The organism is Acinetobacter rathckeae, from assembly GCF_015627125.1.
Classification (GTDB): Bacteria; Pseudomonadota; Gammaproteobacteria; order Pseudomonadales; family Moraxellaceae; genus Acinetobacter; species Acinetobacter rathckeae.
Genome location: NZ_VTDO01000006.1, coordinates 57672 through 115342 on the forward strand (window position 1 = coordinate 57672; position 57671 = coordinate 115342).

General features: G+C 38.6%; 48 protein-coding genes, 1 other RNA gene and 1 pseudogene (2 of these 50 cut by a window edge). 37 read left to right on the top strand and 13 right to left on the bottom strand.

Features of this window, described 5'->3' with window-relative positions; translation table 11 throughout:
* The 3 genes in view from I2F31_RS13440 to I2F31_RS10220 are tightly spaced (at most 9 nt apart) and all read left to right on the top strand, a layout consistent with a single transcriptional unit that may run on beyond the window.
* Positions 1-102, top strand: partial view of a mandelate racemase/muconate lactonizing enzyme family protein gene (locus tag I2F31_RS13440; protein ID WP_195769237.1) — the 3' portion only. It extends 975 nt beyond the left edge of the window; only the last 102 of its 1077 coding nucleotides appear in the window; its start codon lies beyond the left edge, outside the window; the stop codon is at positions 100-102.
* Positions 103-105: 3 nt separating this feature from the next.
* Positions 106-1275: a M24 family metallopeptidase gene (locus I2F31_RS10215; protein ID WP_195773854.1), complete on the top strand. Its 1170-nt coding sequence runs from the start codon at positions 106-108 to the stop codon at positions 1273-1275.
* A 9-nt stretch (positions 1276-1284) separates the two neighbouring features.
* The gene (locus tag I2F31_RS10220) at positions 1285-2232 is read left to right on the top strand and encodes a dihydrodipicolinate synthase family protein (protein WP_195773855.1); all 948 of its coding nucleotides are present in this window, start codon (positions 1285-1287) and stop codon (positions 2230-2232) included.
* Here the strand turns inward: I2F31_RS10220 and I2F31_RS13445 are convergent.
* Positions 2192-3220 (bottom strand): glutamine amidotransferase-related protein, encoded by a 1029-nt coding sequence (locus I2F31_RS13445; RefSeq protein WP_195769240.1) that lies wholly within the window; start codon positions 3218-3220, stop codon positions 2192-2194. The two genes, I2F31_RS10220 and I2F31_RS13445, sit on opposite strands and share 41 nt — an antisense overlap.
* Positions 3221-3326: 106 nt before the next feature.
* Here I2F31_RS13445 and I2F31_RS10230 point away from each other — a divergent pair, with 106 nt between their 5' ends.
* Complete coding sequence (locus I2F31_RS10230; protein WP_195773856.1) at positions 3327-4541, top strand: pyridoxal phosphate-dependent aminotransferase; 1215 nt, start codon at positions 3327-3329, stop codon at positions 4539-4541.
* Between the two features lie 194 nt (positions 4542-4735).
* On the opposite strand, the gene pdxR is transcribed toward I2F31_RS10230, so the two are convergent.
* Positions 4736-6232 carry a MocR-like pyridoxine biosynthesis transcription factor PdxR gene (gene pdxR / locus I2F31_RS10235; protein ID WP_195773857.1) on the bottom strand — a complete coding sequence of 499 codons (1497 nt, stop codon included), beginning with the start codon at positions 6230-6232 and terminating at the stop codon, positions 4736-4738.
* 271 nt (positions 6233-6503) lie between these two features.
* Between pdxR and I2F31_RS10240 the strand changes: the two genes are divergently transcribed.
* The 12 genes from I2F31_RS10240 to I2F31_RS10295 all read left to right on the top strand — a co-directional run bounded on the left by I2F31_RS10240 (position 6504) and on the right by I2F31_RS10295 (position 19612).
* Entirely contained in the window at positions 6504-6899 is a 396-nt protein-coding gene (locus I2F31_RS10240; protein WP_195769244.1) for a nuclear transport factor 2 family protein, read from the top strand.
* Between the two features lie 50 nt (positions 6900-6949).
* A complete protein-coding gene (locus I2F31_RS10245; protein WP_323127578.1) occupies positions 6950-8338 on the top strand; it encodes an NAD(P)/FAD-dependent oxidoreductase in 1389 nt (462 codons plus the stop codon).
* Positions 8339-8391: 53 nt separating this feature from the next.
* Positions 8392-9798, top strand: a complete 1407-nt coding sequence (locus tag I2F31_RS10250; RefSeq protein WP_195769246.1) for an amino acid permease — start codon at positions 8392-8394, stop codon at positions 9796-9798.
* Between the two features lie 106 nt (positions 9799-9904).
* The gene (locus I2F31_RS10255; protein ID WP_195769247.1) at positions 9905-10807 is read left to right on the top strand and encodes an EamA family transporter; all 903 of its coding nucleotides are present in this window, start codon (positions 9905-9907) and stop codon (positions 10805-10807) included.
* 154 nt (positions 10808-10961) lie between these two features.
* Complete coding sequence (locus I2F31_RS10260; protein WP_195769248.1) at positions 10962-13007, top strand: UvrD-helicase domain-containing protein; 2046 nt, start codon at positions 10962-10964, stop codon at positions 13005-13007.
* A 19-nt stretch (positions 13008-13026) separates the two neighbouring features.
* The gene (gene dut, locus I2F31_RS10265) at positions 13027-13479 is read left to right on the top strand and encodes a dUTP diphosphatase (protein WP_195769249.1); all 453 of its coding nucleotides are present in this window, start codon (positions 13027-13029) and stop codon (positions 13477-13479) included.
* Positions 13480-13608: 129 nt separating this feature from the next.
* Complete coding sequence (locus I2F31_RS10270) at positions 13609-15039, top strand: phosphomannomutase/phosphoglucomutase (RefSeq protein ID WP_195769250.1); 1431 nt, start codon at positions 13609-13611, stop codon at positions 15037-15039.
* 35 nt (positions 15040-15074) lie between these two features.
* Positions 15075-15980 carry an acetylglutamate kinase gene (gene argB / locus I2F31_RS10275; RefSeq protein ID WP_195769251.1) on the top strand — a complete coding sequence of 302 codons (906 nt, stop codon included), beginning with the start codon at positions 15075-15077 and terminating at the stop codon, positions 15978-15980.
* 290 nt (positions 15981-16270) lie between these two features.
* Positions 16271-17116 (top strand): class II glutamine amidotransferase, encoded by an 846-nt coding sequence (locus I2F31_RS10280; protein ID WP_195769252.1) that lies wholly within the window; start codon positions 16271-16273, stop codon positions 17114-17116.
* A 576-nt stretch (positions 17117-17692) separates the two neighbouring features.
* Complete coding sequence (locus I2F31_RS10285; RefSeq protein ID WP_195769253.1) at positions 17693-18142, top strand: bacteriohemerythrin; 450 nt, start codon at positions 17693-17695, stop codon at positions 18140-18142.
* A 114-nt stretch (positions 18143-18256) separates the two neighbouring features.
* Complete coding sequence (locus I2F31_RS10290) at positions 18257-19324, top strand: hypothetical protein (RefSeq protein ID WP_213014865.1); 1068 nt, start codon at positions 18257-18259, stop codon at positions 19322-19324.
* Positions 19325-19612, top strand: a complete 288-nt coding sequence (locus I2F31_RS10295; protein WP_195769255.1) for an RnfH family protein — start codon at positions 19325-19327, stop codon at positions 19610-19612. It begins immediately after the preceding gene.
* A gap of 107 nt (positions 19613-19719) precedes the next feature.
* On the opposite strand, the gene I2F31_RS10300 is transcribed toward I2F31_RS10295, so the two are convergent.
* Positions 19720-20091, bottom strand: a complete 372-nt coding sequence (locus tag I2F31_RS10300) for an outer membrane protein assembly factor BamE (protein WP_195769256.1) — start codon at positions 20089-20091, stop codon at positions 19720-19722.
* Between the two features lie 108 nt (positions 20092-20199).
* On the opposite strand from I2F31_RS10300, the gene fur reads away from it, so the two are divergent.
* A complete protein-coding gene (gene fur / locus I2F31_RS10305) occupies positions 20200-20637 on the top strand; it encodes a ferric iron uptake transcriptional regulator (protein ID WP_092747768.1) in 438 nt (145 codons plus the stop codon).
* 68 nt (positions 20638-20705) lie between these two features.
* Here fur and I2F31_RS10310 read toward each other — a convergent pair whose 3' ends face one another.
* Positions 20706-21818 carry a PilT/PilU family type 4a pilus ATPase gene (locus I2F31_RS10310; RefSeq protein ID WP_195769257.1) on the bottom strand — a complete coding sequence of 371 codons (1113 nt, stop codon included), beginning with the start codon at positions 21816-21818 and terminating at the stop codon, positions 20706-20708.
* 17 nt (positions 21819-21835) lie between these two features.
* On the bottom strand, positions 21836-22873 hold the full coding sequence (locus I2F31_RS10315; protein ID WP_195769259.1) for a type IV pilus twitching motility protein PilT: 1038 nt from the start codon (positions 22871-22873) through the stop codon (positions 21836-21838).
* A 114-nt stretch (positions 22874-22987) separates the two neighbouring features.
* Here I2F31_RS10315 and I2F31_RS10320 point away from each other — a divergent pair, with 114 nt between their 5' ends.
* Positions 22988-23677 (top strand): YggS family pyridoxal phosphate-dependent enzyme, encoded by a 690-nt coding sequence (locus I2F31_RS10320; protein ID WP_195769260.1) that lies wholly within the window; start codon positions 22988-22990, stop codon positions 23675-23677.
* A gap of 6 nt (positions 23678-23683) precedes the next feature.
* Positions 23684-25099: an MFS transporter gene (locus tag I2F31_RS10325; RefSeq protein WP_195769261.1), complete on the top strand. Its 1416-nt coding sequence runs from the start codon at positions 23684-23686 to the stop codon at positions 25097-25099.
* A 9-nt stretch (positions 25100-25108) separates the two neighbouring features.
* On the opposite strand, the gene I2F31_RS10330 is transcribed toward I2F31_RS10325, so the two are convergent.
* Positions 25109-28702 (bottom strand): AAA family ATPase, encoded by a 3594-nt coding sequence (locus tag I2F31_RS10330; RefSeq protein WP_195773858.1) that lies wholly within the window; start codon positions 28700-28702, stop codon positions 25109-25111.
* A 9-nt stretch (positions 28703-28711) separates the two neighbouring features.
* Positions 28712-29971 carry an exonuclease SbcCD subunit D gene (locus I2F31_RS10335; RefSeq protein WP_195769263.1) on the bottom strand — a complete coding sequence of 420 codons (1260 nt, stop codon included), beginning with the start codon at positions 29969-29971 and terminating at the stop codon, positions 28712-28714.
* Positions 29972-30080: 109 nt separating this feature from the next.
* Here I2F31_RS10335 and I2F31_RS10340 point away from each other — a divergent pair, with 109 nt between their 5' ends.
* Complete coding sequence (locus tag I2F31_RS10340) at positions 30081-30554, top strand: OsmC family protein (RefSeq protein ID WP_195769264.1); 474 nt, start codon at positions 30081-30083, stop codon at positions 30552-30554.
* Positions 30555-30605: 51 nt separating this feature from the next.
* Here I2F31_RS10340 and I2F31_RS10345 read toward each other — a convergent pair whose 3' ends face one another.
* On the bottom strand, positions 30606-30878 hold the full coding sequence (locus tag I2F31_RS10345) for a hypothetical protein (protein WP_195769266.1): 273 nt from the start codon (positions 30876-30878) through the stop codon (positions 30606-30608).
* A gap of 350 nt (positions 30879-31228) precedes the next feature.
* Here I2F31_RS10345 and I2F31_RS10350 point away from each other — a divergent pair, with 350 nt between their 5' ends.
* Positions 31229-31681, top strand: coding sequence for an ABZJ_00895 family protein (locus I2F31_RS10350; RefSeq protein ID WP_195773859.1), 453 nt, complete (start codon positions 31229-31231; stop codon positions 31679-31681).
* 44 nt (positions 31682-31725) lie between these two features.
* Here I2F31_RS10350 and hemB read toward each other — a convergent pair whose 3' ends face one another.
* Positions 31726-32739 (bottom strand): porphobilinogen synthase, encoded by a 1014-nt coding sequence (gene hemB, locus I2F31_RS10355; RefSeq protein WP_195769269.1) that lies wholly within the window; start codon positions 32737-32739, stop codon positions 31726-31728.
* A gap of 341 nt (positions 32740-33080) precedes the next feature.
* On the opposite strand from hemB, the gene I2F31_RS10360 reads away from it, so the two are divergent.
* The 4 genes from I2F31_RS10360 (at position 33081) to I2F31_RS10375 (ending at position 37521) form a co-directional block, all read left to right on the top strand.
* The gene (locus tag I2F31_RS10360; RefSeq protein ID WP_195773860.1) at positions 33081-34220 is read left to right on the top strand and encodes an HlyD family efflux transporter periplasmic adaptor subunit; all 1140 of its coding nucleotides are present in this window, start codon (positions 33081-33083) and stop codon (positions 34218-34220) included.
* Positions 34221-34235: 15 nt separating this feature from the next.
* Entirely contained in the window at positions 34236-35759 is a 1524-nt protein-coding gene (locus I2F31_RS10365; protein ID WP_195769271.1) for a DHA2 family efflux MFS transporter permease subunit, read from the top strand.
* 84 nt (positions 35760-35843) lie between these two features.
* Positions 35844-36202, top strand: a transfer-messenger RNA (tmRNA) gene (gene ssrA, locus I2F31_RS10370).
* A gap of 173 nt (positions 36203-36375) precedes the next feature.
* A complete protein-coding gene (locus I2F31_RS10375) occupies positions 36376-37521 on the top strand; it encodes a tyrosine-type recombinase/integrase (protein WP_195773861.1) in 1146 nt (381 codons plus the stop codon).
* 9 nt (positions 37522-37530) lie between these two features.
* Here the strand turns inward: I2F31_RS10375 and I2F31_RS10380 are convergent, their stop codons facing one another.
* Entirely contained in the window at positions 37531-38430 is a 900-nt protein-coding gene (locus tag I2F31_RS10380) for a hypothetical protein (RefSeq protein WP_195773862.1), read from the bottom strand.
* Positions 38431-38902: 472 nt separating this feature from the next.
* Between I2F31_RS10380 and I2F31_RS10385 the strand changes: the two genes are divergently transcribed.
* Complete coding sequence (locus I2F31_RS10385; RefSeq protein WP_195773863.1) at positions 38903-39775, top strand: YagK/YfjJ domain-containing protein; 873 nt, start codon at positions 38903-38905, stop codon at positions 39773-39775.
* A 66-nt stretch (positions 39776-39841) separates the two neighbouring features.
* Here the strand turns inward: I2F31_RS10385 and I2F31_RS10390 are convergent, their stop codons facing one another.
* Positions 39842-40459, bottom strand: coding sequence for a DUF805 domain-containing protein (locus I2F31_RS10390; protein WP_195773864.1), 618 nt, complete (start codon positions 40457-40459; stop codon positions 39842-39844).
* Positions 40460-40481: 22 nt separating this feature from the next.
* Positions 40482-40853: a hypothetical protein gene (locus I2F31_RS10395; protein WP_195773865.1), complete on the bottom strand. Its 372-nt coding sequence runs from the start codon at positions 40851-40853 to the stop codon at positions 40482-40484.
* A gap of 553 nt (positions 40854-41406) precedes the next feature.
* Between I2F31_RS10395 and I2F31_RS10400 the strand changes: the two genes are divergently transcribed.
* The 11 genes from I2F31_RS10400 to I2F31_RS10450 all read left to right on the top strand — a co-directional run bounded on the left by I2F31_RS10400 (position 41407) and on the right by I2F31_RS10450 (position 56914).
* Positions 41407-41697, top strand: coding sequence for a hypothetical protein (locus I2F31_RS10400; protein WP_195773866.1), 291 nt, complete (start codon positions 41407-41409; stop codon positions 41695-41697).
* 12 nt (positions 41698-41709) lie between these two features.
* A complete protein-coding gene (locus I2F31_RS10405) occupies positions 41710-42744 on the top strand; it encodes a DUF932 domain-containing protein (protein WP_195773867.1) in 1035 nt (344 codons plus the stop codon).
* 94 nt (positions 42745-42838) lie between these two features.
* Positions 42839-43879, top strand: a complete 1041-nt coding sequence (locus I2F31_RS10410) for a YqaJ viral recombinase family nuclease (protein WP_195773868.1) — start codon at positions 42839-42841, stop codon at positions 43877-43879.
* A gap of 128 nt (positions 43880-44007) precedes the next feature.
* Complete coding sequence (locus tag I2F31_RS10415) at positions 44008-44883, top strand: recombination directionality factor (RefSeq protein WP_195773869.1); 876 nt, start codon at positions 44008-44010, stop codon at positions 44881-44883.
* A gap of 92 nt (positions 44884-44975) precedes the next feature.
* A complete protein-coding gene (locus I2F31_RS10420; RefSeq protein WP_195773870.1) occupies positions 44976-45203 on the top strand; it encodes a helix-turn-helix transcriptional regulator in 228 nt (75 codons plus the stop codon).
* A gap of 142 nt (positions 45204-45345) precedes the next feature.
* Entirely contained in the window at positions 45346-47625 is a 2280-nt protein-coding gene (locus tag I2F31_RS10425; protein ID WP_195773871.1) for a type I restriction-modification system subunit M, read from the top strand.
* An 11-nt stretch (positions 47626-47636) separates the two neighbouring features.
* On the top strand, positions 47637-49022 hold the full coding sequence (locus I2F31_RS10430) for a restriction endonuclease subunit S (RefSeq protein WP_195773872.1): 1386 nt from the start codon (positions 47637-47639) through the stop codon (positions 49020-49022).
* A complete protein-coding gene (locus tag I2F31_RS10435; RefSeq protein WP_195773873.1) occupies positions 49019-52270 on the top strand; it encodes a type I restriction endonuclease subunit R in 3252 nt (1083 codons plus the stop codon). Before I2F31_RS10430 ends, I2F31_RS10435 begins: the two co-directional genes overlap by 4 nt.
* A gap of 85 nt (positions 52271-52355) precedes the next feature.
* Entirely contained in the window at positions 52356-54338 is a 1983-nt protein-coding gene (locus I2F31_RS10440; RefSeq protein ID WP_228285927.1) for an McrB family protein, read from the top strand.
* Between the two features lie 9 nt (positions 54339-54347).
* Complete coding sequence (locus I2F31_RS10445; RefSeq protein ID WP_195773874.1) at positions 54348-55661, top strand: McrC family protein; 1314 nt, start codon at positions 54348-54350, stop codon at positions 55659-55661.
* 248 nt (positions 55662-55909) lie between these two features.
* On the top strand, positions 55910-56914 hold the full coding sequence (locus I2F31_RS10450; protein ID WP_195773875.1) for a Fic family protein: 1005 nt from the start codon (positions 55910-55912) through the stop codon (positions 56912-56914).
* 183 nt (positions 56915-57097) lie between these two features.
* On the opposite strand, the pseudogene I2F31_RS10455 reads toward I2F31_RS10450, so the two are convergent.
* A pseudogene (locus I2F31_RS10455) lies at positions 57098-57671 on the bottom strand (TIGR02391 family protein); it runs 246 nt beyond the window's last position.

The window sequence follows — 57671 nt, forward strand, 5'->3', positions numbered from 1 at the left end:
AGTGGTTTGCAATATCACCATGGTTGTGTAGAGGTTTCTAATATTGATGGTTTGGGGGTGAATTTTGATGCCACTCGTGCCACTTTGATTCAGGAGTTTTAAATCATGCAAGAACTTGATCATGTGATACAGGGCAGTGAGTCGGCATTTACTGAGCAGGAGTATGCAAGTCGTATTCAACGTACGCGTGAACGCTTAAATACAGTGGGTGTTGATGTGATGATCGTCACTGGCCCTGAGAACATTTTTTGGTTAACTGGTCAGCAAACACCAGGCTATTATACATTTCAGGCATTGCTGTTGCCTGTAGAGGGTGAACCAGTATTTGTAATTCGTCAGCTTGAATATTTTAATTTTATTGCCAACACTTTTATTGCTGATGCCGCGATTTATCAAGATGGTGATCATCCGATCGATTTTTTATTGAGCCTATTGCAACAGCGAGGTTGGCTAAATAAGCGGATTGGTCTAGACAAGTATGGTTGGTTTTTGCCAATAGCGGTGTATGAGTTATTACAACATCAGCTGGGCCCGATTGCAGATACAGCAGGAGTGATTGAGCCATTACGTGCGATTAAATCTGATGCAGAGATAGAAAAGATTTCGATGGCAGCACGTTATGTCGATGCAGGTATGCAAGCAGGTATGGCAGCCATTCGTGAGGGTGTTGACGAAAATGCATTGGTATCTGCCATGATGGGAGCAGCCATTGCTGCAGGTTCAGAATATGTTGGTATGGAACCATTGGTTTCTAGCGGTTCACGCAGTGGTGTGCCACATGGCACATGGCGTCGCCGTATGATTCAAAAAAATGATCCTGTGTTTCTTGAGATGGCGGCATCTCATGATCGCTATCATGCGGCATTAATGCGTTCTGCATGGCTGGGACGACCACCAGCGATTGCTTTAGAAATGGAGAAAGTCTGTCAAGATGCCCTGCAGGCTGCACTAGATACAATTCGCCCTGGTGTGACGTGTGCTGAGCCACATATTGCGTGTCAGCAGGTGATTGATCGTGCAGGGTTTAGCGAAAATTTTAAAAAGCGTACTGGTTATTCAATTGGTATTGCATTTGCACCAGATTGGGGGGAAGGCGGTATTTTGAGTTTATATGATGGCGTTAATACTGAACTTGAGCCAGGAATGACATTTCATATTCCTCCTGCACTGCGTATTTATGGTGAGTTTACCGTGGGCGTGAGCGAAACGATTGTCGTGACTGAAACTGGCTACCGTCAATTGGGGTCGCTCACAAGTCCTTTAATGTTGTTTTAGGGAATAATGATGAAAGATATTAAAGAGTGTTATGAACGTCTAAAGGGTATATTTAACATTACTGTGACACCATTTACGCCAACAGGAGAAATAGATTTTGCCGCACTGTCTGAAAATATAGAGCGTGTGATTGCCCAAGGTTATGATGGCTTACTTATTGGTGGTACGTATGGTGAGTTTCCTGTGATGTCACTGGCGGAACGCCGGGCACTATTTATTTATGTGATGGATTTTGTCAAAGATCGTGTGGCTGTGATGTTGTGCAGTGCTGCCTCTGACCCACGTGAAGCACGTGAACTGACAAAACTTGCGGGCGAGTTGGGTGGTCTGCCGATGGTGACAGCACCGTTTGTGAGTGAAATTACGGATGAGCAGATTGTCACTTATTTTGAAGAAATGGCATTGCTGTCACGTACAGGTATTTTGGTCTATAACGCACCGGGTATTGGTATTACGTTGACCCCCAATTTATTGGAACGTCTGGCGGATATTTCTGGGGTGGTGGGCATTAAACAGGGTGATTTAACCCCAACAGTAATTGACCAAATTGCTAATCGTCTGGCTGGAAAATTACGTCTATTTTGTGCATCAGATCTGGCTTTTCTTGGTCCGATGATGGCGGGTTTTGATGGTATTAGTACCACCAATAGTGGTGCATTACCAGAGCTCATTTTGGCCACTTATCGGGCGTTGGAGCAGGGTGATGCCAACACAGCCAAAGCGTTACATCAGTTATGGTTTGAGTATCGTACACTGGCACGTCAGCATGGTCAGCCACAGTTAGTGAAAGCTGCAATGGCACTACGGGGGTTTAATGGTGGTATGGTTCGACCACCTTTAAAACCAATTTCTGAACAGGCCTTACAGTCATTAACCAAGGTCATGCAACAGCTCGCCAGCGATTCACGTACAGGGGTTAAATTGTCTTTTGAGCAACCGCTTGCAAGAAATCTATAAATAATGGGTGTGGAGCATTGGGGCGTGACATGAGTTCGGGGTGGCCTTGTACGCCCTGCCAAAAAGTATGTGATGGAAAACGAATGGCTTCGACAATGTCATCGTTTTGTACCGTAATGTCTATTCCGCCTGCCAGCAGTTGTGGCCGTAGTTTGGGGTTGAAGTAATAGCGATGGTTGTAATGCATATAGTTAAAGGGTGCAGGTGCAGGGAAAGCAAACAAGCCACAGCGGTGGCGAAAATCATCAAATCGTATAAAGCTGTGTAGTGTTGCATGAGAAGCAACTTCTGCCAATATCGCCTCTTCAAAGCCGATGGCATGTTGTACCACAGCAGTACACATACTTTGCATACCAAGACATAGGCCTAATGTTGGAATGCCACGATGTAGCGTCGCTTTAGCGACAGCAATTTGCCCTAAAACAGCCGCCATAGATGAACCACCAGGTAAAACAACGCCGTGTAACTCGTCTAACTCATGTAGATCATGGCAAAGTGCTTCAGGAGATAACAGGCGGATGTCTAGTTTTAAGTGAAGTTGCTTGGCCGCCGCTTGTAATGACAACAGGTTTGCTGGATAGCTGTCACGTTGGTCACGTACATGCCCCATCAGCCCGATACGTATTGTGCGATTGTCGGTGGATGCTGGAGTCAGTATTTCTGGTTGAGGCAAGTTTTTGCTCGACAAGCGTTCACCTTTGAGGTGAGCGATACGTGGTGCATCTGCTTCTGCTAGCACAATGACTGCATCGTGTGTGGGGAGTTGGCTGACATCAGTGACTTCATGTTGCAGGGTATTACTCAGAAATAGCCCACTGCTGACACAATATCCTGCAGCGATCACATGTTGATGACTGTCTGGAAAATCATTATGGAAAGTCGGGCGTAGACTCCATAACGGCAGTGATTTTTGGTTGGCCAACATACTGGCGGTGATCCCGTAATGTGCTGGGATTTTGGCATCATCAACAATGAATAGCGGTAGCACGAATATTTTCCTGTTGTTAGAGGCGGTAAGATCTAAAGTGGATTGGATTAACTAACAGCTTACTATGATTGTACTTATTGAAACAATATATACAAAAGGGGGTGTGATGAATCATCAACAATTGGCTCGACGTATGCAACGTATCCGTCCATCTGCCACAGCGACGATTTCAGATCAGGTACGTGCGTTAGAGCAAGCAGGTCATACTGTGATTAATTTGGGTGAGGGTGAACTGGATTTTTCTACACCAGATCACATCAGCGATGCTGGTATTGCTGCTATTGTACAGCAACAAACAAAATATACTGCTGTATCGGGCACTAGTGCATTGAAACAGGCCATTGCTTGTAAGTTTTTACGTGATCATCAGCTCAGTTTTTCAGCAGATGAGATTGTTGCAGGTAGTGGAGCGAAACCACTTATTTTCAATGCGTTACTTTCAACATTAGATGTCGGGCACGAAGTGATTATTCCTGCACCATACTGGGTTTCTTATCCTGATATGGTGATGCTGGCTGAGGGTACGCCAGTTATTGTCCCTTGTCATGAGCAATATGGTTGGAAGTTACAACCACAAGATTTGGCTGCTGCATTGACACCTGAGACACGTTGGTTGATTCTCAACTCGCCAAGTAATCCTACAGGGGCGATTTATAGTGCTGAAGAATTACGTGGACTGGCAGAGGTGTTGTCTGATTATCCTCAGGTGTTAATTATGTCTGATGATATTTATGAACCTTTACGTTATGAAAATACACTTTTTAGTACTTTCGCACAGGTTGCTCCATATTTATCCGATCGTATATTGACCATCAATGGTGTGTCTAAAAGTCATGCAATGACTGGATGGCGGTTGGGTTATGCTGCAGGTCCGACATGGCTTATTCATGCCATGCAAACGCTACAATCACAGAGCACATCGAATCCCTGTAGTATTTCGCAAGCTGCGGCAGTTGTTGCATTACAGCAACCAGCAGAGTTTCTTTCAGCTTGGATGACTGTGCTCGATCGTCGCCGCCGGCAGGTATTGGCAATGATTGAGGCAAGCAATGGCTTAAGTGCCAGTGCCCCTAAGGGGGCATTTTATATTTTTGCTAACTGTATGGCATTCATTGGATCTATAACACCACAAGGGCAGAGCCTCGATGATGATCAGGCTGTGGCAAGTTGGTTGTTACAAGATGCACATGTTGCGGTGCTGCATGGTTCAGCTTTTGGAACACCAGGCTACTTACGTATTGCTTATGCGGTTGAGGATAGTCATCTAACACAGGCATGTCAGCGTTTACAGGATTCGCTTGCTAAACTTATTCTTTCATAATAGGTTTTTAAAAACAATGTCTTATTTGATGATGGACTTTGAGTGGTTTCAGTGTTAGATCTTCCTCTTATTGACCAAAAGAACTGCCAGCATGGCTTAAATTTAAATAGGTAGCGTTGATTTCTCAGGTATAAAAGTGGATTGAATGGTCTATTTATGGAATGATATCAAAACCAAATGTAGGTTTACCTTCATTAATTGTACATATGGTACTCATTCACAGCTTTAGACAATTCTTCAATGCCTTGATTAATTTTGTCTAAAGCAATAGAACCAAAACCTAAACGTAAAAAATTTTTACGTTGCTGATCATGTAAAAAGAAAGATTCACCAGCTTCAATGAAGACACCTCGGTTAGCAGCATATTGAGCCAACATGCTGGTGTTGATATTCATAGGTGCTTCAAGCCAACATGCTGAACCACCATTAAATGTATAGATATGCCATGTTGGCAAATATTGTGCTAAGGCTTTCAATAACACCTCAGCACGTTTTTTATGTAATAAAAACTGTCGTCTTAACATGCTGTGGTAATACCCTTGATCTATAAAAAAAGCAAATACACGCTGATTAAATACATTTGGGTGACGAACCATTAGGCGGCGTAAATGGCGGAGCTCATCAATTAACTCTGGTGCTGCTACAATGTAACCAAGGCGGAGTCCTGGTGCTAGTGGTTTAGATAGGCTACCTACATAAACAACACGACCATGACGATCTAGACTTTTTAAAGCAGGAATAGTGGTATTTTCGACTAAGATTTGTGCATCATATTCATCTTCAATAATAATGCTTTCGTATTCCTCAGCTTGTCGAAGCAAATGTTGACGACGTTGTGGAGATAGCGTTCCACCTGTTGGGCATTGTCGACCAGGTGTAACATAGAGGTAATCACATTGTTGTGCTTCTTTAGAGAAAATAATCCCTTCGTGGTCTACGGGAAGTGCCACAATATTTTGACTGTGTAGCATAAAAATATTTCGAGCATCTGGATAACCAGGGTCTTCTATACCAATAAAATGTTCTGAACGCATCAGTAAAGCTGCCAACATATACAATGCGTGTTGACTCCCCACAGTCAGTAAAATTTCATCTTCATGTGCAACAATACCTCTGGTTGGTAAAATATGTTGACGAATGGCATTAATTAAATATGGATCATCTCCTTGTTGGGTAAGATCTTGAGCCCAGATAGAAGCATCTCGTGCTGATAACGCTTTTATTGAACACTCACGCCAGGCAGTAGCAGGAAAGCTTTCAGGGTCCGGTTGGCCATAAATAAATGGATAAGGGTATTTACTCCAGTCACTTGGTTTAATGAGATTACGCTGTTGTGATGGTTGGAAGCAGAACCGCTTCACCCAACTGGTTGTTTTGGATGTGGTTTTTATGGTTTTATTTTCACTGCTATCTACATAAAAATGGGGATGGACAAAGTGCCCACATCGTTGACGCGACTCTAAAATTCTCTCTTCTACTAATTGTTGATAGGCAATGGTGACGGTATTTCTTCCTACGCCGATCAACTTAGCTAGCTCACGGCTTGAAGGAACAGCCATACCTGAACGTAAATGTCCATCGACTAAAGCAGAAAACATCATACGGCAGATACGCCCTTGAAAATTCAACCCACTTTTTTCAGTTTGATTAAACAATAATTTCCAAATATTTACTGAAGCTGGATAGGCCATGATGTTTTCTCAGTGCATTTTTTGATTCATTTTGGATCCGAAACAATCAAACTGGTGCATAAACAGGGATAATTACAATATTTTCCTTGATTCATGCTTTATATAGATAAAGCAAAAGTTATTCCAATCTCAATATTTAAGAAATAAATCAATAACATCATGTGTTTATGTGTATTTTTTGGTGGATCTATAGAAAAAGCATTTCTGGTACTACGTCATCATAATCTATTTTTGTACATTTCATTTAATCAAATAGTTCTTGAGATGATCCATGAACCAAAACACACTTTTACAACTACTCGATACATTTTCACAAGCTTGGAACGCCCATGATGTAGAGCAATTGATGAACTGTATGCATGTCAATTGTCGTTTTGAAACAGTTGCTGGTGACGATGTTCATGGTACGGGCATTGTTGGAGCTGATGCTGTTCGTGAAGTATTTAGCAACACATTTAAAACGTTTCCAGATGCTCAGTGGAGAAATGCCAAACACTGGATTAGTGCAGATGGTAACTATGGTGTTTCAGAAAGCACTTTTATGGCAACCACAGCAGATGGAGGGATGATAGAAGCCAATATGGTTGATATTTTTCACTTTAAAGATGGAAAAATTCTTCTGAAAAATGCATTTCGTAAAAATCGTCCTGTAAAAAATATGCCTTAAGGAGTTTTCTTGTGAATCAATACATTCAACATTTAAATACTAATCCAAATATTGGCAAAAAAACAAATCATCAAGATTATAGAGAATACAATGCAAAGTTTGATCCATTAACAGATAAAATTTTACAAGGAAATGAACAATATGCCCCAACTTATTGGGTCGCCACAGCAGGTACACCTCCTGAGGATGATGGACCGTTAAAAGGGGATATCGTTGCTGATATTGTGATTATTGGTGGCGGATTTACGGGTCTGTCGACTGCATTAACCTTGGCTGAAAAATTTGGGGCAGCGCCTTTGGTTCTCGAGGCCAATCGTAGTGCATGGGGGTGTACAAGCCGTAATGGTGGACAAGGACAAAATGCTTCTGGACGTTTATATCGTTCGCAATGGATTGATAAGTGGGGGCTTGATACGGCTAAACGGCTAGATACTGAAATTCGTGAAGGGTTCGACTATTTCAAAGATTTGGTCAGTAGTATTCAATGCGATGCACAAGATGGGGGGCATTTGTACATTGCACATCGTGCTAAAAAAATGGCATTTTTGGAAAATGAAGCCAAAGTCATGAAAGAGGTCTTTGGTTATAAGACACGTATGCTTAGTCGCGAACAATTGCATGAGGAATATGTTGCCGATCAAGAAGCCACAGGTGCTTTACTTGAACCAGATGGTATTGGAGTACATCCCCTTAAACTGGCTTTTGGTTATTTAAAACGTGCACGTGCAGCGGGTGCCAAAGTTCACACATCTACTCCTGTTTTAAGTTGGGAAACGCATCAAGGTATTCACTATTTAACGACACCTTATGGGGTCGTTAAAGCAAAGCGTGTAGCTGTTGCAACAGGTGGTTACACGCCTAATGGCTTGCATCCGAGTTTATCTGGAAAAATTATGCCCATTCTATCTAATTCATTGGTGACCAGACCGTTAACTAAAACTGAACGTGCCGAAGCAGGATTACACAGCACCACATTTATTACAGATACTCGCACTTTACGCCATTATTACCGCTTGTTACCCGATGGTTCCATGCAATGTGGTAGTCGTAGTGCGCTTAATGGAGCAGATGCCAGCAATCCAATTCATCTAGAACGCTTAAAAGAAGGGCTTTACCGTAAATTTCCGAGTTTGCGTAATATCCCAATCGCACATTCGTGGTGGGGTTGGGTCGATGTCAGTCACGATATGATGCCTAGAATTGTACAACCAAACCCTGATGAAAGCATTTTTTACGCTATAGGTTATGGTGGAAATGGTGTTTCATTTTCTGCAATGGCGGGACGTCGCTTAGCAGAGCGTGTTATGGGCGTTGAGCATCCACAGTTCGATTTACCCATATATCAGTCGCCATTACCTTCACATTTATTTAGACCATTTCGAAGAGTAGGACAGGCACTTTTATACCGTTGGTATTACCTAACAGATGAAGTGATCTAAATAACATCTTATTTTGATATAGCACAATGATAATAAATATAGGGGAATTCATCATGTATCACTCAAATCAAGATTTAAAAAACACGCTCAAACCTCGCCATGTGAAAATGATGGCTCTAGGTGGTGTCATTGGAATGGGATTATTTGTAGGCAGTTCGGTGGTTATTCAATCGGCTGGGCCTGCTGCAATCCTCTCGTTTTTGATCACAGGTATTATTATTATATTAGTCATGCGTATGTTAGGTGAGCTCGCGACGGCATCGCAAGTGACAGGTTCATTTTATAGCTATGCACGCTATGCTTTTCGAGACTCCCCATTTTTATCTCGACTCGCAGGTTTTATGACGGGTTGGATGTACTGGTATTTTTGGGTTATTGTCATTGGTTTAGAGGCTATTGTGGGGGCGAAACTCGTTGGGTATTGGTTACCAGATGAACCACAGTGGATCGTTAGCCTCATATTTTTATCCATCTTAACAGCAACAAACCTATTTTCTGTTAAATCATTTGGTGAGTTTGAGTTTTGGTTTTCATCAATAAAAATAGCAGCAATTATTACATTTATATTCCTATGCAGTATCTATGTATTCGGTTTGTGGCCAAATCATACTACTTCAGGGTTTGGTGAACTACTGAGTCACGGTGGATTTATGCCAAATGGTTGGGGGCCGGTGTTATCTGGGGCTGTATCAGCCACAGCATTTTATTTTGGTGCAGAGATTGTCACAATTGCAGCGGCAGAATCGGAAAATCCAGAAGAGTCTGTAGCCAAAGCCACTAAATCTGTCATCAGTCGGGTTCTTATCTTTTATGTTTGCTCTATTTTTCTTGTAATCTGTATCGTGCCATGGAATAGTCCTGAGATTGCAACGCCTTATGTGAGTGCCTTAAAGGTTCTTAATATTCCTTATGTTGCTGATATAATGAATGCTGTCATTTTGGTGGCTGTATTAAGTTGCTTAAACTCTGGTGTATATGCAGCAAGCCGTATGCTATTCGCTTTAACAAAAAATGGGGATGCGCCACGTAGTTTAACTAAACTCTCTAAAAAAGGAGTACCTGTACGGGCTATCTTGATATGTACTGTATTTGGTTATTGCTCAATACTTGCATCTTATTTTTCTCCAGATGGCGTGTTCTCTTTCTTGGTAGAGTCTTATGGTACGGTTGCACTTTTTGTTTATATTATCATTGCATGTTCACAAATTCGTTTAAGACGTCATTTAGAGCACGTTGCACCTGAACGCTTAAAAATAAAAATGTGGTGTTTTCCTTATCTCAGTTATGTTGCCATCATTGGCATGCTTTGTATCTTTATTGCCATGGCATTTATTCCTAGTCTGCAAAAAGCATTTTGGTTTGGTATTGCCAGTGCGCTCATCATCTTCTGTATTTTTATGATTCGTCATTCTATTGAGTTATTTAAACTGCGTAAAAAGCAAAAGCCAGCCAAAATATGATGCTCGTTTTCCTACAACATATAACAAACTCTAATTTTTAAGCGACCTGCTTAAATAGGTCAGGTCGCAATACAGTTTTAAAAACCTACCTAGGATGATTATTCTCATGTTACTCAAAGATAAGCTAGCCGCTTTAACTGTGGTTTTTATTTGGGGTATCAATTTTTATTTTATGAAAGTGGGTATCAGTGAAATGAGCCCAATGATGTTAGGCTGTCTGCGTTATATCTTAGTTTTACTTCCTGCCATTTTTTTTATCAGTATGCCGAAAATCGGTTGGAAGTGGCTTTTATTATACGGTTTCATTAGCAATTTTTCACAGTTTTCTTTTATGTTTAGTGCTATAGCAACAGGAATGCCAACAGGTTTAATTGCTTTGGTTGTTCAGTCTCAAGCCTTTTTTACTGTAATGATTGCGGCATTTGTTTTCAATGAAAATACATCATGGAACCAATGGCTTGCTATAATAATAGCAGCTTTGGGACTGGCATTGATTGCACTTGGTCAGCAACACAGCCATGTTCCTTTAGTTGGGCTACTATTGGTGATGGGTTCTGCACTGTCATGGGCTATTGGTAATATTGTGGTGAAGCGTATCGGTCAGGTTGACTCTATTGGTTTAGTGGTTTGGGGCAATCTATTTACACCACTTTGGTTTTTCCTGTTTGCTTTTCATGATCATGGTTGGCAAGGCATTCTTTTAGATTGGACAGCAATATCTTGGAAAGGTTTTTTTGCTGTAGCTTTTCTGGCCTATTTTGCTACGATTATTGGTTATGGCTTATGGAATGATTTATTAACACGTTATTTGGCTGCTAAAATTAGTCCGCTGTCGCTTTGGGTGCCGGTAATAAGTATGGGGTTTGCCTATTTGTTTTTAAATGAAACATTAAATTCATGGCAGTGGTTAGGCTCGGGAGTCACGATGTTTGGCTTAATGGTTCATTTGGTTGGGCAAAAAATAAGCACAGCTTTAAGGTTTATGTTCTCAAAAAATAACCGAGCTTGAAAGTATAAAGTTAAATATTATCAGACGTGTTGCACAGGTGCTGTTGAGTTCACGTCGTAAATTGACTCATATTTTAAACACTCTAGTTGAGAAGTATTAGAAATATAATCATGACATGACTATAATCATGCTCCAATTGGCGAAGAGAATGCACATGTCATCAGCAAGTCAACTTAACGACAAGCAGCTTGAAGCAATGAAATACACGCAAGGCCCACTGTTGGTGCTTGCAGGTGCAGGCTCAGGCAAGACTTCGGTGATTACCCGTAAAATTGCACATTTGGTCCAAAATTGTCGTATTCCTGCCCATCGTATTACGGCCATGACCTTTACCAATAAAGCTGCCCGAGAAATGAAAGAACGGGTGGGCAAGTTATTATCAAAAGAAGAAGCAAAAGGCTTGTCTGTATCTACATTCCATACCTTTGGCTTAAATTTATTACGCTTAGAACTAAAACATTTACCGCTTAAAAATAATTTTTCTATTTTAGATGCAGATGATTGCAAACGTATTTTAATGGACTTGATGCATCAAGATAATTTGTCAGGGGCTGAAAGCAAAGAGCTGATTGCTAAAGTCATGAAAAAAATATCTGATTGGAAAAATGACTTAATTATTCCAGAACAAGCCCATCAAACTTGTGAAACGGAAGAAGATGTTCGCTTTGCCTACTTGTACCAACTCTATGAGCGTAACTTACGTGCTTACAATGCGGTCGATTTTGATGACTTGATTGTCTTACCAACGCGCTTATTACAAGAAAATGCCGAAGTGCGAGATAAATGGCAAAACCGTGTACGTTATTTATTGGTCGATGAATATCAAGACACCAACACGGCACAGTATATTTTAGTCAAGCTTTTGGTTGGTGTGATGGGGCAATTCACTGCGGTGGGCGATGATGACCAGTCGATTTATGCATGGCGTGGTGCAAAACCTGAAAATATGGGACTACTTAAAGAAGATTTTCCCAATTTAAATGTGATTAAACTCGAACAAAACTACCGTTCAACCAGTCGTATTTTAAAAGCAGCCAACCATGTGATTGGAAATAACCCGCATATTTTTGATAAAAAATTATGGAGTGATAAAGGTCATGGCGAAGAGATTCGTATTATTACCTGCCGTAATGATGACGATGAAGCAGAGCGTGTGGCACAAGACATTATTACCCATAAATTGATGAATGGTAAAAGTTGGAAAGATTACGCCGTACTGTATCGGGGGAACTTTCAGGCACGTATTTTAGAAACGCAATTACGCCAACTGCAAATTCCGTATAAACTTTCAGGCGGTACGTCTTTCTTTGCTCGTAGCGAAATTAAAGACATTATGAGCTACTTACGTCTGATTATTAACCCAGAAGATGACAGTGCATTTTTACGTATTATTAACACGCCAAAACGCTCAATAGGGCCTGTGACTTTAGAGAAAATTGGTCTATTTGCCCAAGAAAACCATTTGTCGTTGCTTATGGCTGCAGGTGACCAACGTTTAGCGATGGTCTTGTCTAAGAAAATTTGCTCACATTTGTTTGAATTTTCTGATTTTATGCAAAAGTATACCCGTGAGTTACTTGAAGATGACAACCCTGTGCCAATCATACGGCAGATGATTACGGAAACAGGTTACATCGACTACGTGCGAGAGCAAGCGGCAACCCCTGCACAAGAAAAAACCAAGTTAGATAACATTGAAACACTGTATACCAGTATTCAAAGTTTGATTAACCGTGCTGAAAATGTCGATGATAAAAACATTGAAAGTGTGATTCGTAAAATGGTGTTGCTTGATTTACTCGAACAACAGCAAGAGGAAGAAGACACCGACAAAGTCAATTTACTGACGTTGCATGCGGCAAAAGGTCTTGAGTTTCCGTATGTATATATGATTGGTTTAGAAGAAGAGCTATTGCCACATAAAAACTCAATTGCGGCTGAAACCATAGAGGAAGAACGCCGTTTAATGTATGTGGGAATTACTCGAGCAAGACAAGGCCTCACTTTAACTTTAGCCGAGCAACGCAAAGCAGGTGGTCAAATGAAACAAATGACGGCCAGTCGCTTTTTAGATGAATTACCACAAGATGATATTCATTGGCTTGGGCGTAAAAAGAAATTGCAGCAACATGTAGATCCGAAAGAACAAGCCAAAACCTACTTAGAAAATTTACGCAGTATGTTGAAACACAAACATTAATGAGTGCAAGGAAAAATCCATGAAAGTTCAAGTGAAAATTTTAGACCCTCGTTTGGGTGACACGTGGCCATTGCCAAACTATGCCACACAAGGTTCGGCAGGTTTAGACTTACGTGCATGTATAGATGAAGCCATGACCATTGAAGCAGGACAAACGGTACTGATTAAAACAGGTCTATCTATTTATATTGCAGACCCACAGTTTGCAGGTCTGATTTTACCACGTTCGGGTTTAGGCCATAAACACGGCATTGTTTTGGGTAATTTAGTGGGTTTAATTGACTCAGATTATCAAGGCGAGTTAATGATTTCGGTATGGAATCGTGGTCAAACGGCATTTACTTTAGAACCAGGTGAGCGTTTGGCACAATACGTACTTGTGCCTGTGGTGCAAGCAGAGTTTGAGCAAGTGACTGAATTTGTTGCAACTTTACGTGGTGAAGGTGGTTTTGGCCATACAGGTCAGCAATAAGTACAAGCCCTATAGGTAAATCTATCTATAGGGTTTTTTAAGCATTTTTAATTTTATGTAGAAAAATATTTACAATCATCACATAAATGATGACAATTTAGCATGATATTAAAATAGTTAAGCCAAAACATGCAGTTAACACAACAAGACTTTCCTGCACATATTTTTAGAGCCTACGACATACGTGGGCGTTTGTCAGATCTACGCTTAAATGTACTCGTCGCTATTGCACGAGCTTTTGCCATACAACTCAAAACACAACAGATTGAGCATATTGTTTTAGGATATGATGCACGGCATGACGGAAAACGATATGCCACTTATATACAGCACATTTTGGCGCAGCAAAACATACATGTGACAGCACTTGGCTGTTGTTCTACGCCATATATGTACTTTATGGCACAGAAACTCACCAAAACAGGATCAGGCATTATGCTCACTGCGAGCCATAATCCTAAAACAGATCATGGGATTAAGTGGCTCAGTCATAGATCACCCCCCACACCACAAGACATACAAAACATTGCTCACTTAGCAAAACAGCAGTATCTATCTGATGTGACATTACCAATGGTTGATCTGTCTAAGAAGGTTGAAATACCATCAGCACAGGCATATCTAACACAGTTAGCACATGATATTCGGCTAGAAAAAGCACTCATTGTGGTGGTTGATGGTATGCACGGTGCGGCAGGTCAGTATGCTAAAGCAATTTTAACGACTTTAGGTTGTCAGGTCATTGCACTACGTTGTGATGCCAATGGCGACTTTCCAGATCACGCTCCTGACCCTTCAAAAAAACAGCATCTCACATTGTTGTGTGAGGCTGTGAAGCAACATGGGGCAGATATTGGTTTGGCATTAGATGGCGATGGTGACCGCTTGGTGGTGGTTGATGAAACGGCCAGTATTATTAGCCCCGACCAACTCATGTGTGTATTTGCTGAAATGTGTTTAAAGCAGTATCCACAGCAAGAAATTGTCTTTGATGTCAAATGTGCCAATATGATTACGCAGGTGGCACAGCATTATGGTGGGACAGCCACCATGCTTCGCACAGGTAGCACATTTTTACGCCGTTATTTGGCAGAGCATCCAAAGGCTGTCTTTGGCGGTGAGTACGCAGGGCATTATGTCTTTAATGATGGTCGTGGCTTAGGGTATGATGATGGCCTATATGCAGGACTGCGTTTAATGGAATACCTCACGCAAAGGTCGCCTATGACGCTTTCAGCTCTTTTTGTAGATTATCCAGAGCGTTGTTTTACTGAAGACACTTATATTGCAACGACAGGTGTACCTGCACAAACATTGCTCAAACATTTTAAGCAATCTTATGGCCACAATACACAGGCAAAACTGACAGAAATTGACGGGATTCGATTAGACTTTGCACACGGCTTTGGCATTATACGGGCATCAAATACAGGTGAGTATTTAACAGTACGTTTTGATGCGATTAATTCAGTTGTGCTTGATGAGATAAAAGCGACTTTTTCAGCAGTATTTTTGGCAGACTACCCATGTATTGCGGCCCATATTTTACAAGCACATTAGTGGCTTGATATAAAAACAGACTTAAAGAAGGACAGATGATGGCACATCAACATACAGGCTTAGATAAAGCACATGTTTTAACAGAAGCATTACCGTACATTCAACGCTTTGCGGGTAAGACTCTCGTGGTTAAGTACGGTGGCAATGCCATGACAGACCCAGAATTAGAAAGCTCATTTGCAAGAGACATTGTATTGCTGAAAACGGTTGGACTAAATCCGATCGTTGTACATGGTGGTGGCCCACAAGTTGATGCACTGCTTAAAAAATTGGGACAAGAGTCTGACCGTATAGATGGCATGCGTGTAACAGACAAAGCCACGATGGAAGTGGTTGAAATGGTGCTTGGTGGAAGCGTCAATAAATCGATTGTGAACTTGATTAACCAACATGGTGGTCGCGCCATTGGTTTAACAGGTAAAGATGGTAATCTTTTACATGCACAAAAACTGCTGATGGAAAAGAAAACTGCCAATGGTTCGATAGAAAAAATTGATTTGGGTATGGTTGGTGAAGTGGTTGGTGTAAAAACCGATGTACTCGAGATGTTTACCCAAGGCGATTTTATTCCTGTGATTGCACCTTTAGGGGTAGATGAACATGGCGACACCTATAACATTAATGCAGACTTAGTGGCAGGTAAAGTGGCTGAGGCTTTAGGTGCTGAAAAGCTGATTTTACTGACTAACATTAGTGGTGTATTAGATCAAAATAAAGAGCTCTTAACTGGTTTAACAACACAAGAAGTCGATTGTTTAATTGAAACAGGCGTTATTTATGGGGGAATGATTCCTAAAGTGGGCTGTGCATTAGATGCTGTAAAAGGTGGTGTCGTCAGCGCACATATTGTTGATGGTCGTGTGCCACATGCAACGTTATTGGAAGTATTTACTGACCACGGTGTAGGTACGCTTATTTCTAACCGCTTAGGGCATAAATAAGTTTTTTATATTAAAAACACACGGTAGACATAAATTTTTTACCGTGTGTTGACCTGAATAATGTAGTGGTAGATCTCATTTTTTAATAAATATGTAAAATTTGATGTTTTTAATGTGGAGTTTTAATGTGAAATGAGTATTTTAATTATCTGATAAATAAAAACTATTTGATATTTTAGATTCTTTATTCGAAAAATGAATAAAGAACAATATAAAAACTCATTTACAAGATTAAGGCAGTGGGCTAAATTATAACAGTATTAGATAAGTCAACGATGTAAGTAAACGCCATGTGCCAACTCCTCGGAATTAATTGTGCTGAACCCACAGATGTGACCTTTTCTTTTAAAGGATTTTCACAACGTGCAGGGATCACCTCAGATCACTGCGATGGTTTTGGAATCGGTTTTTTTGAAGACCGAGCATGTCGTTTGTTTGTAGATAATAAATCGGCAATACAGTCGCCAATTGGTGAGTTAATTCGTAACTATCCAATTAAATCAAAAAATGTGATTGCTCATATTCGTAAAGCAACACAAGGCCAAGTGACTTTTCAAAACTCGCATCCATTTGTACGTGAACTATGGGGCAGACATTGGTTATTTGCACACAATGGTGATTTACATGAGTTTGAACCTGAACTCAGTGGTCGCTTTACGCCTATTGGCAATACCGACAGTGAACTTGCATTTTGCTACTTGTTAGACCGTTTGGTTGAGCATTTTGGTTATAAAGAGCCAAAAGTAGAAGAAGTATTTGCTGTGCTAGAGGAAATTGCTCCAGAAATTTCTGAGTTTGGTACATTTAATTTTTGTCTTTCGAATGGTGATGCATTATTTAGCTATGCTGTGACTAAACTCAGTTGGACGGTTCGTGGTTATCCATTTGGGTTAGCAAGATTGGTCGATTTAGATGTGGAAATTGACTTTAGTAAAGTGACCACGCCTGAAGATAGAGTTGCTGTTGTGACTACAGAACCATTAACAGATGAAGTGTGGACAGCCTTTAAACCTGGTGAGCTGATTTTATTTCAAGGTGGTTATTTAATTAAAACAGCACAAACATATATTGATCGTTTGGTGCGTGAAGCTAAAGATCCGTCCTTACGTCGTATTACTCAAGCAGATATTTACTAAGTGGCTTCGCATCTTTAATACAAAGCATTACTTATTTTAGTTTTAAAAGAGGGTATCTTATATATAGATGCCCTCTTTTATTTTATAAATGCATGGTGATTTAGCAGAATTAAGTTCGAATAAAGACAGCTTTTAAAACCTACACATATTTTTTCTATTGTAAATGAATGCTTGATCTAAGATGTTGTTTGTACGAGCGTGGGTTTTAGTCATAGAAAATAGATGAATGAATGAAGTAGTACAGATACGAAGGAATCATGTTTCATATAGAAAAGTACATTTAAAATCGCTGAATGATTTCGCCACGGTTTGTGATGCTTTGTTTAGAATTACAATAATATTTACCTAAGAATAACAAGATTTTATGATCTATAGCAGGTGAAATTCCTTTCAATGATATGACGGTTTGATTAAATAATACTTGATTCTTTTACTCTACTTTTTAAGTAATAATAGCAAATTCAAATATTTAGTAACCCAACTAAAGTAGTCGGATTTTTTTGTTATTTTTCAATAATCTATAATTCTATATCATACATTTCACATAATCATACATATTAAAAAATAGGGGAAATAATGAAAGTTTCTTGGAGTACAGATTTTGACACAGGTATAGATGTAATTGATGAGCAACACAAAAGAATCCTGCACTACATTAATGATATAGATGAAGTCTGCTTTACACATGATCGTGAAAAAATTAAAGATATTTTGGATAATATTATTGACTACACACAATCTCATTTTACTTTTGAAGAAAGCTTACAAGAAGAAGCTGGTTACCAATTTAGTGTGCCACATAAAAAAGTACATGATTTATTTATTAAAAAAATTGAAGACTATCGATTACGTTTTTTACAAGGTGAAACCGTTGAAGAGGATTTATATCAGGTGCTCACCAAGTGGTTAATTAATCATATTAAACATGATGATGCAGATTATGTGGGTGCAGTAAAAGATAATATGAATCAATTGATTCAGGAAAAGCAAAAGAAAAAAGGTTGGCTAGCACGCTTTTTTTCATAATTTTATAGAGAAAATACCAATACAACCATGACCAAACAACAAACTTTGATTTTCTTCGATGAGAAAGGCAAAATAGCGTATCATTTTTAAATAATTTAGATACAGGACAGACTCATGTCTCGATGGTTGTCGCCGTTACTTGCATTTTGTATGTCATTGATGCTCATTACAAGTTTAGCACCAGTGTTTGGATTTCAAATTGATCGTCAATTTGATTTTTGGCTATTGTGGTTATTGGTGGTTTTAGTTGTATCTTTACCTTTGACTTATTTGGAATATGCCTTAGTAAAACGTGCTAAGACCAGTATATTAAATGCACTTATGACCTTAACCAGAGAGGCAGATGCCTCTTTACAGTGGCGAATTGTAGGTTGGTTATCTGTGATATTTATTCCATTTCTTGCAGGGGCAATGCTGAGCAATAGTTATCACTTAGTGACTCAATTTGTAGCAGTTCCTGTACGTACAGAGTTGGTTTTTCTAATCTTAGCGATTGTTGCTGTCTTACTGTCATTTTTACCAAGAGTATGGCTTGCTGTTATAAGTACAGTGGCGGTACTGATTTCATTGTTGAGCAGTTATCTGTTTGGTTATGAGCCGTTGGCTTGGCACAATACTGAAATTGTCTTTTCTGAATGGGGTAGTGCAACAGTTCTTGCTTTAGTTGCTGGTGGTTTAGGTTTAGGTATTTATGCTCAAACAAGTATACAACAGGTGCTAACTACAGAGCGTGCCAGTCAGTTGGTTATTCCTGTATGGCTCGCGCAAGTTCTGGCTGTAGTTGTTTTTGGATTTTTTACCATACGTGCTCAAGTGCCTGCGTTGACACTTTTAGTTGCTGTTATTTTTGCAGCTGCATGGTTGTTACAGCTTGCTAAGCAGCAGCTAATCGAACGCAACATTCACTTGATCGTGGCATATGCTGTTTTACTCGGGGCATTACTGATTTGGGTTGTTCCACATGCACATGGCGTATTTAATATGGTATTGGTGTTATGGGGGCTTGTGAGTTGCTTGCTATACAGTGTGTTTGCAGGATGGATTATGAAAATTAGTCACTTGCGTAAAGTGCTGAACTTTAGCAGTGAAATGTACTATAACCTTTGGCGTATCGCTGTACGTATTGTTGCACCATTAAGTATTGTTGTGGCGATTGTTGCGGTATTGATGGGTCGTTTCTAAATGAATGTTGTATGGGTGGCGTATGCGGGCGAGGCTCAGCAGTATTATATAAAAGTAAACTTTGAACAAGGTATGAGTGTTCAAGATGCGATAGATGCAAGCCAAATTATGCACAAAGCACAGATTACAGTACCGCTGAGTGTTGGAATTTTTGGTGAAAAAGTCTCAGATTTAACGCATATATTAAACGTGGGCGATCGGGTAGAAATTTATAGACCGCTCACGATTAACCCAAAAGATATTCGTAGAAATCGTGCAAAACAAAATCCACTGAAAGTTAAAGCGTGAAAAACAAGCAATCGTTTTAAACGATAGTTGTAACAGAAAGAAAAACCCCCATATTTGGGGGTTTTCTTTGACTAAGTTGGCTGAAAGTTATTAAAATTAAGGTGTATTTACAATGTTTCTTTTGCAGCAGGCAGACCCGGTTGAGTATTGGGAATGCTGTCTAAGCCTTCGATGCGACTAACAACACCTGAGTTGTTGAAGTAAATTTTAAGGTGTTGGCCTTTCGCTTCAGCAATTTTCGCTTTTTTCGCATATGTGCCAGGAATATAGTTGTAAATATAATCCCAACGCAGTGGGTTAAGTGGGTCGGCAATTGTAGGGCTACCAAGTAAGAAACGTACCTGTTGGTAAGTCATACCAGGTTGCACTTGAGATGCCAATGTTTTTGTAAGTGGTGTTCCTTGCGGAATATCTATTTTATAAACACAACCACCGAGCATTGAACTGACGAGTAAAGTCGTCAAAATAATTTTTTGCATTTTGCTACACTATCCAAATCAATTTTGATGCATTTCATCCAATCATAGATCATACTGCATCTAAACCCTATTGCATATTACTACTTCAAAATAGTTGAGAGACTCTTTATGGCCATTTCAAATCAAGATCTACGTAAAGCAGGGCTGAAAGTTACTTTGCCAAGAATTAAAATCTTGGAATTACTTGAAACGTCTAAGCCACATCACTTAAGTGCGGAAGATATTTATAAGACTTTATTAGACCAAGGCGAAGATGTTGGCCTTGCAACAGTATATCGTGTACTTACTCAATTTGAGGCTGTAGGTATTGTGCAACGTCTTAATTTTGAAAACAATCATTCTGTTTTTGAGATTATGCAAGATAGCCATCATGACCATTTAGTCTGCCAAAATTGTAATAAAGTGCTCGAGTTTAGTAATGATCTGATTGAAAATGAACAGCATGAAGTGGCGAAAAAATTTGGCTTTACACTAACAGGCCACTCATTAAACTTATATGGTTTTTGTAGTGACCAAGAGTGTCAAGACGCTTCACGTAAGAAGTAAGATATACATAAAAGCAACAAAGTTAAATGAAAGGGTAAAAGAGCCCTTTCATTTAAAACACGATTTATTTACTCATGAATAGATAACAGCGTATGTGATGCTGTTTCAGGTTGGGCTTCACCAGAGAGCTTGATTTTTAGTCTTAAATCATTTGGTGCATCTGCATGTTTCAGTGCATCCTCATAAGAAATTGCCCCTTCGTGGTACAAATCAAGCAGTGACATATCAAAGGTTTGCATGCCAAGTTCTCTAGACTTTGTCATAATCTCTTTAATCTGATTAATTTGTCCTTTGCGGATATATTCTGCAATGAGTGGACTATTAATCAAAATTTCAATGGCAGCACGGCGAGACTTTTTGTCTATTGTTGGAATAAGTTGCTGTGCAACAATGGCTTTAAGATTTAAAGATAAGTCCATTTGAATTTGATGGTGTCGTTCGCTGTCAAAGAAGTTCACAATACGGTCAATGGCCTGATTGGCGTTGTTTGCATGCATGGTCGCTAACACCAAGTGGCCCGTTTCTGCAAAGTTTAGAGCATAGTTCATAACTTCTGTGGTACGAATTTCGCCAATTAAAATCACATCTGGGGCTTGTCGTAGGGTGTTTTTAAGTGCGACCTCAAAAGACTGTGTATCTATGCCCACTTCACGCTGTGTAATAATACAACCTGCATGTTGGTGAATGAACTCGACAGGGTCTTCAATGGTAATAATATGTCCGTGACTACTGCGGTTACGATGGCCAATTAAAGAGGCTAAAGAGGTCGATTTTCCTGTACCTGTACCACCTACAAATAAAATAATGCCACGTTTTTCCATAATCAGTTTTTTGAGTACGGGCGGCAGTTTGAGTTCATCTGTTAAAGGAATGACATTCTCAATGCGGCGGATGACCATGCCAGGCATATCACGTTGGTAAAATGCACTGACGCGGAAACGGCGACCATCTGCACCACTGGTAATGGCAAAGTTACATTCTTTTGTTTCCTTAAATTCAGCACGTTGCTTTTCATTCATGATGGAATGGATAAGTTGACGAATCAGCTCAGCACTCATTTTGGTTCGAGCAAGTGGAACGAGTTGTCCATTGACTTTCATCAGTGGTTCAAGGTCAGCTGTAATAAATAAATCTGAGCCCTTTTTATCGCTCATGATTTGGAGTAAATCATTAAAATTCATAAAATGATCATCTACCTTTAAACAAATGCATCTGGGTTTTTAGCAGCAGTACGTGCAGCCTCTTTACTAATCATATTTTTTTGTACCAAGCTCTTTAAGCTTTGGTCTAATGTTGACATACCAATGCCTGCATTGGTTTGAATAGAAGAGTACATTTGTGCAATTTTATTTTCACGAATTAAGTTTCGAATAGATGGAATACCCAACATAATTTCATGTGCGGCAACACGACCACCGCCATTTTTTTTCAAAAGTGCTTGAGAAATGACAGCCTGTAATGACTCTGATAGCATAGAGCGAACCATGTCTTTTTCTTCGGCAGGGAACACATCGACAATACGGTCAATGGTTTTGGCTGCAGATGTGGTATGTAGCGTACCAAAAACTAAATGGCCTGTTTCAGCTGCACTTAAAGCCAAACGAATGGTTTCTAAGTCACGCATTTCCCCAACTAAAATAATATCTGGGTCTTCACGTAAAGCTGAACGTAGCGCATTATTAAAACTAAAAGTATCTCTATGTACTTCACGTTGGTTGATTAAGCATTTTTGAGGCTGGTGTACAAATTCAATCGGGTCTTCAATGGTTAAGATATGATCAAATCGTGTTTGGTTGATGTAGTCAAGCATGGCCGCCAAAGTCGTTGATTTTCCTGAACCTGTTGGCCCTGTAACCAAGACTAGACCACGAGGGAAGTCACATATTTTTTGGAAGATTGCACCTAAACCCAGTTGCTCCAATGATAAAATCTTTGATGGAATGGTTCGAAATACCGCACCTGCACCACGGTTTTGGTTAAATGCATTGACACGAAAGCGTGCTAAATTAGGAATTTCAAAAGAAAAGTCAGTTTCTAAATTTTCTTCAAAGTCTTGGCGTTGTTTATCTGTCATAATGTCATATATTAATTGATAAACTTCTTTATGACTTAAGGCTGGTAAATTAATGCGTCTGACATCACCGTCGACTCGAATCATCGGTGGTAAACCCGATGATAAATGTAAATCAGATGCTTTGTTTTTTACTGAAAAAGCGAGTAGCTCAGTAATGTCCATATTTCCCCCAAGGCCATGTCTTTTGGAACATTATTTTTATAGAATGATAACGACTTTATTGACCTCAGACTAATGCTTTATTAAAAAAGCTTAAAAATACTTAGAGTTTTTATCATGTATGATTTTTCTCAAGCTAGAAATCAGGTGTTACAGCAGATTCAAAATGCATGTGACACAGCACATCGGAGTGATCAGGTAGATTTACTTGCGGTGTCTAAAACACATAGTCATGATGCTATACGGGCCATGTATGCACTGGGTCAGCGTGCATTTGGTGAGAATTATTTACAAGAAGCATGTGCAAAAATAGATGCATTGCAAGATTTAGAGATACAGTGGCATTTTATTGGCCATGTGCAACGTAATAAAACCAAGCTGATTGCCACTCATTTTGCATGGGTACACGGTGTTGACCGTTTGATTATTGCCCAAAGGCTGTCAGATCAACGTCCTGAGGAGATGCCTGCACTAAATATTTGTATACAAGTGAATATTGATGGTCAAGATAGTAAAGATGGTTGTGACCCTCAAGATGTCATGGCAATGGTTGAAAAAATACAGCATCTACCACATCTTCATTTAAGGGGGTTGATGGTGATTCCTGCTCCGAACAATTCCGAGGCTTTTTTTCAAACACAAAAATTGTTTCGTGAGGTGGCTACTCGGTATCCAATGTTGAAGTCATGGGATACCTTAAGTATGGGTATGTCGAGTGATTTGTTGCCTGCTGTAGAAGCTGGTGCAACGTTAGTACGTGTTGGCACGGCTTTATTTGGTAGTCGTGATTATAGTCAAGATAGGTGATTTTTTGTGCAAGAGCAAAAAATAAAATATACGGCACTGTTGGTTGCATTGACATTTTTTATGGAAAACTTAGATGCCACCATTATTGTGACCGCATTGCCTGCAATGGCAGATACATTTCGTGTTGCACCCATTAATTTAAATATTGGTTTAACGGTATATTTAGTGGCTGTGGCGGTATTTATACCTGTCAGTGGTTGGTTAGCAGAGCGCTATGGCGCACGGCGTATTTTTGTGACGGCCATTATTTTATTTGTTTTGGCCTCTATTTTATGTGCGCTTAGTCAAACAAAATCAGTATTTACCTTTGCTCGTGCATTACAAGGCATTGGTGGTGCAATGATGGTGCCTGTTGGTCGCTTAGTGGCTATGCGTTTAGCGCCTAAAGAGCATTTGGTCAAAGTGATTGCTTATATTACTTGGCCGGGTTTAATTGCCCCTGTGATTGCCCCTGCTTTAGGGGGGCTAATCGTAACCCAACTGTCTTGGCAATGGATTTTCTATATTAATGTACCTTTGGGCTTGGTTGCCATTTGGGCCAGTTTAAAGTTATTAGACAATGAGAAAAATGAGGACTTAGCACCATTTGATTGGGCTGGTTTTGCTTTGTTGGCCATGGCCTGTGCCAGTGTCGTCTATGGTATGGAGCGTATTGGTCAGGAAATTAGCAATGCTGTGAGCTATTTAGGGTTGGTTATTTTTGGAGCACTTTTGTTTACGGTTTCTGTATTGTATATGCGCCGTTCAGAGGCTCCACTATTAAAGTTTGATGCCTTTAAACAAGAAACCTTTTCTGCCAGTATTATCGGTGGTTCAGTGGCACGTATTGCTATGAGTGCATTGCCATTTTTATTGCCTTTGATGTTCCAAGAAGCCTTAGGTTTATCTGCTTTACAAGCAGGGCTACTCATTTTGGCTGTTTTTCTGGGTAACTTACTTATGAAACCGTTTACGACCACACTCATGCAAATGTTTGGGTTTCGTAATATTTTATTGGTCAATGCAGTTATTGGGGCTTGTAGTATTGCTGTGTGTGCATGGTTTACCGTAGATACACCGCACTGGGTTATGATGATTTGTATGTTTTTAAGTGGCTTAAGTCGTTCATTACAATTTACCTGCTATAACTCATTAAGCTTTGCCGATGTTTTACCACAAGATAAACGTTATGCAACCACGCAATTTAGTTTGTTTTTTCAGATCAGTTTAGCCATGGGGATTGCACTTGCTGCTTTGATTTTGCGTGGCTTTATGTTTATTTTTGAGCATCAGGAACCCACACTGTCAGATTTTCATTGGACATTTATTGCTGTTGCAGTTTTTTCATTACTGTCTTTGATTGATACATGGCGTTTAAGCCCTAATGCAGGTGACGAGGTCAGTGGTTATCGGGCCAAGTCTGTGACTCGGCCAAAACAGTAGTTTGACAAACTAGCCAACAACATGGATTTGGCTAGTACCTGCGCCAATGGATTTGACTTGAATTTGCACAGGAATTCTTTCATGCATTTCTTGTACATGTGAAATTAAAACCACTTTACGCCCTTGGCTTTGCAAACGGTCAAGGGCATCCATCACAATATGTAATGAGGTAGGGTCTAAAGTTCCAAAGCCTTCATCAATAAATAAAGACTCAAGTTTCATTGTACCTGAGGCCATATTGGCAATGGCCAGTGCGAGTGCAAGCGAGACCAAAAAGGTTTCCCCACCAGACAAAGACAGTACAGGTCGTACTTCGCTGTTCATATCATGATCTATAATCGCTAAGCCTAAACTGTTGTGAATGCGTTGTAGCTCATAACGCTGAGAAAGTGGAGCAAGTTGTTGGTTGGCATACTCTACTAAAATATCTAAATGATGTTCTTGGGCAACTTTTTGAAATTTCTTGCCTTCTTTACTGCCAATTAATTCAGATATTTTCCCCCAACGGTTGACTTGTTGTTGCAAATGTTCAATTTGTACACGGTATTGTTGCTGTTGTTGTTGTGCTTGAGTATTGGCAAGCAGGCGAGAATTAATCGTGTCGCGCTGTTCTTGTAGCGATGTAAGTGTGCTGAGTTGTTGCTCTATATGATGTTTTATATCTTCCTCTAGATACTCAGGTTGCTCACTCAGGTGTTGTTCTCGTTGTAGGTCAATATGTTTAATCTGTGTTTCCACAGTGGTTTTTTGTTGTTCAAATTGCTGTATGTCTTGGCGTAACTGTTGTATGTCTTGTGCAGAATGGTTTAGGCACGCCGTGATACGTGCTATATCAAAGTGAGGGTGTTGCTGTTGCCATGTTGTTTGTGCAGTGAGGTGCGTTTGCTCTTGTTGTTGCCACATGTGTATATGCTGCTGAACAGCATCTAAGTCATTTTTGAGCGTTTGATAATGCGTAGTGAACTGCGTTAGTTGCTGTAGTTGTTGCTGTAGTTGTTGCTTAGATTGGTTCAGTTGCGTTTGCAAATGTTGATGCCACAGTGTTGTGGTTTTAAAAGGTTCAGAGCTATGTTGGCTAATCAGTTGTTTCAGTTTTTCGGCTATTTCTAGTCCGTGTTGCTTGATCTGCTTGGTTTCAAGGGCAGTGGCTGTGAGTTGCTGTTGTAAAGAGTCACACTGCTGTTGTTGTAGTTGAACTTGTTGCTGGTGTTGGTCAAGTTGCTGTTTAAGTTGTTGTAATTGTTGTTTAGATTCACTCAAGACTTGAATTGCGTGGCAAGCCTGTTGTATGGCCTGTTCAGGTGATTTTACCCATATTTGCTGTTGTGATGGATTAAGTAAAGTAAAAATTTCGGTTTGTAATTGTTTGAACTGCTGAATCGTCACAGCAACTTGCTGTTGCTGTGCCAGCTGTTGTTGTTGAGTTTTAAGTTGTTGTTGTTGCTGTTGTAAATGTTTAGAACTTTGCTCAAGGTTTTTTTGCTCTAAACACAGTTGAGCCTGAGATTGTTGGCAATGGTGTTGCAGTTGCTCGGTTGTAAGAGTCGGGGCACTGAGCTTTAATGGGGCTAAGTCTTGTTGTATTTGCTGTTTTAGCTGTTCAATGGTGTTTTGATAGTGTGTTTTTTGAGTATATAAGTGATGAATTTCACTTTGTGTTTTGGTGTGTTGTATTTGACTGTCTTGCCATTGCTTTAATGCTTTGTCTTTGGCGGTAATATAGGATTGCTCTTGTTGTGTATGTAGTACGGTGAGCGCATCTTCAAGTAATTGCTGATGGGTAATAAAAGGGTGTGCTGTACTACCGCAGACCATGCAAGCTTCATCTGGTTTAAGTTGTGATCTGAGCTGTTTGATATGGTCTGCATGTAAAAGTTGTTGTTCTGCCAACAGTTGTTGCGTATTTTTCAGTGTTTGCTCTGCATGTTTGAATTCACTTTCATGTTGCTCAAGCACTTGGCTTTGTTGAGCAAGTAGTCTTTCTTGTTGCTGTAGTACTATGCTTGTGTGTTGTAATTCCTGCTCTTGTGTCATCTGAGCATCAATTTGCTTGAGGGTATATTCAAGTTGTTGTTGGTGTTGTTTAACTTGATGTTGTTGCTGTTGTTTTAACTGCATCTGCTCGGTGAGTGAATCAATTGAGCCGTATTGTTCAGTCAGTTGGTTTATATTTTGTAGTAGGCTCTGAGTATGCTGTTCAAAAGCATGGAAGTCTGTACATTCGGCCTCATGCAAAGTATGCCAGAGCTGTTGCATGTGCTTGAGTTTGTCTAGGTTGGCACGAGGTTCTTCTGCCAATGCTAAAAAGTCTTTGAGTTGCTGTTGTGTTTGCTCAGTTTGCTCGTATTGCTGTGTGAGTCGAGCTATTTGTTGTTGCTGCTCTTTGAATTGCTGTTGTTCTTGTTGTAATTTTTGCTCTAGTTGATGTTGTTGGCTTTGTTTATTTTGGTAGTTGGTGAGCAGTTGCTCCCGGTTTGCATCAAGTGCAAAGCCTTGCTCTAGTATGGGTTGTAGTGCAGTAAGTTTTTGCTCTTGTTGCACATGGTGTTTTTCAATATCCTCATGTTGCAGTTTTGCGTGTTGGAATAGCTGTTCAGCCTGCTGAAATTTTTCTGCTTGCTGTTGTCGTTGTTGCTGTAGCTCTTTTTGTTTGGCTTGAGCGGTTTGAATGCCTTCAATATGATGTCGTACATTGGCAAATTGCTCTAGATCAAGCAAACTTTGTTTTTTATCATCAATGCGTGTTTGTTGTGCTTCAAGCATTGTTTGTTGTTGTGTATATGTGCTTTTTTGAGCATTGAGTTGATGTAGCTGTGTGTACCACTGTGTGGCATGTTCAAGTTGTTTGATCTGCTGTTGCTGTTGTTGTATGTTCTTTTGTAGCTCAATTTGGTTGTTGTTTAAACGACTGATTTCCTCAGGGCTAAGTAGTTCAATATGGCCAATATAGTCTTGAAATTTTTCTAATTCTTGCTTAAATGTTCTGGTTTTTTCAAATGCACATTGGCTCACAAGACTAAAAATATTTGAGTTGGTGAGGTACTCAAGTAGGTCGGCACGTTCTTGGTCTTTGGCTTTTAAAAAAGCACCGACCTCCGACTGTGCCAATAAAATAGCACGGGTAAACTGCTCGAAACTCAGCCCAATTAACTGCTGTACGCAAGGTGTACAATCATTTAATTTTTGTGTCATGACTCGACCATCATCAATACAAGTTACTGAACGGTCTAGCTTAAATTTTCCATCTACTTTTTTTCGTGTACGGCTGAGTTCCCAACGTGACTTATAACGCTTTTGGTCTAAGGCTAAAAATTCAACTTCTGCAAATCCTCGTACACAGCCACGGCGTAAAATGTGTTTAGAGTTTTTGAGTTGTATGACTTCACCATTGGCATCGGTTAACTGCCCACTTGCACCTTGTAGACGTGGAATTTGGTCAAATAAAGCCAAGCACATGGCATCAAGCAGTGTCGATTTTCCTGCACCTGTTTTTCCTGTAATGGCAATTAAGCCTGCATTGGCAAGGGGGTCTGACTCAAAATCAATATATTGTTCGCCAGCAAGTGAGGCAAGATTACTTAAACGGAGTGATAAAATTTTCATAACATGGCCTTATTGTACAGCGTTATTTTGGCGTTGTTTTTCTTCAGCTTCTTCGAGTAATGTGAGAAAGTCAGCATTGACTTCAGCATCGTTTTCATAGCCCATGTCTTGCCAAATATGTGCAAATAGCTGTGCAGGTGTGGGTGGTGCTAGGTCTATTTTAGAGTGAGTTGCACCTTCATGTTCAGCGAGTAACCGCTTACGACTTAAACGGACTAATCGGTATTGTTCGCTAGGTAGAATATCTTCAATTTGCTGTCTTAAATTTAAAGGTGGGGCAGTGTTGCTGTGGTATTCAATATCGACATACTCACGTTGTTCTATGTTTTCTATGACTTTGTCTGATGGTAAAGCTTTGAGTTGTTGCATCACTTGTTCAAGCTCACCTGTTAAGCGGTGCATAGCAACGCTACGAGGAATATATAATGGCGAAAATTGAAAGCGCTGCTCAGGTGTATTATGTGTAGGGTTGATATGTACATCAACCACCTGATGTTTATAATTTTTTTCACTAAAAGACAGTGGGATAGGTGAACCACTATAGCGAATAAAAGGGTGTGACACTTGTTGTGGTTTATGTAAATGTCCTAGAGCCACATAGTCTACGCCGTGGTCAAAAAGTGTGGTTGAAAGGGCTTCTTGGTTGCCAATAATACAGCGTTCAGAGTCAGACTCTTGACCCCCTTGTATGTGGGCATGCGACATAATAATCAGTGCTTGGTCTGCAGTTTTACGCTTTTTTGCTTCTGCAATGAGGGTTTCATGTAAGTACTCAATGGCAGATTGGCTGTCTTGTGTATGTTCGTTAAAGCCTATAATTTCTGCATTGCGTAAAAATGGCAGTGCAATACACCATGCAACAATGTCTTTTTGTGGGTTGTAGATGGGTAAAATGAGTCGATCTATATCTAAACTACGGTCTGCATGCCAACGCACAAGGCCAACTGTTTTGGCATTGTATTTTTCAAGTAGCGGTTCAATTTGTTCAATTCGGTAGCCTGAGTCATGGTTGCCTGCAATCATGAGTGTTTGCATGTCTGGCGCAACGGCATGGGCTTCGGCTAGAAACTGGTAGAGCTGTTTTTGAGCCATAGATGATGGGTTAATTACATCATAAATGTCACCTGAAATAAGTAACGCGTGCGGTTGTTTTTGTTTGATTTGCTGAATGAGCCATGTTAAAAATTGTTCATGTTCAAACTGACGAGCATGGTTGTAAAATAGTTGCCCTAAATGCCAATCTGAGGTATGAAAAAAATGAACAGCCATAAAATACTCATGTTTAGGTGTTGAACGCATATATAGCGTAATCTAACAGTGTAAGTGTACTTCTGTGAAGAGCAGTTCGTTTTAATTAAAGCAAAAGAGAATATAAAAAATGGCATTACATACGTATGAACTTGATTTGCAATGGTGCGGTAACTTGGGTAAAGGAACGTCTGAGTACCGTGGTTATGCACGTCACTTTACAGTGCAGCATGCACTAAAACCTACTATTTTAGGTTCTGCTGATCCTGCATATTTGGGGGATGTTAAACGTTGGAACCCTGAAGATTTAATCCTCGCTTCGGCATCGGCTTGTCATCAATTGTGGTATTTACATTTGTGTGCAGTCAATGGTGTTGTCGTGCTGGAATATACAGATCATGCCACAGCATCTATGCAAGACCAAGATGTGGCACGTAGAGGGCATATTACAGAAATGATGCTCAAGCCTAGAGTGATTGTGGCACAAGGAACAGATATTGCATTGGCTCAGCAACTACATACGCAAGCCCATCATGAATGTATGATCGCCAATTCAGTCAATTTTCCGATTTATTGTCAGGCTGAAATTGTTGTGAAAGCATAAAAAAGGTGGCCTATCTGTACAGATAGACCACCTCAGTTACATGATGTCGCGTTACATTTTCATTTCAGGCATTGGTGCATCTTTAGGCACGGGCTTTGGCTTAGGTGCATCATGACGGTGTTTTTCATCATGACGATGTGCTTTATGCTCAGCCCCTTTTTTGTGTTCGTGGGCTTTTTTATCAGCACCTTCACGGTGTTTGTGTGGTTTTTCAGGTACAGGTTTTACTGTTTCTGGTTGAGGTGGTACGTTGGCTTCAGGTGATGTTGCAAATGCAGACACGGCCATACCTGATGCTAATACTGCTGCGAAAACTTTTTTCATTGCTTTAAACCTAGGGTCATCATTTGATAGATTCATGATGCATAGATATTATGAATTTTCGATGGAGGCTTTATTTTTCTATAGACTATGATGTATGTAAGTCAGTTACATTAGCGGTGAGGTCTGTTACAGACAAAAGAAAAGCCAATGATTCGAGTGATGAGAAATCATTGGCTTAAATGTCATGACTTTACAGTGGTAGACATGAAGTACGCTATTGTTGCACTGCTTAGATATGGTACGTTTATCTATGTAAGCAGGCTTTATGTTCTGTATAACGATAGCGATGAGCAAAAGGTTGACATGATTTTAAAAAAATTTAAATCAATTTTGATAAGACGAGGTTTTGAGTGTCTCTGAAAAAATATTATGCATGGTTTTTGCTGTGCTGTTTTATATTTACCTGTATTGGTGGAATACTCATGGCATTATTGCCAAAAGGTTTAGCATTTGTTTTTATGGTATTGCCATATTTAGCCAGTATGATTTCAGTGCTTTATTTATTTTTAAAACAACAACAACGTGCACCAACACGGAAAGAGATGTTTCATTTTGCTTGGGTGTTTAATGTTTTATTTTGGTTGTTTAACATCATGGGGTTTGTTTTGAGCTGTGTTTGGCAAGCTTGGGCACAGCCAGAAGTTGATGTATGGCAATTTGTACAGCTGTATGTTTTACAGCCACAAATTATTTTTGTTGCCTTATTTATTGTTGTGATGATTGGCCTGCCATTTTATTTGGTGACATTATGGTTTTTTGGCCCACAAGCACGCCGTATGGCCAAGCATATGTTTGGTGGTTAAGTTTAAAGCAAGCATAATGTTATGATTATGCTTGCTTATATGCTTTAAGTCATTGCTTTGAGTTTGCGTGCGGCATCTTCAGCAAAATACGTCCAAATACCATCTGCCCCTGCACGGCGACAGCTCATCAGTGATTCTAAAATGACTTGTTCTGAGAGCCAACCATTTTGAATGGCTGCACAGAGCATGGCATATTCACCACTGACTTGATAAATAAACGTTGGAATGCCAAACGTGTCTTTCACCTCACGTACAATATCTAAATAAGGCATGCCCGGTTTGACAATCACCATGTCTGCGCCTTCTTGTATATCTAAGGCAATTTCATGTAGGGCTTCTGCACGGTTAGCAAAGTCCATTTGGTAATTGTATTTATTGCCACCTTTAAGATTGCTTGCAGAACCTACAGCATCTCGAAATGGCCCATAAAAGCTTGAAGCATATTTAGCAGAGTAGGCCATAATGTTGGTATAAATATGGCCATGTGCTTCGAGTGCTTGACGAATAGCACCTACACGTCCGTCCATCATGTCACTTGGTGCAATAATATCTGCCCCTGCTTCTGCATGACTTAAAGACTGTTTAATCAGACATTCTACCGTTTCATCATTGAGTACGTAGCCCGTACCATCAATGATTCCATCTTGTCCGTGTGTGGTGTAGGGGTCAAGTGCACCATCGGTAATGAGTACCATCTCAGGTAACTCTTTTTTGAGCAGGCGACATGTGGTTTGTACCAATCCATCTTCACGCCATGCTGCTGTTGCATCTAAGCTTTTATCTTCTTGTGGCGTCACAGGAAAAAGTGCAAGTTTTGAAACGCCAAGTTCAAGTAAGGTTTCTGCTTTTTTGAGTAATAAGTCGGCAGATAAGCGCTGTACATTTGGCATGCTTGGAATATCCTCGCTTTGATTTTGGCCAGGCAGTACAAATACAGGGTAGATTAAGTGGTCGGTTGTTAAATGTGTTTCCCGTACCATTGCTCGTAGTTGATCATTTTTACGAATACGGCGCATACGTGTTGCGGGAAATGCGGGGCGATTGAAAGCGTAACTCATATTTTTTCTCTTAAATAAGTGACATCTTAGCGGTCATTGTTGGGTCTGCACAGATAATAAAGTAGATTTATCCTCAGGCTAAAACGATAAAAACTATGGCATTCATCAGTTGTTTAAATGTGTGTTTTCATCTCATAAAACCATTTTGTATTAACTATGGGTTTCAATATACATCAGTTAAGATATTTGCTGTAACATACGCTATTGAAATAACATGATGTACATCATTCTCAAATAATGACATTTTGATGTAAAATGACAGACCCGTGTCAAATTGTAAATCATCAGCCAAAAGACTCTGGCTACATGGTTTTGTAAAATAACAAACCGTAGGGTTAAGTATGAGTGAACAAAAACCATCAGATTTAGAACATGTTTCAACCGTAGAGAATCAACCGAATACCCAAAAGCGTAAGAAGTTACTTTTAATGGTCGCTATTATTTTTATTTTGGGGATTGTTATCTATGCCGTATGGGTTGTGTTCTTTGATCGTACCGAAGATACAGATAATGCATATGTAGGGGCAGATACTGCACAAATCAGTGCAATGGTCGGGGGGCAGGTTGCACAAGTACTGACCCAAGATACTGCATACGTGCATGCAGGTGATGTTTTAGTCAAAATAGATGACCGAGACGCTCAAATTGCGGTTGCACAAGCACAAGCAGATTTAACAAAAGTGAAGCGACAGTTTGGTCAAACACATGCAAACAGCGGTGCATTGACTTCACAAATTCAAGCAACGGATGATGCTATTCAGAGTCAAAAAGCACAGCTTGAAAAAGCACGTGCAGATGTTGCTAAAGCTCAGTCAGACTTTAAACGCCGTGAAGTGCTGAGTGCATCAGGTGCAATTTCTAAAGAAGAATATGCGACATCGCTAAATACATTAAATACGGCGAAAGCCAATTTGGGTGTGGCTGAAGCAGGTGTACAGCAAGCGATTTCTAATCAAAAAGTAGCCATCAGTAATTTAGAAGCCAATAACTCGTTGATTAAAGGCACAACACAAGATACGACACCAGATGTATTGGCTGCCCAAGCCAAACTTGATCAAGCGAAACTTAACCTTGAGCGTACCGTTGTTCGAGCACCTATAGATGGTATTGTGACTAATCGTAATGTACAAATTGGTCAGGTCGTTGCTTCAGGGCAATCTTTGATGATTGTTGTACCAATTCAGCAGATGTATGTGGATGCAAACTTTAAAGAAAGCCAATTGGCTCGTGTAAAAGTAGGTCAAAACGTTAAGCTGACTTCAGATTTGTATGGCAGTGATGTGGTTTATCATGGCAAAGTGGTTGGCTTTTCAGGGGGAACAGGAGCTGCATTTGCCTTGATTCCTGCTCAAAATGCAACAGGGAACTGGATTAAAGTGGTACAACGCCTACCTGTCAGAGTTGCTTTAGATCCGAAAGAGCTTACACAACACCCGCTTCGAGTTGGGTTGTCTATGAATGCCACTGTTGAACTCAAATAAATAAAGTGATGACATATGAGTAAATTTGTACCATTTGGCGATCTGACGGGGCAAAAATTACTCTTGGCCACGTTCTTCTTAGCATTGGCAAACTTTATGGTGGTGGTCGATACCACCATTGCCAATGTTGCAGTTGCACATATTACGGGTAGTTTGGCAGTTTCTACTACGCAAGGGACATGGGTTATTACCTCATATGCGGTTGCTGAAGCGATTTGTGTTCCATTAACAGGTTGGCTTGCGGGAAGGTTTGGTGCTGTTAAGGTCTTTGCCAGCTGCCTGATAGGGTTTACAACGTTTTCATTGTTGTGTGGTTTATCTAACTCATTAGAAATGCTGGTATTTTGCCGTATAGGTCAAGGTTTGTTTGGTGGCCCACTCATGCCACTGAGCCAAACATTACTGATGCGAATACATCCCCCTGAAAAACATGCTCAAGCCATGGGGCTTTGGGCTATGACCACGGTCGTTGGGCCAATTGTTGGGCCAATTATGGGGGGCTGGATTTGTGATAATTTATCATGGCATTGGATTTTCTTTATTAATTTACCGATAGGCATTATTTGTGTACTTGGTGTGCTTAGAGTGTTAAAACCTGCTGAAACACCAACAAATTATGTCAGAGTGGATGTGATGGGGCTGTCACTTTTAGTGATTGCTGTTGGTGCATTACAGCTCATGCTTGATTTAGGGCATGACCATGATTGGTTCTCAAGTCAACTGATTTTGTCACTTGCTGTGATTTCTGCATTTGCTTTTGCAATATTTATTGTATGGGAAGCAACAGAGAAGAACCCAATTGTAAATATTACAGTGTTTAGACATCGGGGTTTTTCAATTGCCGTGTTAACCATGGGGTTTGGATTTGGGGCATTTTTTGGCAGTATTGTGCTGATTCCACAGTGGTTGCAAACCAATATGGGCTATACCGCTACATGGGCAGGGTATGTGACTGCAACAATGGGAATCGGTAGTGTGACCATGTCGCCTGTTGTCGCAAAACTCTCCTCAAAAATAGATCAAAGAGCCTTGGCAAGCTTTGGTCTACTTATGCTTGGTGGTGTGACTTTGATGAGAGCATTTTGGAGCAATGAAGCTGATTTTATGGCATTGGCATGGCCACAGATTTTACAAGGTTTCGCTGTACCATTTTTCTTTATTCCTTTAACAAATATTGCACTTGGGTCTGTTGAACCAAATGAAGTCGCAGCAGCAGCAGGGCTTATGAACTTTGTAAGAACAATGGGTGGTGCAATCGGTGCATCATTGTCTGTGACATTATGGGATGACCACGCCAGTATTTCTCGTAGTGAAATGGTGTCTAAATTGAATGTAGAGCCTACTTTGGGTGAACTGACTGCACGAGGGTTTAGTCAAGAAACAGCCTTAGCCACAATTTCTAATTTAGTGAATAAAGAAGCATTAACATTGGCGGCAGATCATGTATTTTTAGTGTTTTCAATGATCTTTGTGGCAGGTGCAATGATTATTTGGCTGTGTCCAAAGCCAAGGAAAGTTGAGGGAGCAGCACCACATTAAGTCGAGGTGATGGTTTTACATACAGCATTTTTGATAAATTGATGTGATCTGCTTAAATCTCTGTTATAATTGCTAAACATTAATGGGGATGTTATTGGCTTCGACGCTGGTAATGAAGCTCATAGATGCATGCCGAGAGCGCATTTCCTCTCGTAAATCAAATTTGCATTTTTTAGTCGCAAACGACGAATCATACGCTCTAGCTGCCTAAGGGCAGTTTGTCCGACCGTTAGTTTACTTGTGGTCTAACAGTCCGACTGAAGCGCACGCACACAAGTCCGTATAAAATCAAGCCTTGGGGTTTTATACTAAATTAAGAGGATCGTGCTTTTAATCCTGTTCGTCGGGTCTTTAAGCATTAAAATAATAGACGATATCTAAGCATGTAGTATTCTGGAGTGTAGTGCTGACGGACGCGGGTTCAACTCCCGCCATCTCCACCAAATTTTTATCCAGTCTCACAAGACTGATTATAAAAAGCCTTTAAATTCAATATTTAAAGGCTTTTTTATTTGCCTGTTTATCCGAAGTTATCTGATTGAATATGACCTTGTTTTTGCCTAATTGGGTAAAAAAAGGGAAAATTTACCCAATCAATAATGAGAGGGTTTAAGAAGTGGCAGCAACACAATTAACAGATAGTCAGTGTAAACAAGCAAAGCCGAAAGATAAGCCTTACCGTTTATCCGATGTAAATGGTCTATCGTTACAGGTTTCTACAAACGGTACAAAATATTGGAATCTACGGTTAACGATTAATGGTGACAGGAAGTCTAAATCTATAGGTAAATATCCAGATATTAGTTTAAAGAAAGCACGTGATATGGCTTCTAGACTTAAAGTCCAATATGCAGAGGATAGTAGTCTAGAATCTCCAAAACCTCAATTTAGTGAAGTTGCTGAAGACTGGTTTGAAAATCAAAAGGGGATATGGTCAGATAAACATATTAGCAATGTTAGGGCATCTCTAGATGAGTTGTATCTAAGTTTTGGTAATCATGAGATCGATAAATTAACAGCACCTATTATTCTAGAAGCGATTAGAAAAATTGAGAATAGAGGATCTTTGGAAGTTGCGAAGAGAACATTATCAAGATGTGGGATGGTAATGAAGTATGCGATTGCACATAGTTATAGACTAGATAATCCTGCATCGGACTTGGTATATGCATTGAAATCTAGGAAAGTAAAAAATTTAGCATCGTTACAAGCTCAAGACATGCCTGAGTTTCTAAAGAAAGTAAGCATGTACCCAAGTGATGCTCAAACACACCATGCAATTATGTTGATTATGCTGACAGGTGTAAGGGTAAGTGAGTTACTCAAAGCAAATTGGAGTGAGTTTGATATAGAAAATAGAGTATGGGATATACCAGAAGAACGAATGAAAAATGGTTTACCTCATCGAGTACCTTTAACAAATTTAATGCTTCAAGAATTGGAGGCACTTAGGTTGACACATAATGAAGAGTTACTTTTTCCTCATCGTTTAAATAGCAAGGAGTCTATGCGTAGTGAGTCAATTTTACAAGTGATTAAGCGTTCTGGTTACGCAGGTAAGATGACAACTCATGGTTTTAGATCATTGTTTAGTACGGTTTTGAATGAGTCTAATTTATTTAATTATGATGTTATAGAAAGACAGTTAGCACATGTTCCAAAGAACCGTATTCGTGCTGCTTACAATCGTGCTCAATATTGGGAGGAGAGGGTTAAGATGATGGATTGGTACGAAGCTAAGGTGGTTGAGTGGATATCTTAAAGCAAAGGCCTAAGCCTTTGCTTTATTCTCTTCTTCCACTTTTTTCAGCTCTAGTTTAATAATTTCAGAGAGTAGTAACTCTTTCTTTGTCCCTTTTAAGCTACTCAATTTTTCCAAATTATCCATGGCTTTTTTATTTAATTTAATGTGATTGTCTTTTGCCTTACTTCCTAAATAATTTTTTTGTTGCCAAGCCTTTTTGACTCTATGAATATATTTATTGTATTCGTCAAAATCTTCTAGTCTTTTTATTGATAAATAAGATATTAAACTTGATTTATCATTAATAATATATTTATATCTAATAGATATCAAATCTATGTCAACTCCTTCTAATAAAGGTCGTCCAATACCTATTAGTTTATGGGTATTGGGTTTTCTTGATTTTAGTGTATTTGCGCTCATCCAGCTGATAAATTCTTTATTATTAATGTATGATTTTAAATCCTTATTTATGCTAGTTTTTAATAAATGAATTTTTTTTATATTATTAATTATAATACTCTCTTTTTCACTGATTATTATCTTTGATAAAGATATTAGGAAAATCTTATTTACTACTTTTTGATTTTGATTTTTATTATTTATACGCTGTATTAAATTGTATATTGGTATTTCATTGTGTTTTATTTTTTGTATGTATGCTTTATATTTTTTAATTTTAAAATTTAAAATATTCTTATGGTTTGAAAAAATAAAATCATTTTTTCTTAGTTTTCTAATTAATGATAATCTAGCTTCATTAAAGCTATTATTAATAATAAATTCAGTAAATTCATCTTCACTTAGAAAATCTCCTAACTCTAATAGATGAATTTCCACGCATATATAAGTTAAAAGAAAAATAAGTTCATCATCAGGTGCTTTTGTTAATAGTGCAACCAATTCGTCATCTTTTTTAGTACTCATTCCATTTACTCTTAATTGTAAATTATCCTAATTTATAGGTTAGCATAGCTTGTCTATTTATAGTTATTTTATAGTGATTTTTTAGATAAAAATATAGAGTTTTTATAGAGTATTTCTTAGTATTTTTTTACATTAAATATAATATATATAATAATTTTTTAGTATTGACTATATTAACGAATAACTTTGTCTAAAGAAATAGGTTGCTTATATGTAAGGAGGGTAAGTGATTCTTTAGCTTGTTTTTAGTGTATATGGAAAAAACCATTTCTTATTGGTAATGATTGTTGGAGGATTAAGATAGGTTAAATCCCAGTTTTATTGAAGGTTATTAATATTATTAGTAATTAGTATTTCATACATCATACTTATTCATCTTATTATGAGTGATATAGAGTATCTCATTAGAGACTATAAATATCTTTATACCTGATTCAGGTCTTCTATGTATTCAACATAGGAGAGACTAAACATGAATAATCAAAGAGAGTCAGATTTACTTATTGAAATTGAGAATACTACTGAGAGCTGGGTTGAATATGGAATAAAAAGAAATCATCAGTTTTATACTAGGTGTGCATCTCTGTTATTTGATTTTATTGAAATATATGAACCATCTTATATTTACTTTGGTTATATTAATGCATGGTGTGATTTTATAGAAAACCATGATATTAGAAATTTAAGTTATAGTGAGTTAGTTGATTATATTTATGATGAATATAGTTTAAGTGAATGGGGGAGGTATTTCTCATCCTATCGTGATTTAAATCAATATGATTTAAAAAGGCATTATGAGAATGAATCAAGAAATAAGAAGTCTCTCGCTAAGAAAATAAGATATTCACTAAATCAATATTCTAAATCTTTAGTTGTTCGTGTGGATTTGGCTTATTTAAAACAAAATAATCATATCGATATTGAGACATTCTATGAGGATATTCGTGAGTTACGAAAACACTTGAGTCAGCGTAAAGGGTTTCTAAAAGACTTAATAGATTATGCATGGGCATTAGAGCATGGATCAGATAAAGGCTATCACTGTCATGTGTTAATGATCTTTAATGGCCATAAAGTACAAAGTGGCTGGGGAATCGCAAGCAAGCTTGGTCAAGTATGGATTGAAGATATTACTTCTAAGCAGGGAAGTTATTATAACTGTCATGACTCTAAGCAAGTTGCACGTTATACCGACTTAGGCATATTGGGCATTGGACGAATTCATCGGGATGATATCGAGGCATGTGAGCGTTGTGAGAAAGCAGTAAGTTATCTCACTTGTCCTGAGAAGGAAGAGCAGTATTTAAGGGTTAAATGCACTAAGAGAATGCGTACTTTTAATTAGTGGTTCTTTTCTTGGATAGGACATGGAAAGACATCCTTATCGTTCCATGCCTGATTACTTAAGGACTTATTGGGGTGGTGGCCCATAAAGGTTTTCTTCAAGTGATCCCTTTGAAATTGCCCAATAAAATATGACTATACTTCCGACCAATGGAATGGCAGCAATGAGTACCCACCATCCTGAGCGATTAATGTCATGTAATCGTCGAACAGTAACAGTGATCAAGGGGGTAATGAAAACAACAAAGGCAATTGTAGAGAGTGTGTCATTAGCAGTACTCATGATCAACATGATTAATGTGGCACATAGTTGAAAGTACCAATATTCAGAACGTGCAGCACGGCCTTTAATATCAATATACTTTTTAAAGCAAGTCATGACTGACTTTTGATATTCATCAAGAATCGCTTGAAATTTATTTGTTTCAGCCTGTGCAGTATCTTTTGTTTGACCGTTTGATTCTGTTTGTGAGTTTTTGATCGGTGTACTTGTACTTGGCATCACAACAAAGTAAATGTTGATTGCGTTGCCTGTCTGTTCATCAACCTCAAAATCAACCTGTTGTCCACGTTTAGGGTGGAGTTGTTCTTTCCATTGATCACCTGTGAAGTGATATCTTTTTTCATCTAGGGTAATGATCCCTTTGTTGCTTTGTACCGAGAAATCTAAAACTGTACCTTTCATTATCATTCATCCATTCTTATTGTTAAAAATTAAAGGTGTAGCTACCTTGATCTGTATCTACAACGACTTCTTTTACTTGCGTGTCTTGGCAACGTAGGCTCGCTTGTCTTGATTGCCCGAATTTGAGATATGAACTGCCATTGTTTCCAAGCCAAGATGAGACTGAACAATTACCGCGATTAATGGATACATGAAAGATAGAAACATGATCTACGACGGATTGAATGTTGAGATAGCTAATGTATGGAAAAGGGTAGTATTCATTGGGTGCTTCATCGGTACTAAAGCTGAGTTCGACGGGGGCTTTATCTGAAGCAGATGAATCATTGTTATCGTTACTGCTACATGCACTCAGCGCAAAGAGTACACATAGACTTAAAACTATTTTAGTCATGGGTTATCCCTACCTTAAACGGCAGTTGTATTTGATTGTTGTATGTTTCAGAGATGAGAAATCAGTACAGATTCAAGGCAGAGATAAGGGTTTTAAGTTGTTGGGTATGGGAATAAGCGTGATAGATGTTTGCATGAGATTTGATCCTGTATGTTGTTCAAATTCTGCCGATCACTCACTGTCAATTGAGATGGTGGCAGAACGAAAGAGGGTTGACAGACTGGACATACAGAAACCAGCACGCACGAAGGCGTCCCCCTCCCGTTCTACCGCAAAGGGGGACGAGAAGGTGTTCGCACAAGTGTGATACTCAGGAGTACTTTCACCTGATGCGCTGTATGATCGGTCTGTCAAAACCGTCTGGCAATGTAGGCCAGCGAGCTAATAATAATCTGAGCAGTTTTAATCGTCAATTCAGATATGCGCTATTTCAGGTTATGTATTGCTTTTGGACGAATTAAAAAATATTTCAGATATATATCATCTAGATGAGAAACATCTTTTCTTTGTTGGAGAGATGACCATTCTATATATGATCTAGAGGTTTTTTATTATGAGTATTTATTGTCCTTATTGTGATTCCACCCATGTGAGTCGTGCAGTACAACCGACAGCATCAGAGCAACACAATACATCATCTCTTTCTTCAACAGCTTCTTTTGCCACCATTGGTGCATCTTTATCAAAGACAGTACCATTAGGGATTTCTCCTTTATTTGGCGGTATTGCAGGTGCAGTCGTAGGAAGTGTAATTGGTGGTACGTTTAGTGACCCTCAACCTAAAAGACAAGCAAGACCTGTGCAATGTTTTCAATGTGATGATTGTGGTCAATATTTTTATTAAGGAGCAATGAAAATGGCACATCAAGTTGAAAGCATGGCATATGTTGGTGATACACCTTGGCATGGTTTAGGTGAGCAATTAATGCCTAAGCAACCGATTGAAGTTTGGGCAAAGCAAGCAGGAATGGATTGGCGTATTGAATCATCCAATGTCAGTTACTTTGCTGAGAATGATAAAGCACAGCAAATCATTCTTCCTTACGAAGAGCAACGTGTACTGTATCGTTCAGACACCCATGCACCTTTGTCAGTAGTAAGCCAGCGTTATAAAGAAGTTCAACCGTTAGAGATTCTTGAGTTTTACCGTCATCTCACTGAGCAATCAGGTTTTGAGTTGGAAACCGCAGGTGTACTTAAAGGGGGTAAGAAGTTCTGGGCATTGGCACGTACAGGACAGACCACTGCTTTAAAAGGTAAAGATGTCAGTAATGGCTATATCTTATTGGCAACCGCATGTGATGGGACATTAGCGACGACAGCTCAATTTACCTCTATTCGTGTGGTATGTAATAACACTTTAGCCATTGCCCTTAAGGGTGCAACTGCCAGTGCAGGGATGGTGAAAGTCCCTCATAGTACGCATTTCGATGCAGAGAAAGTGAAACAGCAATTGGGGATTTCAGTTCGTGCATGGGATGAGCACATGTATGAGATTAAACAATTGTCTCAGCGTAAAGTCACACAGCAAGAAGCATCCAATTACTTGAATGCGGTATTTAACAATACCTCGATGGTCTCTCCTGAAGACAATCTGATTCAGTTCTATCGTCATGTTGCTGAACAAAGCCAAGCAAACCAAGATACTAAAGTAGAACCCAATGGTCGTGCGATGAGTAAAGCTATGGAGATGTTTAATGGGCAGGGTCGAGGAGCAACACTCTCTTCAGCCAAAGATACCGCTTATGGTTTGCTCTGTTCCATGACGGAGTTTGTTGATCATGAACGACGTGCCATGAGTAATGACCATCGTTTAGATTCTGCATGGTTTGGAGCAGGAGCGAATCTAAAGCAACGTGCGCTTGAACAAGCAAGAGCATTTGTCGCTTAGTTAGAAAAACTTATCTATCGCATTAAAACACAAAGCCATGTCCCGAGAGGGGCATGGCTTTTTTTATGCCACATTTTATTCTATTGAGGTCAATATGAACCAACCTATGATTACACCACAACCAAGCTCATATCTGCCTAAACCACTATCTTCAAAACCAGTCACTCCAAAACGTGTTGCGAATACCAAAGGCATGGATTACAGCAAATGGCTAGAAGTTAGACGCCAAGGCATTGGCAGTAGTGATGCTGCGGCTGCATGTGGACTCAACCCATATATGAGTATGCTTGAACTCTGGATGTTGAAAACAGGCAGAGCACCTTCTAGTCCACAAAATGAAGCAAGCAATGGCAATAACCCTTTATATTGGGGGCATCAGCTTGAACCACTAATTGCCGATTTCTATCAACAATATACAGGGCATAAAGTCAGACGAGTCAATGCGGTCTTACAGCATCCTGATGAAGATAAGTCGTTTATGTTAGCCAATCTAGATTATGCTGTGACAGGTGCTGAAGACATTCAAATTTTAGAATGTAAAACCGCAGGGCAATATGGAAGTAGGTTATGGAAGGATGGTGTACCACTGTATGTGCTTTGCCAAGTACAACATCAATTGGCAGTGACAGGTAAACAAGCTGCCCATGTCTGTGTACTACTATGTGGTCATGAAACACAAATCTTTAAGGTCACACGCAATGAACAAGTCATTCAAGTCCTAATTCAGTCAGAGCGTTACTTTTGGCAGTGTGTAACAGATGACCGACCACCTGAACCTGATGCATCAAAGTCAGCAGCCAGTGCCATTCAACAACTGTATCCGAAACATGAACCTTTAGAGAGTGAAGACTTTAAAGAAGATGGTTCAGCGAATAGCTTATTCGATGATCTCTTGCTTGAAAAAGAAAAGGTTGAAACACATCAAAAGCAATTTGAGTTGTTAAAACAGCATATTCAAATGCGCATGAAGCATGCAGAAAAAGCCATCTTTCAACGAGGCATAGTGACGTGGAAAGCATCGAAAGACCGAGTGAGCTTAGACAGTAAGAAGCTCCTTAAAGCACAGCCTGAACTGTTAGAGCAATATGGAGAGGTGAAAGAAGGCAGTCGTCGTTTTCAAATCTATACTGACTAGATCAATACAGATGTTAGATGCTAAAAGCCTAAGTAGAGTAAAAAGCAATCCATAGCATAAACAAATCCATCCCACTGCCAACGCAGTGGGATTTTTTTATAACTAAAGAAAAGATAAAGGTGATTTAGATGATGAAAGGTTTATTAATCACACCGCCAGTGTTAGGCAGAATCAGCATTGGGCGTGTCGTTGAAAAGAATGGTAAACGTCAACCTGAAAAAGATGATCAGTTCACCATTACTAGTCAGATTCAAAATAAGGAGGGGTGGGTAAAGCATCCCCTAGATGACAAGCTCAGAGTCAATAATGGTGATGGGAAATTACGTCAGATTCCAGTACGGATGATCTTTAATGATCCTGAACTGAACTTACGTGCTGAATATAGTTTGTTTGACCGACAAACGGGTCGCCCAATTTGTGTAGGTAATGGTGAGGTATGTCTTCGCGTGACACCGCAAGGTTTAGAAAAGCAAGTCTGTCCAACACCACACTTATGCCCGATGGGACAAAATGGTGCGTGTAAACCATATGGTCGTTTATATGTGAACTTAGATGAAAGTGATGAACTCGGTACATTTGTATTTAGAACCACAGGTTTTAATAGTATTCGTACACTTGCAGCACGGCTTGCTTATTATCAAGCAGCCTCAAAAGACCGTTTGTCATGTTTACCATTGCAATTGGTGCTCAGAGGAAAAAGCACAACGCAGAGTTATCGCACGCCAATTTATTATGTCGATTTAACTTTGCCTGAAGGGGTATCTTTACAAGATGCGATTCAACAAGCCAAAGAGTTAGATCAGAAAGCGAAAGAGAGTGGCTTTGACCAAAGCCAACTCGATGCTGTAGCGAAGTTGGGTTATCAAGCAGTATGTTTTGATTTGGAGGAAGCAGAAGAGGAGGTCATAGATGCAAGCGAAGATGCTCAACCATTAAAAGAACAGAAGATGGATGTCATGGATTTACAACATGGTTTGAAATCATCGGTTCAGTCTGTGAGTTGAGGCAGGAGGGTGATGGCTCAAATGGGTAGAAAAATAAAGCATTCCCCTATCATTTGAGCGTAATCCGACGCTCCGTAAAATGGAGAAGAGACATGACGACATTTGTAGGGCAAACTTTTCAGATGAATCAATTGATCAACATTAAACAGGTTGTTGAAATTCTTGGTATAAGCCGTTCAACGATTTACGAGATGATAGATGAAGACTCTCAATACTATGATTCAACATTTCCTAAAAAAGTAACCATTACATCTAAACGCATTGGTTGGTCAGCTTGGGAGATTCATCAGTGGATTGAAACGAAGTTAGCAACCCGTTGAGTGTAGGGAGCGAAAGCTCCCTTATTTTTGCTTGATAATATTGAGAAAAGCAATGATGAGGCTAGTAAAATATAAGCTAAGTCGGCACAATTAACGTTATATTTTTTTCAGTATTAAGCTGTAAAGCAAGTGGTATATTTTAATGACAAATAACAATTTCTCTCAAGTGGCAGCTTTCATTTGGTCTGTTGCAGATTTACTACGTGGTGACTTTAGACAATCGCAATACGGACGTGTAATCTTGCCATTCACTTTGTTACGTCGTTTAGAGTGCGTACTTGAGCCAAGTAAGGATAAAGTGCTTGAAGCATATGAAAAAGTGAAAGATATGCCTTTGCCATCCGAAGCAAAAGAAAAAATGCTGTTGCAGTCCACAGATGGTTTATCTTTTTTTAATAGCTCAGCACTTGATTTAAATAAGTTAGGAAAAAAAGATATTCGAGCGAATCTAAGTAACTATATTCAGCATTTTTCAAAAGATGCTCGTGAAATTTTTGAATATTTTAAATTTGATACATTTATAGACTTATTAGACGACGCAAACCTACTTTATAAAGTTATACAAAAATTTGCGAATACCGACTTAAGCCCACAAAGTATTTCTAACCATGATATGGGCTTAATATTTGAAGAATTGATTCGTCGCTTTGCTGAAAGTTCTAATGAAACAGCAGGGGAACACTTTACACCACGAGATATTGTAAGACTTACTACAGGACTTATTTTTAGCCAAGATGATGAGGTTTTAAATAAAGATGGCGTGATACGAACCATTTATGACCCAACCGCAGGAACTGGAGGCTTTTTATCTTCGGGGACGGAATATGTGCATGAACACAATCCTGAAGCGGTGATGCGTGTGTTTGGGCAGGAGTTAAATCCAGAATCCTATGCTATTTGTAAAGCCGATATGCTCATTAAAGGTCAGGATGTACGCCGTATTAAATTGGGAAACACCTTATCTAATGACCAACTGGCGTATGAAAAGTTTGATTATATGTTGTCTAATCCGCCATTTGGTGTGGACTGGAAAAAGATTGAACAAGACATCAAAGACGAGCATGAACAAAAAGGCTTTGAAGGACGTTTTGGTGCAGGATTACCGCGCGTGTCAGATGGTTCATTATTATTTTTAATGCACTTGATCAGCAAAATGCGTCAACCTGAGGCAGGGAATGATCAAGGTAGCCGTATTGGAATTATTTTAAATGGTTCACCTTTATTTACAGGCAGTGCGGGTAGTGGTGAAAGTGAAATTCGTCGTTATATTTTAGAAGCCGATTTGCTCGAAGCGATTATTGCCCTGCCTACAGATATGTTTTATAACACTGGCATAGCAACCTATATTTGGGTACTCAGCAACAAAAAAGAGCTTAAACGTAAAGGTAAAGTGCATCTAATTAATGCCACAAATCTTAGTTCAAAAATGCGTAAATCGCTTGGTTCTAAACGTAATTATTTAACAGATGCAGAAATACGAACCATCACTCAAAATTATGGTGATTTTGAAATTGTGGATACACTCACTTTAGATGGTGAAAGTGAACAGCAAAAACCATTCTCAAGTAAAATTTTTAATAGTTATGAATTTGGCTATCGTCGTGTAACTATTGAACGTCCATTACGTTTATCGGCACAGCTTAGCAATGAGCGCATTGCAAGCTTACGTTTTGCACCAAAGCCTTTTAATGCAGTCATGCAAAATGTATATGAAACTTATGGTAAAGCTTGGATAGAAACAAGCTATGGTCAGTTCAGTGAAGACCAAAAAATTGAAATTCGCGCACTCATTAAAGCAGAATTTAGCGAACTAAAAGAAAAAGATATTAAAACGGTACTTGAGCCAAAACTTTGGTTAGACCAACGGACGCTTTTACGCAAAGCAGAAGCCTTACAAACCAACATGGGTACAGCACAAAGTGATGATTTTAATATCTTTGATGAGCAACTTAAACAGGCTTTAAAAGATTGTAATGAAAAACTCGAAACCAAAGAGAAAAAACAATTTTTAGATGCTGTGACTTGGAAAAACCAAGATGCAGAACCTGTGGTTAAAAAAGTGATAAAAAGTGCCACAAACCCGCTATATGGTCAGTTTAGTTACAAAGGTAACGTGGTGGAATTTGTGCAAGATGGTGATTTGCGCGATGCAGAGAATATTGCCCTAGACCCAAGCCAAACGACGATAGATTTAATCGAATCTTATTTTAAACGTGAAGTACAACCGCATGTGCCTGATGCGTGGATTAATGCAGATAAGCGTGATGCCCAAGACGATGAGATAGGTATAGTGGGGTATGAAATTCCGTTTAACCGCCATTTTTATGTGTATGAACCACCACGAGATTTAAGCGAAATTGATGCCGATTTAGATAAGATTAGCCGTGAAATTATGGCACTTCTTCAAGAGGTGCATTCTTAATGGTTAATAAAATGGCGAAGTATCAGAAATATGCAGAGTATAAAGATTCGGGTGTGGAGTGGTTGGGGGAAATTCCGAGTCATTGGGAGTTTTTTTCATTAAAGAGAGCTGTAAATAAATGTACGAATGGTTTTTGGGGAGCAGAACCTAATGGAGATAATGATCTATGTGTATTAAGGGTTGCTGACTTTAATAGAAATAATTTTGAAATTAATTTAGATAAACTTACTTACAGATCAATTCTTTCTAAAGAAGCTGAAAATAGACTATTGAAAAAAGGAGACTTATTAATTGAAAAATCAGGTGGTGGTGAAAAAACATTGGTAGGGTGTGTTGTTCAATTTAATGAAGATTTTCCTGCGATTACCTCAAATTTTGTCGCAAAAATGACTCCTAGTATGAGTATGAATAGTCGTTACATAACATATGCATTTTCACACCTATATGCAGGTCGTGTAAATTTTTCTGCTATTAAACAGACTACAGGGATTCAAAATTTAGATTCTGAAGCTTATTTGATGGAAAAATTTTGCTTTCCATCTAAAAATGAACAAACCCAAATCGCCAATTTCCTCGACCATGAAACCGCAAAAATTGACACACTCATAGCCAAACAAAAAAAGCTGATTGAATTACTCCAAGAAAAACACCAAGCGGTGATTAGTCATGCGGTGACTAAAGGCCTAAACCCTAATGTAAAAATGAAAGATTCAGGGGTTGAATGGTTGGGGGAGGTGCCTGAGCATTGGAAAGTATCAAAATTAAAATACGAAAGCGAAGTCGTGGATTGTAGAAATAAAACTCCTGAGTACTTTGATGATGGGGAGTATTTTGTAGTTCGTACAACTAATGTCAAAAATCAAGAATTAAATTTCAAGGGTGCGTTGTATACGGATAAGAGGAATTTCGATATATGGACGCAAAGAGGTGTTCCCCCTGTAGGGTCAATTCTTTTTACTCGTGAAGCTCCAACAGGACAAGTGTGCTTAGTACCTGATACTTTAAAATTCTGTATGGGGCAAAGAATGATGAATTTCATTGCTTATGAAAGTTATTATGGAAATTATTTATTTGATTACTTAATTTCGGACTGTCTAGATCGTTATATCAACAGTGTTTCCCATGGTAGTACTGTATCGCATTTACGCGTCGAGCAAGTTGAAAATATCCCTGTACTTGTACCGAGTAAAGAGGAAATTAAAGAAATGCACTTTCATATTTTAAAAATTAAACAGCAATTTAATATTTTAGAACAAAAAACATTGGAAACAATTGATCTACTACAAGAACGCCGTACAGCACTTATTTCCGCAGCCGTCACAGGAAAAATAGACGTTCGGCATTGGCAAAACCCAAATAAAAATAATAATCAAGAGAATATGGAGTGCAGTACATGAAATCAGATGCAACTTTAGAAAGCATTTTTCAACAAGACATTATTACGCAAATGCAAAGCCATGGTTGGCATGTAGGCTCAGCACAACACTATCACCGTGAAAAGGCGTTATACCCACAAGACGTTTTAGACTTTGTACAAAAAACACAACAGCCCGAGTGGCAGAAGTTTAAAACAATTTTTCCAAATGATACCGAACGTCATTTTTTAGACACCGTTGTAGCTCAACTTAAAAAAGCCAATAGCAATGCCACCGATATAGAATCTCGCAGTTACGGTACATTAGGCGTATTACGGCATGGGCTGAAAACACGAGGTACACGGTTTTCATTTTGCCAGTTTAAACCTGAGCATGGTTTAAACCCTGAACTGTATGAAAATTATAAACAAAATATTTGCCGTGTAGTGCCCGAAGTGGTCTATAGCCCACACGCAACTAAAGCAGAACTTGAAGCCACAGGAAAACAAGCCAGAAAATGGCGTATAGATTTAGTCTTATTTATTAATGGTTTTCCTGTAGCAACTTTAGAGCTTAAGTCCGAATTTAAACAAGCTGTGCAAAATGCCATGGCACAGTATAAAAAAACACGTTTACCGAAAGACCCCGAAACCAACAAACCAGAACCACTTTTAACTTTTAAGCGTGGGGCATTGGTACACTTTGCCGTAAGCCAGTATGACGTATATATGGCAACCCATTTAAATGGTGATGACACTTACTTTTTACCTTTTAATAAAGGTACTAAAGAACAAGGTGCAGGTAATGATGTACCCGAAGATATAAATGAGTACGCAACAGGCTATTTGTGGAATGAGGTGCTAACACCCGACAGCTTATTAAATATTATTGGCAACTTTATTCATTTACAGATAGAAGAAAAGGAAGACTGGGAGGGACGAAAATACAAAAAAGAAAGTCTAATTTTTCCACGCTATCATCAATGGAAAGTAGTGACCAAATTGGTTGAAGACTCTTTAACAGAAGGTACAGGACAAAAATACTTAATTCAGCATAGTGCAGGTTCGGGTAAATCAAACTCGATTGCATGGACAGCACATCAGCTCTCTAGTTTGTATGATGCAAGCCACAAAAAGATGTTTGATTCAGTGATCGTTGTGACTGATAGAACGGTTTTAGATGATCAGTTACAAGACACCATTTATCAGTTTGAACATGCGAGTGGTGTAGTCGGGAGAATTAACAATAAAGAAGGTGATGGTTCTAAGTCTGAAAAGTTAGCCAAAGCCTTAGAAATGGCACAGCCAATTATTATTGTGACTATTCAAACCTTTCCTTATGTTTTACGTGCGATTGAAAACAGCAGTCGTTTAAAAGAACGTCATTATGCAGTCATTGCGGATGAAGCACATTCTTCACAAAGTGGTTCAACAGCACGACAGCTTAAAGAAACGTTGATGTTAGATGAGCGAAATGAAGATGATGAACTGAGTGCAGAAGATGTGATTGATTCTGTCATGGCTTCACGTAAAGGTAGTCAGAATTTAAGCTTTTATGCCTTTACAGCAACGCCAAAAGATAAAACGTTACAGCTATTTGGACGTTTACCGAATCCTACATTGCCAGCATCTAAGACCAATAAGCCCGAAGCGTATCATGTGTATTCCATGCGCCAAGCGATTGAAGAAGGTTTTATTTTAGATGTGCTTAAAAACTATACCAACTATAAAGTGATTTATAAGCTCAAACAGAAAGTTGAAGAAAAAGATGATCAGGTTGATGCTAAAAAGGCCAAGATAAAGCTGAATCAATGGGTACGCTTACATGACCATAATATCTCACAAAAAGTCCGTATCATTATTGAGCATTTTAAAAAGAATGTAATGGGCTTACTGGGCGGTCAGGCGAAAGCAATGGTTGTGACTAGCTCACGTAAAGAGGCTGTACGCTATAAACAAGCCTTTGATAAATATGTAACAGAGCAAAATTATGCCAACATTCAAGCAATGGTTGCTTTTTCAGGTGAAGTGAAATTTACAGAGCATGATGCCGATAGCACGCATTTGATGGGGCAGAAGTTTACTGAAAGTAATACGAACCCAAACTTGAAAGGGCGTGACATGCGAAAAGCATTTAACAGCGATGATTTTCAAGTCATGATTGTTGCTAATAAATTTCAAACTGGTTTTGACCAACCTAAGCTTTGTGCAATGTATGTCGATAAAAAATTGGGTGGTGTGGAATGCGTGCAAACATTATCGCGTTTAAACCGTACTTATCCTGGTAAAGCAGAGTCAGGTACATTTGTATTAGATTTTTTTAATGAACCCGAAGAAATTTTGGATGCTTTCCAACCTTACTATCAAACGGCAGAACTTGCAGATGTATCTAATCCAGATATTGTATATGACTTGGCTGAAAAGCTAAAAGCAGCCCACATTTTTATGATGAATGAAATTGAACAATTTGTTGAAGCTTTTTATCGTAAAAATAAATCGAATGCGGTGCTTTCCAATATTTGTAAACCAGCTAAGCAGCGTTGGCAACAGCGTTATGCTCAAGCACTTAATGATTATAAAGTGACTAAAGATCGTTTGGAAATTGCCAAGAGAACAGAGGAACCTGTGCTAATTGCGAATGCTGAAAAAGAGTTTTCTGAAGCAAAGAAAGCACGAGAAACGCTCGAGATTTTTAGAAAAGACTTAGGTAGCTTTACTCGTTTTTATGAGTTTATGTCACAGATTGTGGAATATAACGATAAAGAGTTAGAGAAAATGAGTTTGTTTGCTCGTAGCTTACGCCCTTTGTTACGTGAGCAAGAAGCAGATGAAGAAGAGATTGATTTGAGTAACGTATCGATGAGTCACTATCGTCTTTCAAAAATTCGTCAACAAGATATTCAACTCAAAACCAATAGTACTGAGCATAAGATAGAGCCAGCTAATGATGTTGGATCTGCAAAGGCGAAAGATAAGACAGAAGACTTTTTATCGGTGATTTTACAGCGTGTAAATGATGTGTTTATTACTGACAAGCTGACAGATCAGGACATGATTAATTATGTCCACACTGTAGCAGGTAAAATGTCTGAAAATGCCAGAATGATGAAACAAATCAAAGAGAACCCACGACAACTGGCTATGTTGGGTGAATTTGATGATGCTTTAGGAAATGCAGTATTTGATAGTAATACAGCACATACAGAGCAAATGACACAATTGATTAGCGATCCTGCCAAGATGAAGCAGTTTGCAAATATTATTTATGATGTGTTGCTGAGTAAAGGTTAACTTGCTTACAAGCTTAAATAAGATTTGAAAGGTTTAAGCTAAAATAGCTACGTTAATAAGTGGAAATTGTAGAAGGTATTGACTGTTGAACGAACAAGAAATTCAAAATTTGTGGGATCAGTTTTTAAGTGTTTGGTCTATAGAAAATGTTCAAAAAATGACGTTAGAACAATACATTCAAATTGGTAGTAAAGATACGTTTACATACTGGTTAGAACATATGACTCGTCCAATTGCAGATATACGAGGCGGAGATGCCTCGAAATTTGGCATATTTCATAGACGTGATCAACAAGATAAAGAAAATGGACGTGGCCGTATATATGATAATGAATATTGTTGGTTTCAAAAGTTTGGCAATACTAAGGAAGAGGCATTTAAAACAATAAAACATAATATTTTGAATGTTATTAATGCTGTTACCAACAATGATCTTGAAGAAATACTCAACATTCCAGTAAGTGAAATGTTTAAATGGAAAATTGCTTTTTTATATCAGAATCAGCGAACCCCTCAAATTATCTCAATTTTTTCAAAAGAAATGTTAAGTTTTTTAACAGAAGATAAAAATTTAAATCGGGTTGAATCATATCAGTACCTTTTAAAAAATAAAGGTGAGCAATCTATATTAAGTTATGGTTATCAATTGGTAAATGAATATTTAAAGGCTAATCCTAAGCAGAGTTCCTTAACACCGAGTGACGGAGAAGAAGTGTTAAATCAGAGTGAATTTGTGCCAGTTATTAAAAAAAATGAGAATATAATGAATCAAGCATTAAACCGTATTTTATTTGGTACTGCTGGGACAGGAAAGACTTTTCACAGCATTAACCATGCTTTGTCAATTATAGAAAATAAATCATTTGAGGATCTAGATGCTGAAGAGCGTGAAGAGTTAAAGAAACGTTTTGATCATTATAAAGATCAAGGCCAAATTAAGTTTGTTACGTTCCATCAGAGTTTTAGTTATGAGGACTTTGTGGAAGGTATTCGTGCTGAAACAGATGATGAAGGAAATTTAACCTATGATGTTCAAGCAGGTGTTTTTAAAGAGATTTGTAGTGATGCTCAAATAGAAGTTACTTCAAAAAATATTGGAGCGAATGTACCAACAGAATTCAGTATAAATAGTGCAATTGACAATTTAATTGAGAAGGCAAAGCATACTGAACAAAGTTTTTATACAAAGCGTAATGCAGAAATTAAAGTAACAAGTAATCAATCAGGTACTTTATTTGCTCTGACCTCTAAAGATACAACTATTCCATTATCAATAAAGCATATTAGGAATTATTTAAAGACTGGACAAGATAATATTATTAATAATAGGGCTTATGAATGGGCTATAGCAAATTCATTGCGTTCAGTCATTGAATATGAGGAAATCAGCCCCGATTTAAACTCTAGACCTTATGTCTTAATCATTGATGAAATTAACCGTGGGAACATTTCTCGTATTTTTGGCGAGCTCATTACTTTAATTGAAGATTCAAAGCGTCAAGGTGCTCAAGAAGCATTATCGGTGACTTTACCCTATTCAAAAGAAGAATTTAGCGTACCAAATAATGTTTATATTATTGGAACAATGAATAGTTCTGACCGTTCTTTAACAGGATTAGATATTGCACTACGCCGCCGTTTTACTTTTATTGAAATGCCACCTAAGCCAGAGTTATTAAATGGCGTGAGTGTTGATGGTGTAGATATTCAACAGTTACTGACAGTTATGAATCAAAGGATTGAATTCTTACTTGATCGGGATCATTGTTTGGGTCATGCTAACTTTATGTTATTAAAAGAACAGCCTACTTTAAATAATCTAGCAGATATTTTTAAGCAGAAGATTATTCCACAACTACAAGAGTATTTCTTCGATGATTGGGCAAAAATCAATTTAGTTTTAAATGGCAATGATATGCTTCAGTCAAAAACTATAGAAAAATCAGTAATATTTCCAAATGCAGATGCGGAAGAGCTAGGTTACTTTGAAGATAAGAAAATTTGGGAATTGGCACCAACTTCATTTGAATCTATTGAAAGTTTTGCAAAAATTATTCGATACGGATAGGGGGTATTTATGCCTGATCTGATTACAGTCAGAGAATATGCCTATATTAGTGTTGCTTATGTTGGGTGTCCTGAATCGACGATAGATCATGCTTATATTTCAGAGTCAGCATTTGAGTATTTGTGTGAGTTATCTGCCTCATTTTCAAAGAATGGTGCCAAAACATTTGAATTGGCTGGGCGTAGAAAATTAAGGCTTGACCAATATGTCGGAGTAATTGAAACCAAGTGTGGTACTCGCATTGAAATATTGCCAAAACATATTAGTCAAACGGTAGATGAGTCGATAGATGGTTTGGTTGAAAAAGAACGAGAACTATTGAAGAAAATGCTCCGAGTATCTTTACATCTACCTTATCGTGATGTGGGTGAAGCTAGTCTGAATCGATTTAAACAACCGATTCATGAATGGGTCATTGAACAGTTTCTTTATCATTTTGAAATACTCATTCAGCATGGATTGCGCTTTGACTATCAGCGTGTTCAAGAGGAACAAAAATACTTAAGAGGGCAGTTGCAGCATGTAAAATATATGCGGCAACCACCTGCAAAAAAACATATATTTCCCATTGAACATGATTTTTATGAAGTTAATCGTCCTGAAAATAGATTAATTAAAACGGCATTAGATCTTATTTGTAAAAAGACGAGCAGTCCTAAAAATTGGAAACTTGCTCAAGAACTTCGTTTGATGACTGGAGAAATTCCAAAGAGCCAAAACATTGCTCAAGATTTTAAGCAATGGCAATCTGGGCGATTACTTGCGCTTTATACTGATATCAAACCTTGGACAGAATTGATTCTAAGTGAATATATGCCTGTATCTACCCAAGGAAGCTGGCGTGGCATGAGCCTACTATTTCCTATGGAAAAACTTTTTGAACATTATGTTGCTTACCATTTACGCCGTGAATTAAAAGATTGGCAGGTAAGCACGCAAGTATCGAATCAGCATATTTGCTTATATGGTGATAACCCTATTTTTAGACTTCGCCCTGATATTTATATTCAGCATAAGCAAACTAAGCGAAAGATTGTGTTAGATACCAAATGGAAGCTCTTGGATCAGACTAATCGGGCTGGAAGATTTGGATTAAAAGATAGCGATATCCAGCAAATGTTTGCTTATAGTCACTATTATTTAGAGCATAGCAGTGAAGTTATTTTAGTTTATCCTTATCAATTAAATAAATTTGATAATGAAATTTCACTAAAATTTAATGTTGACAGCGGTGAGGCAATGCTAAGAGTCGTACCGTTTAATGTGGAAAAACCTGAAAATTTAATAAATAGCTGTATTAGTTCTGGAGCAGTTTACCTGTAGCGGTTAAAAGAACGTCCACATTGATGAAGCTTTATTTTTGATTTAATTATAAATTTACTTTGATACCGTTGACCTTTAGTGCTACTCATAATGAGTAGCACTAAGTGAAATATGATAAGAGCCTAAAACTTATAATTGAGTTTTAATCAGTGCATCGAGTTTTTAGTTTTTCCTAAGTTTGAAGATTATTTAATTTGTCGAGGCATTTGTAGGCTTCAATCTAAAATTAATTTACAGGAGTAGTTATTGTGAACTACCAACCGCCTTATACCATCACATCTAAAATCATTCATCTGATTGCTCAGATTAGTGAAAACATAGGGCGTTTGACTGTTTTAGATGAAATCCAAGATAGTCTAAAACTCAGAAAAGCAAATCGTATTCGCACTATTCAAGGCTCACTAGCTATAGAAGGAAATACATTAAGCACTGAGCAAATTACAGCGATTTTAAATGGAAAACCTATCATTGCGCCTCCTAAAGAAATTCAGGAAGTTCGCAATGCGATTAAAGCTTATGACGCCTTTCAAAAATGGCAACCGAGTCTTGCGTCTGATTTACTCGAAGCACATCAAGTATTGATGGCAGGTTTAATTGATGAAGTTGGGCAATATCGTCAAGGTGGGGTAGGTGTAATGTCTGGTGGTCAAGTAATACATATGGCACCACCTGCAAACCAAGTTCCTCGTTTAATGAGTGATTTATTACAGTGGCTTAGAGTAAGTCAAGAGCACCCACTCATACAAAGTTCAGTCTTTCATTACGAGTTTGAGTTTATACATCCCTTTGCAGATGGCAATGGACGAATGGGAAGACTTTGGCAAACTTTAATACTGAGTCAGTGGCATCCAATTTTTATCAATATTCCTGTTGAAAGCTTAATTTATCAAAATCAGAGAGCTTATTACGATGCTTTACAAGCAAGTACAAATCAGACTGATTCAGCTCCTTTTATTGAATTTATCTTGCAAATGATTTTAGATGCGATTTTAAATTCAAATATGACCGCTCAAGTTGGCGATCAAGATACCGCTCAAGCTAACGAGCATGTAAGTCAACTTGTTAATAAGATGCAAAAAGGAAAAGAATATAGTCTGGTCGAGCTTATGGAGTTAGTTAACCTTTCACATAGAGCAACATTTCAAAAAAACTATTTAAATCCTGCTATTGAAAGTAACTTAATAGAAAGAACAGTGCCTAATAAACCGAAAAGTCCAAAGCAGAAGTATAGACTTATTAATAATATTAGTTGAATATTAATAGGATCACACCATCGTACTTGTATTCGGTATCTTTTATTAGACCAGCAACGCCCCAAATTTCTTACCAATAAGAGTTAGAGTTTTATCTTTTGTAGATATGGTTGGCCTTTTGAAAATTTATATTTAAAAGAAGTATAAGTATAAAGTTGTTCAAGTTTAAATCGGGCTTTGGATTTATTTATTAGAAATAATTGTGATTGCTTCTTCTTCGAGTAAATATAGTTCGTTAATTAATAAAAACTCACGATATTGATGAACTAAGTTTTCATCTTTTTCACGGTGAGCTCGGGCATTACGGAATGCCATATACGTGCCTTTAAATAACTCTGCTCGACCGTTTATTTCGGAGTTATCAGGTACGTCCCAAGTTAATAAGGCATTTTTACCTTGAAAGACTTGAGAAAAAAGTTTTGTACTAGATTCATTGCAATTTGTACGTTCTCTAATGATATCTTCTAAGCGTTTATATGCCTTGCTTAATGCTGAATCTGGATCTTGTTTAAAGAGCAGAGCAAGATCAAAAATTCTATCATCAATAATTGAATAGGGTAGCTCTAATGGGTAGTAACGTTTTTGCTTTAGTACCTGATTAACTTCGCCTTCGAAAGGATAGATATAGTCATGTAAACGGATAGGACGGACGATTTTTTGTCGAAAAATAAAATCTATATCTTGATCAGTCAATAATGATTTATTTAGCTTATTGATAAGCTTTGATGGGACGAGTTTGATGTCTTCTTAAAATTGC

Excerpts from the sequence above, each read along its gene's own strand:
- I2F31_RS10215 (WP_195773854.1), top strand. The coding sequence starts at position 106 with ATGCAAGAACTTGATCATGTGATACAGGGCAGTGAGTCGGCATTTACT.
- I2F31_RS10220 (WP_195773855.1), top strand. The coding sequence starts at position 1,285 with ATGAAAGATATTAAAGAGTGTTATGAACGTCTAAAGGGTATATTTAAC.
- I2F31_RS10230 (WP_195773856.1), top strand. The coding sequence starts at position 3,327 with ATGAATCATCAACAATTGGCTCGACGTATGCAACGTATCCGTCCATCT.
- pdxR (WP_195773857.1), bottom strand. The coding sequence starts at position 6,232 with ATGGCCTATCCAGCTTCAGTAAATATTTGGAAATTATTGTTTAATCAA.
- I2F31_RS10240 (WP_195769244.1), top strand. The coding sequence starts at position 6,504 with ATGAACCAAAACACACTTTTACAACTACTCGATACATTTTCACAAGCT.
- I2F31_RS10250 (WP_195769246.1), top strand. The coding sequence starts at position 8,392 with ATGTATCACTCAAATCAAGATTTAAAAAACACGCTCAAACCTCGCCAT.
- I2F31_RS10255 (WP_195769247.1), top strand. The coding sequence starts at position 9,905 with ATGTTACTCAAAGATAAGCTAGCCGCTTTAACTGTGGTTTTTATTTGG.
- I2F31_RS10260 (WP_195769248.1), top strand. The coding sequence starts at position 10,962 with ATGTCATCAGCAAGTCAACTTAACGACAAGCAGCTTGAAGCAATGAAA.
- dut (WP_195769249.1), top strand. The coding sequence starts at position 13,027 with ATGAAAGTTCAAGTGAAAATTTTAGACCCTCGTTTGGGTGACACGTGG.
- I2F31_RS10270 (WP_195769250.1), top strand. The coding sequence starts at position 13,609 with ATGCAGTTAACACAACAAGACTTTCCTGCACATATTTTTAGAGCCTAC.
- argB (WP_195769251.1), top strand. The coding sequence starts at position 15,075 with ATGATGGCACATCAACATACAGGCTTAGATAAAGCACATGTTTTAACA.
- I2F31_RS10280 (WP_195769252.1), top strand. The coding sequence starts at position 16,271 with ATGTGCCAACTCCTCGGAATTAATTGTGCTGAACCCACAGATGTGACC.
- I2F31_RS10285 (WP_195769253.1), top strand. The coding sequence starts at position 17,693 with ATGAAAGTTTCTTGGAGTACAGATTTTGACACAGGTATAGATGTAATT.
- I2F31_RS10290 (WP_213014865.1), top strand. The coding sequence starts at position 18,257 with ATGTCTCGATGGTTGTCGCCGTTACTTGCATTTTGTATGTCATTGATG.
- I2F31_RS10295 (WP_195769255.1), top strand. The coding sequence starts at position 19,325 with ATGAATGTTGTATGGGTGGCGTATGCGGGCGAGGCTCAGCAGTATTAT.
- I2F31_RS10300 (WP_195769256.1), bottom strand. The coding sequence starts at position 20,091 with ATGCAAAAAATTATTTTGACGACTTTACTCGTCAGTTCAATGCTCGGT.
- fur (WP_092747768.1), top strand. The coding sequence starts at position 20,200 with ATGGCCATTTCAAATCAAGATCTACGTAAAGCAGGGCTGAAAGTTACT.
- I2F31_RS10310 (WP_195769257.1), bottom strand. The coding sequence starts at position 21,818 with ATGAATTTTAATGATTTACTCCAAATCATGAGCGATAAAAAGGGCTCA.
- I2F31_RS10315 (WP_195769259.1), bottom strand. The coding sequence starts at position 22,873 with ATGGACATTACTGAGCTACTCGCTTTTTCAGTAAAAAACAAAGCATCT.
- I2F31_RS10320 (WP_195769260.1), top strand. The coding sequence starts at position 22,988 with ATGTATGATTTTTCTCAAGCTAGAAATCAGGTGTTACAGCAGATTCAA.
- I2F31_RS10330 (WP_195773858.1), bottom strand. The coding sequence starts at position 28,702 with ATGAAAATTTTATCACTCCGTTTAAGTAATCTTGCCTCACTTGCTGGC.
- I2F31_RS10335 (WP_195769263.1), bottom strand. The coding sequence starts at position 29,971 with ATGGCTGTTCATTTTTTTCATACCTCAGATTGGCATTTAGGGCAACTA.
- I2F31_RS10340 (WP_195769264.1), top strand. The coding sequence starts at position 30,081 with ATGGCATTACATACGTATGAACTTGATTTGCAATGGTGCGGTAACTTG.
- I2F31_RS10345 (WP_195769266.1), bottom strand. The coding sequence starts at position 30,878 with ATGAAAAAAGTTTTCGCAGCAGTATTAGCATCAGGTATGGCCGTGTCT.
- hemB (WP_195769269.1), bottom strand. The coding sequence starts at position 32,739 with ATGAGTTACGCTTTCAATCGCCCCGCATTTCCCGCAACACGTATGCGC.
- I2F31_RS10360 (WP_195773860.1), top strand. The coding sequence starts at position 33,081 with ATGAGTGAACAAAAACCATCAGATTTAGAACATGTTTCAACCGTAGAG.
- I2F31_RS10365 (WP_195769271.1), top strand. The coding sequence starts at position 34,236 with ATGAGTAAATTTGTACCATTTGGCGATCTGACGGGGCAAAAATTACTC.
- I2F31_RS10380 (WP_195773862.1), bottom strand. The coding sequence starts at position 38,430 with ATGAGTACTAAAAAAGATGACGAATTGGTTGCACTATTAACAAAAGCA.
- I2F31_RS10385 (WP_195773863.1), top strand. The coding sequence starts at position 38,903 with ATGAATAATCAAAGAGAGTCAGATTTACTTATTGAAATTGAGAATACT.
- I2F31_RS10390 (WP_195773864.1), bottom strand. The coding sequence starts at position 40,459 with ATGAAAGGTACAGTTTTAGATTTCTCGGTACAAAGCAACAAAGGGATC.
- I2F31_RS10395 (WP_195773865.1), bottom strand. The coding sequence starts at position 40,853 with ATGACTAAAATAGTTTTAAGTCTATGTGTACTCTTTGCGCTGAGTGCA.
- I2F31_RS10400 (WP_195773866.1), top strand. The coding sequence starts at position 41,407 with ATGAGTATTTATTGTCCTTATTGTGATTCCACCCATGTGAGTCGTGCA.
- I2F31_RS10405 (WP_195773867.1), top strand. The coding sequence starts at position 41,710 with ATGGCACATCAAGTTGAAAGCATGGCATATGTTGGTGATACACCTTGG.
- I2F31_RS10410 (WP_195773868.1), top strand. The coding sequence starts at position 42,839 with ATGAACCAACCTATGATTACACCACAACCAAGCTCATATCTGCCTAAA.
- I2F31_RS10415 (WP_195773869.1), top strand. The coding sequence starts at position 44,008 with ATGATGAAAGGTTTATTAATCACACCGCCAGTGTTAGGCAGAATCAGC.
- I2F31_RS10420 (WP_195773870.1), top strand. The coding sequence starts at position 44,976 with ATGACGACATTTGTAGGGCAAACTTTTCAGATGAATCAATTGATCAAC.
- I2F31_RS10425 (WP_195773871.1), top strand. The coding sequence starts at position 45,346 with ATGACAAATAACAATTTCTCTCAAGTGGCAGCTTTCATTTGGTCTGTT.
- I2F31_RS10430 (WP_195773872.1), top strand. The coding sequence starts at position 47,637 with ATGGCGAAGTATCAGAAATATGCAGAGTATAAAGATTCGGGTGTGGAG.
- I2F31_RS10435 (WP_195773873.1), top strand. The coding sequence starts at position 49,019 with ATGAAATCAGATGCAACTTTAGAAAGCATTTTTCAACAAGACATTATT.
- I2F31_RS10445 (WP_195773874.1), top strand. The coding sequence starts at position 54,348 with ATGCCTGATCTGATTACAGTCAGAGAATATGCCTATATTAGTGTTGCT.